This window comes from Kribbella sandramycini, from assembly GCF_013131805.1.
GTDB classification, from domain to species: Bacteria; Actinomycetota; Actinomycetes; order Propionibacteriales; family Kribbellaceae; genus Kribbella; species Kribbella sandramycini.
Window position 1 is genome coordinate 109,972 of sequence record NZ_JABJRC010000008.1, and the last position, 54,187, is coordinate 164,158.

The following is a 54,187-nucleotide window of genomic DNA, read 5'->3' on the forward strand; positions in this document are numbered from 1 at the left end:
CTGCTTCCGCAACGCCGCCCGCCACCTCTCCCCCGGCGGCGCCTTCGTCATCGAGCTCTGGGTCCCCGAGCTACGCCGCCTCCCACCTGGCACCCCCGCCACCGTAGGCATCGCCGACCCCGGCTACATCCTGCTCGACACGTACGACGTCCTCCGCCAGCACGTCACCTCACACCACTTCCACTTCACCCCCGGCAGCACCGAGGCCCACCTCGGCCGCACCCCGCACCGCTACATCTGGCCCGCCGAACTCGACCTGATGGCCCAACTGGCCGGCTTCACCCTCGAATCCCGCCACGCCGATTGGTCCGGCGCCGAGTTCACCGCCGACTCCCCCTCCCACATCTCCGTCTACCGCCTGCCCGCCGACTGACTTCTTGCGGTTGCGTGACGGGTGGGCGGATAGCTGTCGGTGGGTGGGGAACAGGGCCACGATAGGGCCGTGGGACCTCACTCCAGGGAGGGATTTCGGTGGGTGAGATCACTCCCGGGAGGGTTTGTGAAAGTTTTCACGAACGCGTAACCTGAAGTAGACATGAAGTCGGAGAACCACTCAGGGAGAGTGAACCGCATGACAGCCCAGGTGCCGCACATCCTCGTCGTCGGAGGCGGTTACGTCGGGATGTACACCGCGTACGGACTGCGTCGGGCGGCCCGGAAAGGCAAGATCCGGGTCACCGTGGTCGACCCGCGGTCGGTGATGACCTACCAGCCGTTCCTGCCCGAGGCGGCGGCCGGATCGGTGGAGCCGCGGCACGTGGTGGTGCCGCTGCGCAAGACGCTCAAGGGCTGCCGCGTGGTGACCGGCCGGGTGACCGGGATCGACCACGCGCACAAGGTCGCGAAGGTGCTGCCCGAGGAGGGCCCGGCGTACGAGCTGGCCTACGACCAGGTCGTGGTCGCGCTCGGCTCGATCGCGCGCACGCTGCCGATCCCCGGCCTGGCCGAGGAGGCCGCCGGGTTCAAGAACGTCGAAGAGGCGATCGCCCTGCGCAACAAGGTGCTCGACCGGCTGGACGTCGCCAGCTCGCAGCCCGACCCGGCGCTGCGCAAGGCCGCGCTCACCTTCGTCTTCGTCGGCGGCGGGTACGCCGGGGTCGAGGCGTTCGCCGAGCTCGAGGACATGGCCCGCTACGCCACCCGGTACTACGACAACATCCAGCCGTCGGACATGCGCTGGGTACTCGTCGAGGCGACCAACCGGATCCTGCCCGAGGTCGGCCCGGATCTCGGCAAGTACACCGTCGACCAGCTCCGCAAGCGGAACATGGACATCAAGCTGGAGACCCGGCTGGAGTCCTGCGAGAAGGGCCGCGTGGTGCTCAGCGACGGCGAGGAGTTCGACGCCGACACGATCGTCTGGACGGCCGGTGTAAAGGCGAACCCGGCGCTGGCCGGCACCGACTTCCCGCTCGACGAGCGCGGCCGGGTCAAGTGCCTGCCGAACCTGCGGATCGAGGGCGTGGACGACGCCTGGTCGGCCGGCGACAACGCCGCCGTACCGGATCTGACCGCCGAGCCCGGCGTCTTCTGCGCGCCGAACGCACAGCACGCCGTCCGCCAGGCGCACCAGCTCGCGGCGAACATCCTGCGCACCGTCGACGGCAAGACGCCGACCGACTACAAGCACAAGTACGTCGGCTCGGTCGCCAGCCTCGGCCTGCACAAGGGCGTCGCCCAGCTGTTCGGGATCAAGATCAAGGGCTGGCCGGCCTGGTTCGTGCACCGCAGCTACCACGTCAGCCGCGTGCCCACCTTCAACCGCAAGGCCCGCGTCGTCCTCGACTGGACGCTGGCGCTGTTCTTCCGGCGCGAGGTCACCTCGCTGGGTACCCTGCAGGCGCCGCGCGAGGAGTTCCGCCGGGCGACGCAGTCCTAGTCGTGGAGTAGGCCCGCGTCGTGCACCAGCAGCGCGATCTGCACCCGGTTGTTCAGATCGAGTTTGGTCAGGATGCGCGAGACATGCGTCTTCACCGTGGGGACGCTCAGGTAGAGCGAGGCGCTGATCTCGGCGTTCGACTTCCCCTCACCGACCGCGACGGCAATCTCCCGCTCGCGGTCGTTGAGGGTGTCGAGCCGCCGGACGGCCCTCGCCTTGCGCTCGTCCTGGCCGGACGCCGCGACCCGGGTGATCAGCCGTTTGGTGACCGCGGGCGACAGGACCGGCTGACCGCCCGCGACCCGGCGTACCGATTCGACGATCTCGCCCGGCGGGGTGTCCTTCAGGACGAACCCGGCCGCGCCGGCGCGGAGCGCCCGGAGTACGTGCTCGTCGGCGTCGAACGTGGTCAGGATGATGATCTCGGGGGCGCCCGGGCGGCGGCGTACGGTCTCGGTCGTGGTCAGGCCGTCGGTGCCGGGCATCCGGATGTCCATCAGGACGACATCCGGCGCGAGGCGCTCGATCAGGCCCGGTACGCCGCTGCCGTCGCCGGCCTCGCCGACCACGCGGATGTCCTCGGCGCCGCCGAGCATCAGCTTGAGGCCGGCGCGGAGCAGCGGGTCGTCGTCGACGATCAGTACCCGGATCATGCCGGCCACGGTAGCCAGGCGTGCAGCCGGAAGTCGCCCTCGGGGGTGCGGCCGTACTCGACGCGGCCCTCGACGAGCGCGGCGCGTTCGGTCAGGCCGAGCAGGCCCTGGCCCTCACCGCGCCGCCGGTTCGGGGCCGGGTTGCGGACCTCGACCGTCAGGCCGTTGCCGGGGGCACCGGCCAGGGCGATCGTGACCGGCTCGCCGGGGGCGTGTTTCATCGCGTTCGTCAGGCCCTCCTGGACGATCCGGTACGCCGTCCGCCCGACGTGATCGGGGAGCGTGCCGGCGACGTCCAGCGTCAGCTCGACCGGTAGGCCGGCCTCTTGAGCGCCCTCGACCAGCGCTGGGAGGTCGGCGAAGGCCGGCTGCGGCAGCTCCCCGACCGGAGCGCGCAGGACGCCGATCACCTCACGGAGATCTTGGAGCGCCTGGTGCGCGCTGGCTCTGATGACCTCCGCCGCGCTCGCGACCTCCTCGGTCGAGGCGTCCGGCCGGTAGGCGAGGGCGCCGGCGTGCACGCTGAGCAGGGAGAGCCGGTGGCCGAGGACGTCGTGCATCTCGCGGGCGATCTCCTCGCGGGCCCGCAGCTGGCCCTGTTCAGCCTGCAGCTTCGCGACGGTCTCGGCCCGATCCGCGCGGTCGCGGAGGGTCTGCATGAGCTGGCGGCGGGAGCGGATGTAGAGCCCCCACCCGGCGACGGCGATGTAGAGCGCGATGACGGCGACCGCCAGCGCGCCGCTCTCCGGCGGCTTTTTCACCTGAAGGTAGAAAAACAGGGAGATCGAGTTGACGCCGAAGACGAGCAGGGTGGTCCGGAGCGGCCGGTAGACCGCCACCGACAGGATCAGCACCAGGCCCGCGGCGCTGGCGGATTCGGAGAAGACCGAGATCACCGAGGCGATCAGCGCGAGCTGGACCGGCCAGCGGCGGCGGAACCAGATCGCGATGCAGAGCGCCAGGCCGAGGATCAGGTCCAGCAGGATGACGAACTCGCGGCTGCCGGGCTCGACGCTGTCCTCGAAGATCGCGAGGCCGAAGATCAGCGCGAACAGGAAGACGGCCGTGTCGACGGCCCAGTCGCGCGGGCTGCGGCGATGCGACGGCCGGTTCATGGGACGAATGTAGCGCCGGGCGGCCGCCGTACCGGCTGTTCCGGGGCGTCCGGATACCGAAGTCGGTGTGATCGTCACCTTTGGTCGGCGGTAGGTTGCCGGGCATGAGTCAGCTCGCCGTCACCGTCATCGGCCCGGACCGCCCGGGCATCATCGCCGACGTCACCGAGGCCCTCGCCGGGACCGGAGTCAACCTCGAGGACTCCACGATGACGCTGCTGCGCGGTCATTTCGCGATGATGATGGTCTGCTCGGGCTCCCTCGACGAGGTCAAGGCCGCCGTCGAGCCGCTCCGCGGCGACCTGGTGATCACGGTCCGCGCGATGGGCCCCGAACACGCCCACGCCGCGATCGGGCCGTCGTACCTGCTCAGCGTGCACGGCGCGGACCGGCCGGGCATCGTCGCCGCCGTCACCCGGATGCTGGCCGCGGCCGGCGGCACCGTCACCGACCTGGCGACCCGGCTGAGCGGCGACCTCTACGTCCTGACCGCGGAGGTCGAGCTACCGCTGACCGCCGACCTGGAGACCCTTGACCGGGCCCTGGAGATCACCGCCGAGGAGCTCGGCGTCGGCGTCACCCTGAGCCCGGCGGAGAGCGACGACCTGTGACCGTCGCGCACCTCAACCAGACCCTCGCCGCCTGGAGTCCCGCCCAGCTCGGCCTGGTCGGCGACGTCCTGGAAGTGGTCCGCGCCCCGCACCCCGTGCTGGCCGCGACCGGCGCTCCCGTCGACCCCCTCGACCCCACCATGGTCGCCCTGGCCGCCGACCTCGTCGCCACCATGCGCGTCTCCCCCGGCTGCGTCGGCCTCGCCGCCCCCCAGGTCGGCATCTCCGCCCAGATGTTCGCCCTCGACGTCACCGGCCACCCCAAGACCCGCACCTGTCACGGCGTCTTCGTCCTCTGCAACGCAGTCATCACCGAAGCCACCCGCCAGGAGAAGGCCCGCGAGGGCTGCATGTCCGTCCCCGACTTCACCGGCGACGTCAAACGCGCCACCCGCCTCACCGTCACCGGCACCCTCCCCGGCACCACCGACCACGTCACCATCACCACCGACGCCTTCGAAGCCCGCGCCCTCCAGCACGAGATCGACCACTGCAACGGCAAACTCTTCCTCGACCGCGTAGCCGGCGCCCACGCCGTCCACCCCCGCAAGAACTACCAATAACGTACTCTCGACCCGCGCCCGGGTGGCGGAACGGCAGACGCAGCGAGCTTAAACCTCGCAGCCGAAAGGCATACGGGTTCGAATCCCGTCCCGGGCACCCCCTCCTGACCAGGCTATATTCCCGATGGGGAATGTTCATCGCCGCCGATTCGGCCGGATCAGTTGCAGTTGTAGTTGCAGTTCCCATCACCCCCACAGCGCCTCCCCCGCCCGCTTGACCGCGTCCGCCGTCATCTTGTCCCGGACGTGGACGTAGCGCTTGGTCACCGCCAGCGACGCATGACCGAGGATCTCCTGCACGACCCGGATATCTACGCCCTGCTCCAGCAGGAGTGTCGCCGCCGCATGCCGCGCGTCATGCGGACTGGACTCGCGAATGCCGGTCCCGACCAAGATCTCCTGCCACTCAGCCCAGTCCGCTCGGGGGTTGATCGGATCACCCTTGGGAGTGGCGAAGACCAGGTCAAGGTCGTTCCACAAATGGCCGGCCGCAAGCCGCTCGACATCCTGTTTGGCCTTCTGCCGGATCAGTTGCTTGAGCAGCGGCTCCGGGATAGGAACCCACCTCGTCTTCTTGCCCTTTGGCTTCCTGAACTCCCAACCGCCACCAAGTCGGGCCTTGCAGTACCGCGCATGCGCAACGCAATTGGCGCGGCACCGAGCAACATGTCGCCCCTCCGTACAGACAGTCACGTCACCACATCCGTGCTTGAACCTGACCCGCTTGATCTGCCAAACGCGCATGCGCGCCTTCTTGAAGTCGACGTACTGCCAGCGCATCCCCAACGCCTCTGCCTGCCGAAGGCCAAGTGCAAACGCAACCGACCAGCGGGCCCCGTTGCGCTTCTTCTTGGCACGAGCGAGGAACAGCCTCGCCTCATCGAGATCAAGCGCATCAACTTCGACTTCGTCGAACGAAGGGGCATCCAGCAGATCGGCCACATTGACAGATACAAGCTTCCGCCGCAGCGCCATCTTCAAGGCCCGCTTGATCATCTGGTGAGCCATATTCACAGACTTGTCCGCGAGCCCATCGACTGCGACCTTGGCGTAAAGCTTGTCAAGATCCGTCACCTTCAACTGATCGATCCTGATACCTCCAATGTTCGGTATCACCCAGTTTTCGATGCGCGGACGGTACGTACTCTCGATCGACGACTCACTGGCCGTCTGCGGCACAATGGTGTCGAGCCACAAGCGCAGATACTCAGCAACCGTGGGCTTCTTGCCGACCTGAACGACATTGCCCTCGTCTCGCTGCTTCTCCAACGCCTTTACCTTCTTGGTGACCGCCGTTTTCGTCTTGGCCTGCCGATGACGTCGATCCGGGCTTCCGTCAGCTTTTACTCCAACAGTCACCCATCCATGCCACGTACCGTCGACATCCTCGTAGATCGACGATCGACCATTCGCATTACGCGGCATTTCCAGCCTCCTTTTCATCCATCAAAGCGGTTTCGAGCCGCTTCACGTATTCCTGCAAGGCCTCGACCGAGACCCGCCGCGAGCGACCGATAGTTACCGACCGAAGCTCTCGATCGCTGATGAGTTTGAACACAACAGTGCGTCCGATCCGCAAGGCGGACGCAACCTCTTCGACCGTCAAAAGAACCTGAAAGTCGTGCATCGTTCGTACCTCCTCTCGTTGACGCATACGTGTCACTCGTTGCTCTCAGCAAGTTGTTCTTTGATGAGTCGTCGGTGTTCGCGGGCTTTGGCGGCGGCGGTGTTGGCGAGTAGTGCGTCGCCGATGGTTTTCCAGCCGGTGCCTGCGTAGGTGAAGTTGCCGACGATGAGAGTGGTCTCGACGTCGTCGGTGTGGTCCCGGGTCTTGTGCTGGTCACGTCGCCAGTTCGCGCGTGCTTCGCGGAGGGCTTTGAGGGTGGTGGAGTACTGGCGGGACTTGGTGGAGAAGTGGCCGCCGAAGCCGAGCATGTGTGCCCAGCGCTGCAGACGCCGGTAGGAGAGGCGTCCGGAGTTTTTGGCGGCTTCGGTTTCGTCGAGGTCGGAGCCGTCGCGTCCGAGTCGCCAGCAGGCGTCGACCAATCGGCCGGCATGCGTGTGGACGGTGGCGTAGTGGCGGACGGTGGTGGGTGTGAGGCGTGCGGAGGAGTGTCCGGTGGCTTCGGCGCCCTTGGTGGCGTACTTGGCGAGGTATCCGGCGACGGCGGTTTCGGTGATCGCTCCGTCGACGGTTTGCCGGACGGGGCGGACGTCGAGCTGTGTCCCCCACTCGATGAGCCAACCGTCTGGCTGGTCGGGGTGTGGCAGGGTGTGGAACCGGACGGTGCTGGCGGCGCGGCGGATCGCGTCGGCGAGCATCGTGTACGTGGCTGCGCAGGCGGGTGGCTCGATCACGGACGGGTCGAGTGGGTTGACGCCGTCGAGGCGGGTGAGGGCGTGGAAGTGCGCGACGCCGCGTGCCTGCATTTCGGCGACCTTGCCGTAGGAGAGTTTGACGGATGCGCCGTGCTTCTTGGCTTCGGTGCGGAGGAGTTCTTTGGCGCGGTCCATGGTGCGTCGCCAGAGTTCGCCGGACATGGCGTTCCAGACGACTTGGTGGTCGTGGTCGTAGCAGTCCAGGCACAACGGGGTGCCGAGGATCTTCTCCCCGTCGCTATGAGTTTGTAGGCAGCGGAGATCGCGGCCGTGGGGGCACAGGTCGGGTTCGCGGCGGGGGCGGCAGGGACGGTTGCGGAGTCCGCCGTCACGGCCCCGGACAGTGCGGGTCCCGTGGACAGGGCCGAAGGTCGGCGCGGTGAAGGTGACGAACGCCGACGGGTGCTGTGTGACGGTGGTGGGGATGCCTTTGCCGCCTGCGAGTCCTGCGAGGACGAGTTGGTAGGTGTCGCCCCGGTAGGTTTCTGCGCAGGAGGGGCAGACGGCGGCGCGGCGGTTGCCGCAGGCTTTGTAGATGACGCCGCCGGGCATGTCGTCGGTGTGCCGGGTGGAGATGACCCGTCCGGTGCGTTCGGAGACGATGTGGGATTCGCCGCGGAGCCTGACGGGGCGCTGGCAGCCGCCTGCGGAAGCGGTGTGGTCGATCCAGGCCTGATAGTCCGCAGTGGTCGCCGCGCGCTGCAGTGCGGTCTCCAGGGCGTTTGCGGGGGCGTTGGAGTTGTCTCGTCCCGGGGTGAACGTCCGGTTGGGTTTCGGTTCGTGGACAGCCAGGATTTCGACGCCTCCGAGGTGGCCGCCCAGGAGTTCGATGGCGGTCTGGTTGTCGTCGGTCACAGGGCTACCTCCTTCCGGTGGCATCGCGGCAATCAGGGGTCTCACGTTTGGCCGGCCAACTGGCCGGGGTGGCTAGAAGACGGGTGTGATGGGGGCGGGTTCGGGGGTGCCGAACAGGTAGTAGCCACAGCCGATGCAGTAGCGGCCAATGACGGTGTAGGGGTCGGGGCTGGTGGCGGGGTTGATCTGAACGACCAGGGCGTAGGGGTCACCGGGTTCGAGGACGGTGGGACACCAGTCGTGAGTGCCGTAGTGCTCGGACGTGATCCAGTCGCAGTTGAATTCGTGGTCGGCGGTCTCGCGGAACGCGGTGATGCCTGCGTAGGCGTTGATGTCCAGGGGCGCGGTGCTGGTCATGACGTGTGCTCCGTTCCGTAGAGGGTGGTGGCTGGTGTGTTCGGTGTTCGCCCTCTTCTCCGGGAGCCACGTGGAGTCCCGGAGAGGAGAGCCAGCAACGAACCGGCTACAGGTCGGGTTCGAAGGTGGATTCGCAGATGCCGCAGGTGATCTCGCCTTGTTCGAGGACTGCTTTGGCGACGCGGATTCGGCGTGGGCATTGGCATGCGCAGGCGATCGCGTTGTTGTTGTTCTTCTTGGCTTCGCCCCCGGTCATCTCGGGGTGCCGGTAGGCGATCAGGGCCGCTTTCAGGTCGGCCAGCACCGCCTTGTAGGTGGTGGCTGTGGTGCCCCGCAGGGTGCAGGGTGACCAGCCGATCCGCGGGTCTTTGGTGGTGTCGAGGCCGAGCACGGAGGCGAGTTCGGCGAACTTCTGGTTGTGCCAGCGCCCTTGGCGGCTGGTGTCCTTGATCTGCCGGGCGTCCGCGAGAGCGTGGGTGGCTTCGTGGAGCAGGGTGGTGAAGACCTCTTCGGGACTTCGTTTGAGTCCTTCGCCGGAGATGAGGACTTCGGCCAGGCGGTGTTCGCCGTGTTGCCAGCGGGAGGCGGCGAAGTGGCCGTACTTCGCCTGTTTCGTGGCGGTGCCGGAGCCGACGATGATCACGACGGCCGGAACCTCGGCGTGTTGGGCGCGGATGGCGGCCCAGGCTGTTTCGAGTGCGGACACGAGTTCCGCGGTGGTGTATTCGGTTTGACGCTTACGTGTCAGCCGCACTTTCGGTGACCCGGTCCGGGTCTTCGCAGCGGTCTTCTTGGTAGCGCGTTTGATCGTGACCGCAACTGCCGGGTGACTCCCGCCCGTCGAGAGTTCTTTGAGTTTGTTGCGCACGGCAATGAGTGACGCGTAGCCGTGTGCACGGCCGCCTTGCGTGGCGCGGACGGCGTCCATGTGCTTCTGCACCGCTGCGTGTGCGGCGGCCGGGGTGCCGTTGTAGACGGCGGTGGTTCGGGTGACGGTCCAGCCGGTGATGCCGGACAGGGCGTCGGTGTTGTTGTTGGTCAACCCGGTGAGCTTGGTCGTCGTCCCGGGCTTCGCCGCGACGGCTACCGGGGTGGCCGGCATATCGATGAGGTCGAGTTGTCCAGGGACCTGGACGACGGGCACGAGGTCAGTCGTCATAGCTGCAGTCCTCCTCGTCAGTGTCGAGCGAGGGGTGGTGGTAGGCCCAGAGCAGGAGCAGGTCGAGGGTATGGCGATCGTGTTCGGTCTTCGCCGCGCCGTGGGCGTGCAGAATGTTTTCGGCCAGGTCGTTCAGGTCGACGCTGCCGGTGCCTGCGAGTTCGGCGAAGGCCGATCCGCGGTATCCGGGTGATTGCCATCCGGCGGCGATAGTCAGTGCGGAACTGTCGGTCAGTCGGGCACCGTTGCCGGTGGTTGCAACGGCGTCCACACGGTCGATGTCAGCGGCCAGCTCCCAGCTGGAGGCGTGGAGTTTCGTGAGGGTGGTGATGGTGGTGTTCACCAGTGCTCTCCTTACTGTTTGGCGCAGATGAGGTGGCAGGGGCGGCCGGTGTAGGGGTCGCGCATCAGGGCGGAATGTCCGCAGATGACGCACGGCCTCGGGTCGCCGACTGTCGTGTGAGCCCAGTCGTCCGCCCACGGGGAGCGGTTGAGCTTTGACCGGGTCTTCTTCTTGACCGGCTCAGATGCCGGGACCGACGGTGCCGGGGTGAGGTCCGTCGTGATGGCCTGCTGGCCTTGACAGTTACGTGTCACGCGGCGATTCGGTGCCGCGCGTTTCATTCATCGACCCAGGTCGAGAAGAACGAGTTCACCTGCGCTCGCAGGTCGTAGACGTCGTTGTAGATGCCCTGTGCAGTCGCGGCATCGTGGATCTCTTCGTCGGTCCCCTCCCAAGGAAGGGTTTCAACGACTGCCCGAACTTCGACATCGAGCTCTCCAATGGCTCGATCGAAGATCTCTCGATGCTTGCGGAGCAGCTCGGTGATCTGACCGACGGCGGTCATCGGAGGTCGCCAATCCAGGTCTCGCGGAAGGCCTCCAAGCGAGCTTGGAGGTTGTGGATGTCGTTGTAGACCTCAAGTCCGTAGCTGTAGTGAGACTCACTCTCAGGGAGTTCTCGACGCACTGCGTCGCAGTGTTCGGTGACCTCTCGGATCAATCCCCGGAGGGTTCGATCAAGCTTGCGGTGACGGCGGCGCAGGATGCGCACGAGTGCCGGGTGAACGTTCATGACTCTTGCTCTCCTGTCCATTCGCTGGGGATGTAGACCGTGTCCTGGTTCCAGGTGTCGGTCTTGGTGGCGTGGTCGACGAGGTGTTCTTCGAGGAGTGCTCGTGCCTCGTAGCAGGCGTCGATGAGTTGGCTGAGTGCGGTGACTGAGCCGGTGATGAGTTCGAGTTCGATCGGGGTGTTTCCCAGGTCGATGGCGACGATGGGGGTTTCGCCGTTGCAGGCGATGTTGATTCCGGCGATCGAGTTGTCGGTGAACTCGTAGCCGATGTACATGCGGTCGTTGCGTTCGCCGCCGGAGGCGTCGTAGTAGGTCATGACGCGGCCTCCTGCCGTGTGGTGTAGGCGGGTTGCCAGTGGCCGTTGTAGGCCCAGCCGGTGCGGCAGGCGGACCAGCAGACACCGCAGCGGTGCGGCTGGTTGGGTGCGTAGACGAAGGCTCCGCAGTTGTGGAGCCAGCCGGGTTGGCCAGCCGAATCGCGGACGCGAACGACGGCGTCGGCGGGGATGGGTTTGATGGTGATCATGCGGCCCTCCGAAGGTGTACGGCGCGGCGGACGATCTGCTTGTGCTGACGGTCGTTGAGGAACGCCGTCTTGAGTCGGCGCGGGAATCCGCCTTCGGCGCGGAGCAGTCCGACACCAAGGGCTTCGGGCTCGATATCGACGGCGCTGTGACCCTGAGAGGACCAGCCGGTGCCGAGGATGATGTCGCTGGAGCTGTCGGTGGCGCACCGGAAAGCGAGGCGGTAGCCGAACAGGTCGCGCAGTGAAGTGGGGACGATGTCAGCGCTGGGGCGCTGTGTCGATGCAACGGTGATGATGCCCGCGGCGCGGCCGCGAGCGACGATGTCCCTTACGAGAACGCGGAACTCTTCTTGCTGGTCTTTGGTTCCGACGGTGACGGTGAAGTAGGCCAGCTCGTCAACGCAGAGGAGCTTGGCCCGGAAGCCGTCGCCGGGGACGATCTTCTTGCGGCCCGTGCGGGCCAGGTGCAGGTACCTCTCGTCGAGGTCGGTTTGCAGGTCACGAAGGACCCGCAGGGCTTTGCGCATGTCGTTGCCGACGAACTCGTCAGCCACGGGTGCATACGGGAGGAGTTCGACGATCTTGCCGTCGATCAGGATGAGATCGACGTCGGAGCACAGCGCGGCGTGAGCGACGATATTGCCTTGGGCAACGGACTTGCCAGCGCCGGGTTCTCCGCCGATAAGAATGTTGCGGTACATGAGGGTGACACGGACGGCTCGGCCGCGAGTGTCCAGACCCATATAGATCGGGTCGTAGATCGACAGCGCACCTTTAGGTGCGGGGGTGACCCCCGGCTTGCGCCGGGGGAACACCGATTTGGATTTGAAGCTAGACATAGTCGGACACGTCTTCTCCATTGGCTCCCAAGATCACCGACGCGCGGTCGTCGACCGTGGCGGTGTACTTGGTCTTCGAGGTTTTGGTGCGGGTCTCACCGGCGCCGGTTTTGGCCGGCGGCTGGGTGGTGGACTCGTCAGAGACGCGGTCGGTGTCTGGCGTGAGGAACGCCATGACAGCGTCGTCGGCGACTACCGCTTCCGGCAGATCGCTGGTGTCATCGAGCAGTGGGGAGGTGATGTGCTGCTTCGACAGCGGGTCTCGTCTGTCGATTTCGATGCGTACGAGCGCTGCATTACGTCGCGAGCGCTCGATATTGGCCTTGCGTGCCCAGCACGCCGAAGCGATGGTTTCGGACTTGTTGTCGAGGTCTTCCATCGACAACCCAGGGCGCATCCAGACCCACACGACCTGACCGGTCTTGGTGGACCAGCACGCGATGATGAAGGGCAGATTCCCTGAGTAGTTCAGGGTCCGCATCTCGACCAGGCACGCGCGGACACGGTGCCGGGTGATGACACACCAGACCCGGTTCACGACGAACCGGCGGACGAAGTTGTCCGAGACGATCCACCCCAACACCAGGACGGCCAGCATGGCGTTCAGCCATGCAGGGTTGGATTCGATGTAGCCGACGATCTTCGCCCCATGGGCGATCGTGATGTAGATGGCGGTGACGAGAACCATGAGTTCCCAGCGCCAACGCCAGATGACCAACAGGATCTGCACCGGCAGCGACTGAGTCGGCCGGGTGATGGTTTCGATGGTTCCCGTCGCGGTACGGCCGCGGCCTGCTCGACGTGTCGAGCGCGTGCGGGTAGATTTGGGCATGACAAGACCTCCCGATCAGGGGGTTGAGTCAGGAAAGACACCAAGCCGGGAAAGGTTTCCTAGGCCAACGCCCGACTTGATGTCTCGTTTCCAGAGAGCGGCCCCCGTCAGGGGGTCGCTTTTTAGTTCGTCAGTTCAAGTTCAAACCCGAACTCTTTCGCAACGGTTGACACGTACTGGTCAACCGTGGACTGGTTGCCTGCACAGCCCTCAACGAGAGCGGTGTAGGCGGTGGTGCGGGCTTCGACGAGCTCAGCTCGCCGGTTCCACGCGAGGTTGTTGGATTCGAGGACGTCCTTGACGATGTTGATCGTCAGGCCGTCGCCTCGATTGATGTTCTGCAGAGCACCGGTCAGCCTGCTGAGCAGCCTGTCGGTCGCTTCGATCTGAGCGCAGATCGTCACGTAGTTGAGAGTCAGTTCGCGAGCACTGACAATGCCGTCAGTGCGAACGTAGGTGTGCTGGGTCATGGTTGGCCCCTTTCAAGGCGTCGTTGACACGTACCTGTCAATGGATGGAAGTTCCGGCGGACGCCGAAACCCAGACCGCGTGCGCGTAGTCGCGAGCGGCGTAGATGTCACGTCGCCGGTTCTCGGCGTCGCGGTACAGATCAAGGAGCTGCCAGAACGCGTCAGACGCGTACACGGCACTCACTTCGTAGTGGTCGTTGACGACCGGTTCGGCGGCTTGGAGGCCGCAGACGAGCTTGTTTTCCAGGTAGTTGAGTACCTGTTCGATCTCAACTGCTTCGTTGCACTTGGCCACATACTCGGACCGTGCCTGATTCGCTGTGATGGCTCGATGTTCCATCGGATGCGACATGACTACCCCCTAGCTGAGCAGTGCACGAATCACGGGACGAGTGGAGAGCTACTTCGACGCAGCACCCGACGCGGCACCAAGGCTCTTCGCCTTGTACGCAACACCGTTCCGCCCATTGGTGGCCCACGGCATGGCCTCCAGCTCGACCGGGACAACGACAGCGCCAACGTTGATCTTCGGCATGGCATTGCCCGCCAAAGTCACGTTGATCACCTCGCCGCCCGTCTCGTCGAGCGCCATCACCTGAACCGACCAGAGCAGCTCGTTGGTGTTCCGGTCAGCCTTCTGCCGGCCGTTCTGGTCCTTCTTCTCCTCCACACCCTTCGTGACCGTGAACGTCTTGCCCGTGGTGTCGATGTTCAGCTTCATGAGGAATCGCCCCTTCTAGGCGTCCGCACCTACTCCTCGTGAGCAGGTGTTCTAGTTCAGATACTAGAACACCTATCGCAGGTCTTCAAGCCCGAATCGCAACGAATCTTCAGCAGGGGGTTGACACGTAACCGTCAAGCGGTGCGGGATGACACGTAAGGGTCAATCCCCGAGGCGGCCGCGGTAAGTGATCCGGCCATACGTGATGCTCTCGCCGTACTCCAGAACGTCGCCCTTGTCGTCGTAGATCCAGTTACGACCCACTGAGATCAGCGCACCTTCGTCCAGCCCAAGGCTTTCCGCTTGGTCGGCTGTTGCAATCGCCGGTTCGAACTGGTCCTGCCAGGCGTCGACGGTTCGCTTGAGGGTGTTGGCGACGTACATGAAGGTGCCTTCGCGAATCCGCTCCGGACTCAGCAGAAGCGGGGCGCGCTTGGCCAGGTCTCCTCGAAAGTACGAGCTGGACGCCGAGATCGGCTTGCCATCGGCCCGGAAGGTGCGGCGTACACGACGAATCACAGCGGAGCCGACCTTGACCCCCAACGCGTCCGCGACCTGCTCAGACGCCTCCCAGAGGTCAGCCTCAGTGATCTTCGCGTACTGCCCGGTGGGATAGACCTTGCCAGTGCGACGAGCCTTGCCGACTCGATCGTTGGCAGCCCTCCCCCGCTCTTCCTCCGTCGTGACGATACTTCCGACACCACGCTCCGGCTTGATGTATCCCTCAGCGCGGAGCGACGACAGCGCCTTCTGTGCGGTCGCAATTGCCACGCCGTAGTCGCGCATCAGCGAGCGCACGGACGGCACCAGATCGCCGGCCTGCAGGTCGCCGTTCGAGATCCGCGCACGAATCTCGTTAGCGATCTGCTGATACGGGGGCGCCGGGCGCTCCAACTTCGGGGGCATGCTGAACCTTCACGTCTCCAATCGGTGTTCTAGAACACCACCATCATAGGCTCTGGAGCGCGTGAGGGGCTAGTACTCGTCCGGCGCGTTGATGCGATCCACGCCACCGTATCCAGTTGCCGCAACGGACCGGGCAATCTCAACATCAGCAGGGTCCGGAGCGGTTCCCTGCTCCTTCGCCGCAAGGAGGCGCTTGTGGACCTTCTGCAGCTCCAGAACGTCGGCGAGACGGGCTTCCTGAATCTCTTCCCAAGTGCTCATCGTCAGTCCCACTTCTGGCCTGTGATCCGCTCGTACATAGCAACGTAGCGAGCCCGCGTCTCCTCAACAACTGCAGGAGGGATCTCAGGCCCCGGAGGCGTCTTGTCCCATGTGCCGAGGTCCCGAGCCCAGTCACGAACGAACTGCTTGTCGAACGAGACCTGACGCTGACCGGGCTTCCAGTCCTCATCTCGCCAGTACCGCGACGAGTCCGAGGTCAGAACCTCATCGGCCAGCACGAGCGACCCATCCTTGGCCAACCCGAACTCGAACTTCGTGTCCGCCAGATGCACACCACGGCCCTCAGTGATAGCTGTAGCGCGAGAGAACAGCTCGAGCGTCTTCTCCTTCAACGTCAAGGCCAACTCAGCCCCAACAGCCTCTGAGACCTCATCAAAGGTCATCGGCTCATCGTGCCCATCCTCAGGCGCGGTCTTCGTCGTCGGAGTGAAGACCGGCTGAGGCAGCTTGTCCCCCTCCAACAGACCAGCCGGGATCTCAACCCCAGAGATCTTCCCCGACTCCTGATACGCCTCCCACCCGAGGCCGGCCAAGTACCCACGAGCGATGCACTCGACCTGAACGATGTCCACCTGCTGACACCGAACCGCACGCCCCTCGAACTCAGCAGGCACATCAGTAGCCGAGATGACGTGATTCGGCATCACATCCGCCAACTGCTCGAACCACCACAGCGACAGACTCGTCAGCAGCTTCCCCTTGTCAGGGATCGGCGTAGGCAGCACCACGTCATAGACCGACACCCGATCAGTCGCAACCAGGATCACCTCCCCCGGGCGATCGCTGTACACATCCCGAACCTTGCCCCGATGCAGCAGCTCCACCCCACTGTTCTAGCACACCGCGTGCCGACTTCGACGCAGCTACCCTTGCCGTTCGCCTTCATCGGACGCGGCCCCTATCTCCGGGACAGTCTCAGGTGGTTTGCGTGCAGCCCTTAGCTGCACCAACTTGGCATTCCCTTCCGACGTCAGAGTCCAATAGATGTTCGAGTCATTGATTGGATGACGCCGATCACTTCGCACGATCAACCCGAGAGCAGTGAACTGCACAAGGATGTCTTGGAAGCTCTCCTGCATAAACTCTGATTTCTTGATATCGAATTTTTCGAGCGTCTTCTCGTGCGAACCATCTTCTTCGCTGATGCTACGGGCGATAGCATTCAATCCTGACAGCAGGTCAGACTCACTTGCTTCCACAAGAAGCCTAGGCCCTACCGCGGAGAAGAGTCGGTCCCAAGTCGTTTCGAACTGGCCCCAGATCCTCTTAGTGACGCCATCCTCCATGTATCTAAATAGAACTTTTACATGCGCCGCGTCCTCGCCGTTGGCTAACTCGACGCTGCCCGGTAGCCGATCACGCTGAGTGGTTGCGAGCTCGGTTGTTAATTCGACAACGCGAGCTCGGAGCTCTACGAGTTCTCTCTCGACTTCCGGGGTTAATGCATTCTTAGCTCGAACCCAACCCTCCGCAGGATGTGTCTTTCTAATCTGAATTAGACTCTTCGCCACCTGGCCACCGAGTCCTGTTGGCGAATCCCAGTACTTCACCATGCGATTGCCAACTTTTTTGCGGAACACATCCAGCTTTGCTCGAAGTTCGTCATTAAGGTCGGTCTTATCTCCCGGAATAGATCCCGGTTCGCCGTGCAGGAAAGCCAGGATCGGCTTTCCCTGACTCTCCGCGTAATCAAACTCCATCTCCGTATAGCTGATCTGCTGTTCCGGATCAACCGAGCCGTACCGTCCACCGATGACGATCAGATAATAGTCACAATCGTCAATCACTCGCTTGATTAGGGTCCATCTGTCATCGTTAGACGCGGGGAACAACTCCATCCCTGCGGGGATACAGTCAGCTTCCAGCAAAGTTTGGATTACTTCTTGCCGCTCTTCCAGCAGATCAAGATATGTCGAACTGACAAAGACCTGCTCACGCTTCTCTATCGCCACAACGGGAGGCTAGCGCGCATCCGTCGCCAGGTACAGAGTGCTTACTCGCGCCCATCTGACAACTTTCTCTACGTCTTCAAGACGGGCCCCTGAGGGGCCCGAAAGCGCGCCGCCACCACAGGGCGGGCCGCCTGCCCGCCGCTCCGCTTCGCTGCGCTTGGGCGCGTCCCTTGGCTTGGCGCGCACGTGCCAAAGGGGGCCGGGTCGAAGACGGCAGAACTCGCCGTCAACGGCTCGACACCCCTTGGTCTTGCGACTCACTTCCGAATCGACCAACCGCCCTGGGTGCGTGCCCTGGTCGGCCTGGACCGCGCGGGATACCGGATCGTCCCGACAGCAATCGTGGAAGGGACGGCCCTCCACGGCACGCGTCAAGAGCGCCTACGGCGTCGCTTCGCGATCGAGCAAGCTCGACTCTGGACACGCACCGCTCCGGACCTCAGGCGGCAGCTATCGGGACGATCCGGTGGCTTGGCCGCGGTTGACACGTAACTGTCAGCCGGGGCCGGGTGGTTGCAATTTCGGTTGCAGTTCGCCGTCGTTCACCCCGATCCGAGGGCGGTCGGACGCCGGGGTTGTGAGCCGTGGTGAACCTCCATGAACGCCGGAGGGTGCCCTCAGTTCGAACTTAAACCTCGCAGCCGAAAGGCATACGGGTTCGAATCCCGTCCCGGGCACCAACTGCACGACGGACGAACACCCCCGCCCGCTACGCGCCCGCTACTTCCTAGCTCCTTAACGCGCCCGCTCCACCCGCACCCCATCCACCCCCGGCTCAGCGCCGTCCTCCCCCACCCGGCTACCGCCGGCCCTCCGGGCTACATCCGGAAGAAGGCCCGCAGTCGAGGGCGTGGCGACAGTGGCCGGGCAGGCGCGAGTTAGTCAGGCATCCGAGCCGGACGGTGGGCGGGGCGACCGACGCAGGTCCGTCGCGGACAACACTTTGCTCGTCAGAGGTAGGGCTCCCAGACGGCGAACGCGAGGTGGAAGCTTTCTGCGGCCTGACTCGCCTTGAACCTCTCAACCATGATGCAGTCATCAGAATTGGGTGCACTTTCGCATCTCTTCGATGAGACCTTGCCGAGCGATGACGCGCTGGCACGAGTCGTTGCGAGCAGCTCCGAGAGTTCAGCGGGTGGATCTGCGATGGTCAGCGTCTTCGCCGCAACCTGCCCCTCCAGAGGAGCGCGTTGGACGACCAGACTGCAAGCTACCGCCTGCGCTTCGACCAATGAGTCGTCCCATTTGGTCAAATCACACATTTGTTCGAAGTCCTCGACCAACTTCTGGTTCTTCGCTCGAAGGCCGGCAACCTTGCTTGCAACCTGCTGAACCGACATACCTGGAGTCGGCGAGATCGTCGCGGTAACCGTAACTGTCGGTGTAGCCGATCCCCGTTCGGATGGGCCGCCGCAACCGCCCAGGACGACGAGGATGCTCAGGACAACGCCAACGGCAGGGATCGTGTTCCTCTTCTTCAGTTGTGAGGACAGTCGCCATGCCAACCGCTGTGGCTGATACTTCGTGTTCATTGTTCCCCCTCCGGGAAAGGGTGGTAGATCAGATCGCCCCCCGATCTGTTCCACCCTTGTTCGTGGCACGCTACTGCTCATCGAAACCAGCTTGAATCGCGGACTGGTATCGATCCTGGTCAACGGCCGCGCGGTGTTTACCGCTTGAGGGTTGATGGTCCGGGAACAGTCGGGGTTGGGGAAGGGAACTGCCGGGTTCTGTGGGGCGGGCAGCCGGGTGAGGCTGATCGGCATGAGACGAAGTGTTGGGGTTGTGGGGTTGGTGGTGGGGGCGTTGGTGGGGGCGCCGTTGAGTGCGGAGGCTGGGAGGGGTGGGTTGCAGCGGGAGTTGGATGGGGTGGTGGGGGTGGCTGGGGTGGGGGCTCAGGTTGAGGTGCGGGAGGGTCGGCGGGTTTGGCGGGGGCGGAGTGGGGTGGGGGAGGTGGGGACGGGGCGGGCGGTGCCGTTGGCGGGGCGGTTTCGGGTGGGGAGTGTGACGAAGACGTTTGTGGCGACTGCGGTTTTGCAGTTGGTGGGTGAGGGGCGGGTGGGGCTGGAAGATCCGGTGCTGAAGTGGTTGCCGGGGGTTCGGGCCGAGGGGGTGACGGTGCGGCAGTTGCTGGATCACACGAGTGGGTTGTACGACGTGTTGAATACGTTGCCGCGGCCGCCGGAGGCGGAGTTTTATGCGAATCGGTGGCGGACATGGACGGCTGATGAGTTGATCGCCCGGGCGCTTGTGCATCCGCCGACGTCCAAGCCTGGCGTGGTTTACAAGTACTCGAATACGAACTACTTGTTGCTCGGAGAGATTGTCGAGAAGGCCACCGGGGTTTCGTACGCCGAGGCGGTGGAGCGGCGGGTGATTCGGCCGCTCAGGTTGCGGGACACGTATTTTCCGGGGACGTCGACGGCAATCCAGGGGCCGCATGCGCATGGGTATGTGCCAGGCCCGGACGGCCCGCTCATCGACTACACGAAGATGAATCCGTCGGTGTTCGGGGCGGCCGGAGAGCTGATCTCGTCGACGCGGGATCTCGACACCTTCATGACCGCGTTGCTGGGTGGGCGACTGCTGTCGCCGGAGCTGCTGCGCGCGATGAGGACGCCGGGTGTCGAGGGCGGGCGGTACGGGCTCGGGCTGACTTGGCGGACGACGACGTGCGGGACGACGGTCTACGGGAACGACGGGGATGCGTTGGCGTATCAGACCTGGGTTTTCAGTACGGCGGATCGGCGTCAGCGAGTCGCACTGCTGTTGACGCCGAACTTCGACGTCGATTCGGATGACGTCGTGGATGCCTTTCTGGACAAGGCTTTCTGTGGTTAGACGTCGGCGAGTTCGCGGGCGCGGCGGAGTACGGCGTCCTGCATTTCCTCGGTGAGTTTGCCGGTGAAGGTGTTCTGCTGGCTGGGGTGGTAGCACCCGAGGACGGTCACGCCGTCGAGCTCGTGTTCGACGGCGTGGCCGAAGGCGGGCTTGGGTTTCGGGATGGTGGCGCCGAGGGAGGCCAGACCGGCCAGGAGGGCGTCGTAGCCGAACTTGCCGAGGGTGATGATGACTCGGGTGGTCGGGAGGACCAGCTCCAGTTCGCGGCGGAACCAGGGGGCGCAGGAGTCGCGCTCGTCCGGCGTTGGTTTGTTGGCGGGTGGAGCGCAGCGGACGGCGGCGATCATGCGGGTCGCGTACAGCTCGAGCCCGTCGCCGGCGTGTGAGCTGGTCGGCTGGTTGGCCAGCCCGACCCGGTGCAACGCCGCAAACAACCAGTCGCCCGACCGATCTCCGGTGAAGACGCGCCCGGTCCGGTTCCCGCCGTTCGCGGCCGGCGCCAGCCCGGCGATCAGAATCCGCGGCTCGGCCGCACCCCACCCCGGGATCGGCCGGCCCCAGTACGGCTCCCCCGCAAACGACTTTCGCTTGCTATGGGCAACATCTTCCCGCCACTCGACCAACCGCGCACAGGCCCGGCACACCGAAACCCGAGCCTCCACCTCCCCCAGCTCCCCCACCGACGACAGCTCGACGACCTCCCCCGCCGTCCGAGCCACCGGTGTCCCCGCCGAAGCCGGGTCCCCCGGCCACCCCGCCCCCGGCGGCACCGGGCTCTCGAACAACTCCCCCGTCAACGGATGCGGCAACTTCACCCCCTCAGACTAATCAGATGAGCATCATCGGCGTCGTAGCCTCGGCCATCGGCGGACTGGACCAGCTGACCGACGGACTCATCCGTCCGCTCCTCGAGCGGGGACATCAGCCCGCCGTCACCTTCACCCCGACCGCCGCCGGCTGGCAGTCTCCGGACACATTCCAAACCCTCGAGCTGCTCACCGGTCTGGCGGTCCGGTCCCAGCCGCGGCGGCCGGCGTGGGCTGGGCATCTCGGCGTGCTGCGGCAGGCTGGGGTTGTGCTGGTGGAGTGGGAGTTGCTGGAGCCGAGGGAGGCTCACGGCCGCCGGCTGCCGTGGGGGCGAGTGCTGGCGGCCGTCGACGCGGTTAGCTGACCAGGGCCGGGGTGCGGCGGGCGGCGGGGATGGCCAGGGCTAGGAGGACGGCGGCGGCGGAGAAGGCGGAGAGCAGGAGGAAGGTGTCGGTGAAGCCGGATTCGGCTGGTAGGCCGGTGGGTTGGAGGTGGCCGGTGATGATGGAGCTGGAGAGGGCTGTGCCGATGGAGCCGCCGATGGTGCGGATGTTGGCGTTCATGCCGGTGGCGGCGCCGGTGTGCTCGCGCGGGACGTTCTGGACGATGAGGCTGGTCATGGAGGCATAGGCGAGGCCCAGGCCGATGCCGAAGACGGCGGTGGAGATGGCGACCTGCCAGGGGTGGTTGTGCAGTCCGGCGAAGGTCAGGGAGGCAACCAGGCTCAGGGCCGAGCCGATGATGACTTGGAGCTTCACGGGGAAGTACGGCGCCAGGTGGCCGCTCAGCGAGCCGGTGATGGCCATGGTGACCAGCATCGGCAGCATCAGGACGCCGGCCTCCGAGACACTCGACCCGAACCCGAAGCCCGCAACGGTCGGGATCTGCATGAACTGCGGCACAAAGGCGTAGACGGCGAACATCGCAGCTCCGAACAGCAGTGCGACCAGGTTCGTCGTCCAGACAGCCGGAAGGCGCATCACCCGCATGTCGATCAGCGGGTTCTTCGACCGCAGTTCGACGGTCACCCACGCCGCAGCCAGTACGGCGGCCGCGGCGAACAGGCCGATCGTCAGACCCGACGTCCAGCCCCAGGAGCGGCCGCTGCTCAGCGGTAGCAGCAGCGCGATCAGCCAGCTCGACAGCAGGACGGCGGCCAGCCAGTCGATCCGGCCGGGGTGGCGGCTCGGGGAGGCCGGGATGTAGCGGCGGACGAGCAGGATCGACGCGCTGACGACGCCGAGCGGGATCCAGAACAGCCAGCGCCAGCCGAGCGTCTCGACGATCGGCCCGGCGAGCACGATCCCGAGCCCGCCGCCGGCCGCGATGATCGCGGAGACGACGCCGACCGTCGCAGGCACCCGCTCGGCCGGGAACTCGTCCCGGATGATCCCGAACGCCAGCGGGAAGACCACACCGCCGATGCCCTGGATGACGCGCGCCGCGATCAGTACGCCGATATTCGGCGCGACCGCCGCGAGCAGACAGCCGAGGGCCAGCGCGACCAGCCCGATCACGAGCGTGCGGTCCTTGCCGTACATGTCGCCGATCCGGCCGAGCAGCGGTGTGGAGACCGAGACGGAGAGCAGGAGCGCGGTGAAGACCCAGGTGACCGTGCCGGGGTCGGTGTGCAGATCCCGCTGGATGACGGGCAGCGCCGGGCTGACCAGCGACTGCAGCATCGAGAAGGCGGCCACGACGGTCGCCATCACGGCCAGCGTCCGGCGGGTGGAGTTTCCAGGCATGCCAAAGTCCTTCGAACAGGTATGGGGTTTCTCGGCCTGGTAAAGTCGAGGTATGCCTCCACTATAACGGAGGCACCCCTCCGGTATCAATCCGGAGCGAGGTGGGAAGGTGATGTCATGGCGACAGAGACGACGCGACCGGTGCTCCGGGTCGACATCAAGCGCCCGCAGCGCGCGGACGCCCGGCGGAACTTCGATGCCCTGCTGTCCGCCGCCCGGGAGGCCTTCGCCGAGAAGGGCGTCGACGCCTCACTGGAGGACATCGCCCGCCGGGCCGGCGTCGGCATCGGCACGCTCTACCGCAACTTCCCCACCCGCCAGGACCTGCTCAGCGCGGTCTACTTCGGCGAGATCGAGGAGCTCTGCCTGGCCGCCGAGGAGGCCGCCGACCTCCCGCCCTGGGAGGCGCTGACCACCTGGCTGCGCCGATTCGTGGCCTACGTGGCGACCAAGCGCGCGATCTGGGAGTCGCTGAACCGCGAGTCCGACAGCTTCCAGGAGGCCCGCGAGGCGATGTACGCCGCCGGCACGCCGCTCTTCGAGCGCGTCCAGGCCGCCGGCGAGGCGCGCGCGGACATGTCGATCGACGACCTGCTCCGGATGGTCAGCGGCCTGACCGGCTGCAACTTCGTCGACGAGGAGCAACGCGACCGCGTCCTCCAGATCGCCCTCGACGGCGTCCGCGCCCGCTGAGCCCGATCCGCCACCGCTGCACAATCGGCGCCGACGGCCGGCGCCACGCTCAGCCGGCGAGGGCAGGCTTCATTGTGCCGACGTGGCGGTACGCCTCAGAGCAGGGACTGGGCGACGCCGTCCAGGATGTCGTGTTCGGAGACGATCACCTCGCCGACCGCCATCCGGTCGTAGAGCCGCTGCAGGATCAGGACGCCGGCGCCGATCACATCCACCCGGCCCGGGTGGATGGCCGGGTTGGCGACCCGCTCCGCCTTCGTCGTCCGGGTCAGCCAGTACGTCGTCTCGCGCAGCTGCGGGCCCGAGATCCGGGCGTGGTGGATCCGGCTGGAGTCGTACTCGGCCAGCTTGCCGATCACCGCCGCGACCGTGGTGACCGTCCCGGCGACGCCGATCAGCGCTCGCGCCTGCAGGATCGGCACCGTCGCGGTGTCCAGGATCGCGTCGATGTCCTTCCCCGCGGCCGCCAGCTCGAGCGCCGTCGACGGGTCGGACTTGATGTGCCGCTCGGTCATCCGCACCGAGCCGACGTTCAGCGACTGCGCCGCGATCACCCCGGAGGCGTCCCCGAGGATCAGCTCGGTCGACCCGCCGCCGATATCCGCGACCAGATAGGGCCCCGGGACGGCGAGCGCGCTCAGCCCGGACGTCGCACCTCGGAAGCTCAGCTCGGCCTCTTCGGTCCCGCTGATGATCTCGGGTTTCACCCCGAGCCGCTGCGCGATCCCGGTGAAGAACTCGTCCCGGTTGCTCACGTCGCGCGCGGCCGACGTCGCCACGAACCGCGTCCGCACCACCCCGGCCTCCCGAATCACCGCGGCGTACTCGTCGGCGGCCGCGAAGACGCGCTGCAGCGCCTCGGGCGCGAACCGGCCGGTCGCGTCCACGCCCTGGCCGAGCCGGACGATCGTCATCCGCCGATCGAGCTGCACGAGCCCGTCGGGGCCGGCCTCCGCGATCAGCAGCCGGATGGAGTTGGTGCCGCAGTCAATGGCTGCGACCCGCTCAGAAGGCATCTGGGCGCTCCACGTCGTAGCGAGCAAGTGCTCGGTGCGGTGCATCGGCGTGCGGGGGCGGAGGGTTCGATGCGGAGCATCGTGCCCTTTGCACCCGTGCGGCGAGGTGCCGTGCCGAGTGCTGCGCAGTAGACGTGGGGTGCCCAGATGCCCTCTTAAACACACGGCCCCCGGCGGCCCCAGTCCTCCAGCGCGTCGAGGGTCTCGTCGCCGAGCGGGTTGACGCCGCGGCCGGCGGCGAGTGAGTGGCCGGCGAGGACGTGCAGGCACTTCACGCGGGTCGGCATCCCGCCGGCGGTGATACCTGCGATCTCCTCGACGTGCGCGATCGACTCACGGTGCGCCAGGTAGGACTCGTGGGCGGCGCGGTACTGCGCGGCCAGCTCTTCGTCCTCGCCGAGGCGGTCCGTCATGTCCTTCATCAGGCCCTCGGCCTCGAGCGTGCCGATCGCGGACGCGAGCCGCGGGCAGGTCACGTAGTACGTCGTGGGGAACGGCGTTCCGTCGGGGAGCCGGGGCTCGGTCTCGACGACATCCGGCCGGCCGCAGCTACACCGATGCGCGATGGACCGGATGCCGCGCGCGGTCCGGCCGAGCTGTTCGCCGACGGCCTCGATGTCCTCGGGGCTGACGCTCAACGGTTCACCTCTCCGGTGCGGGGGTCAAAATCGGTTTCGGTGTCGGCTTCGCCGGATTCTTCGTCGGCGCGGCCGGTGGCTTCCCGGCCCCTTCGACACTCCCCCACAGTTTGGTGTACCAGGTCGGCTTCTCCACCTCGGCCGCCTGATCGGCCGGTACGCCGGGCTCCGGCGGCGCTCCGACCGGCTTGCCGTCGGCTCCGATCACGCGGTAGCCGACCTCCCCCGGCATCACCCAGCCGAGCCGCTGCCGCGCCTGCGCCTTGACGAACGCGTCGTCGTCCCAGCGCTGGATCTCCTCGTTCAGCTCGGCGACGCGCTTCTCCCGGTCCCGGATCTCTTGTTGCAGCGCGGTGATCTGCGAGTGCTGGTCGAACCAGACCCGCAGGCTCTGCGCGTACGACACGACGAGCGCGCCGAGGACGAGCAGGACGACGGCCGCCCGTCCGGTCAGGTTGCGGGAACCCCTGGTCCGGACCGGGCCGGCCGGGGTGCCCGTCGTCCGGCGTTTCGGCTGGTCGCCCCGGCGGGCGGGTGGACGCGTCTGGGTCCGGCTCGACGGCCGTGAACCTGGACGTGCACCCGAATCCCGACGGGACGACGACATACCTCAGCCTCCTGCGATCAGCCCTGGTACCGCGGGAAGGCCGAGCGACCGGCGTAGACCGCCGCGTCGTCGAGCTCCTCCTCGATCCGGAGCAGCTGGTTGTACTTCGCCGTCCGGTCGGATCGGGCCGGGGCGCCGGACTTGATCTGACCGCAGTTGGTCGCGACGGCGAGGTCGGCGATCGTGGTGTCCTCGGTCTCGCCCGAGCGGTGGCTCATCATGCAGGTGAAACCGCTGCGGTGGGCCAGGTCGACGGCGTCCAGCGTCTCGGTCAGTGAGCCGATCTGGTTCACCTTGACCAGCAGGCTGTTCGCCGACTTCTCGGTGATCCCGCGCTGCAGCCGCTCGACGTTGGTGACGAACAGGTCGTCGCCGACGATCTGGATCTTGTCGCCGAGCTGGGAGCTGAGGTTCTTCCAGCCCTCCCAGTCCTCCTCGTTCAGCGGGTCCTCGATCGAGACGATCGGGTACGACGCCACCAGGTCGGCGTAGTAGGCGATCATCTCGTCACCCGACTTCTTGCCGCCCTCGAAGGCGTAGACGCCGTCGGTGTGGAACTCGCTCGCGGCGACATCCATCGCCAGCGCGATGTCGGCGCCGAGCTTCAGGCCGGTCTTCTCGACCGCGACCGCGATCAGGTCGAGCGCCTCGCGGTTGCTGGCCAGGTTCGGCGCGAAACCGCCCTCGTCGCCGAGGCCGGTGGACAGGCCGCGCTCCTTCAGGACCGCCTTCAGCGCGTGGTAGACGCTCGCACCCTGCATCAGGGCCTCGCCGTACGTCGCCGCGCCGATCGGGGCGATCATGAACTCCTGCACGTCGACATTGCTGTCCGCGTGCGAGCCGCCGTTCAGGATGTTCATCATCGGGACCGGCAGGACGTGCGCGTTCGGGCCGCCGACGTAGCGGAACAGCGGCAGGCCGGAGCTCTCCGCGGCCGCCTTCGCGACGGCGAGGCTGACGCCGAGGATCGCGTTCGCGCCCAGCGTGGCCTTGTTCGGGGTGCCGTCGAGGTCGAGCAGCGCGTGGTCGATCAGCCGCTGCTCGTGGACGTCGTACCCGACGATCTCCTTGTCGATCTTGTCGAGGATGGCGGCGACGGCCTTCTGCACGCCCTTGCCGCCGTACCGCGCCTTGTCGCCGTCGCGCAGCTCGACAGCCTCGAACTGACCGGTGGACGCACCCGACGGCACCGCGGCCCGGGCGACGGTGTCGTCGTCGAGCAGAACCTCGACCTCGACAGTGGGGTTGCCGCGCGAGTCGAGGATCTCGCGGGCGCCGACGGCCTCGATGGTGGCCACAATTGACTCCCAGGTTTCGATGACGAATCGGCTCCGAGCCTATCGGTGAGACCACCGGGGCGAGTGGACCGCGTCCACGATCGCACCCGCCGGGACCTCCCGAACCAGCAACACCCCGTTGGGCGCCCGATACACGGCCAAATTAACCGAAACCACACCCAGCCACACATCCACCTTGGTCTGCCGCCCCACCGGACTGCCGATTTCGGGCACCAGATGCACATGCGTACGCCGTCCCGGCTTGAGCCCCTCACGCCGGATCACCGGAACCACACGCTCAGTAGTTCCGTGCCACAACAATTCCTCGGGGTAGACCCGTTCCCAACTGTTCTCCAAAGCTTCACGACGCACCGGCATCCCGGCCAGCGAATGGCCCTGACAGGCCCGGATCCGCTCCCCGTCCACCTGCAACCGCCGCTTGTCGTTCTCCACCACCGCCCGATCCAGCCGCCCACGCTCCATCCCGAGCACCCGCAGCACGTCGCCGATCGCCGCCCACCCGTCCGGCGTCATAGCCAGCCCCCGCTCGCCAGCGGTGTGCCGAAGCAGCCGCGAAATCATCCGGCTGTCCACACTCACCGGAAGAACTCCCGCGCGTGGGTCAGGCCGATCCGGTTGCCCTCCAGGTCGTCCAGGCCGGTGCCGATCCGCTCGGCGCAGCGCCACGCGAAGTAGCCGGCCTGGACGGCGTACCGGAGGCGTAGGAAGGCCTCCAAGCCCTCGAGCTCAGCGGCCAGCTCCGGGCGCTGGGTGAGGTACGCCGGGACGACGATCGCGGGCCCGCCGAGATACATGACGGCCGAGGCGACGTCGTACAGAACCGGGCCGCGGGACGCCGATCCCCAGTCGATCAACCCGAGTTCGCCATCCGCCTGGCGGAGGAAGGCCTCGGGGGCCGGATCGCCGTGCAGCCAGGCCCAGGTGAGCGGCGGCAGCGCGCGGACGCCGTCGAGCGCGCCCCGGACGGCGGGTTCGACCCACTCCTCGTAGTCGAAGTACTCCGCGAAGACGGTCGCCATCGACAGCCACTCCTCCAGGTCACCCGCAGGCTCCCGAAGAACGCCGTGCACCCGCCCGAGCAGTACGCCGATGGCCCGCTGGTCACCTTTGCCGTACGCCAGCGGCTCGCCCTCGACGAACTCGAGCACCGCGACCTGACGCCCGTCGACGACCTCACTCAGCCGCCCCGCCGTACTCGGCCGCGGCCGCCCGCTCACGATCCCGGCCGCGCTCAGCCGCTCCGCGACCTGCAGGCCGGGGCCGAACCCGGTATCCGCCGCCGGCACGCTCTTCACCGCAACCCGCCAGCCTTCCCCCGACGCCTCCCACGCCGCCGAGTTCATCCCCCCGGACAACACCTCGACCCGCGCCGCCCGCAACCCCCACCCCTCACGCAGCACCCCAGCAACATCCACACCGCCACCCTGTCACCCCAGCACAGCAGCCCGCAGCCGGTTTTCGTCAGTCTGTCGATTCGGCTGCGCGGATGTCGGCGGCGAGGCCGTGGAGCGTCGTTCGGAGGGCTTGCTCGGCGTCGACGCCGTGCGTACGAGCCTCGCGCACGAGCGCGAGCAACTCGCGGCCGATCCGCTCCTGTTCGGTGGCCGGATCTCCCGCGGCGGGCCGGTCGGCGGCCGGTGGGAGCACCTTCGCGGCGCGGCCGAGGATCTTGTCGGCGAGGGCCAGGGCGGGGAGCGCGGTGGGGATGCCTTCGAGGGCTGAGGAGCGCTGCTTCTCGGCGGCCTTGATCGACTCCCAGTTGGCTTCGACAGCGGCTGCGTCGGCGGCGTCGACCGTGCCGAAGACGTGCGGGTGCCGGCGGATCAGCTTCTCGACGATCCCACCCGCGACGTCGTCGATCGTGAACGGCTCGTACGGGTGGTCCTCGGCGACGCGGGCGTGGAAGGCGACCTGGAGGAGCAGGTCGCCGAGTTCTTCGCGGAGGTGGTCGCGGTCGCCGGTGTCGATCGCCTCGAGGGTCTCGTAGGTCTCTTCGAGCAGGTATTTCGCGAGGCTCTCGTGCGTCTGCTCCTGGTCCCACGGGCAGTTCCGGCGCAGCCGGTCCATCACCCGCACCAGGTCGATCAGCCGCCCGCCCGGGACGTCGTACGAGCCGTGCAACACCTCGACCTCGTACGCCGGTCGCGGCTCCACACTCACCTGCTCAGCCACCACCCGCAACAACCCGGGCTCGCCGTCCTCCCCCACCACCCAAACCACCCGCCGCCCACTCGCAGCGGCCTCCTCCAGCCAGACCCACGGGTCGCCGTCCACCTGAGTGACAACGAAACCGGAGCCGGCGATCGCGTCGACGTCAGCGCGGGTGGAAGTACTGGCGGCGATGGCGTCGGCGGCGGAGAGGGCCGTCCAGGCGAGGCGGGTGAGGAGGCCCGGTGGGACCCGGGGGCTGGTCAGGAGGAGCGTGATCGAGCCGCCGGGGGCACCGGGCATCGGAGGCGGACCTCAGCCCTGGGGCTGCTGCTGGCGCTGGGCTTCCTCGGCGGCCTGGCGCTTCGCCTTGGCTTGGTCGGACTCCTCGGACAGCGAGCCGGAGACGTCGGACTTGATCGCGCCGTCGACCCACTGGCCGAACCGCGGCGCGATCGCGACGTCGATGTTCTTCGCGGCGTCCTTGACCACGGCGACGCCGGCGCGCTGCGCCTGGGCCGCCTGCGGGTCGGTGACGCCGGTGCCGCCGCCGAGTTTGATCGTCGCGACCGCCGTCGCGGCGACCCGGTACAGGAAGTCGCGCGCCACCGGGTCGGCCTCGAACTTCTGGAACGCGGTCGCGTCCCGGACGACGAGCTTCGCCGCGGCCGCCGTCTCGGCGTCCGTCACGGTCACCGACCGCTGGTCGCGGACCTGCTGGACGAGGGCGTTGTTGACCAGCTCGTTCAGCGTGACCGCGGTCTCGAACTGCTGCCCGAGCGCGCCGGACACCGCGCGGGCGGTCTCGTCGACGTCGCTGACGCTGATCTCGGTCGTCCCGATCGTGGCCGCCGCGCCCGGGTGCGTCCCGGCCGCGCAGCCGCCGGCCAGCAGCACCAGGGCCGCCGCCGCACCGAGAGCCCCGAACTTCCGCCCTCTGCTCACCGAATCTCCTCGTTTGCTCGTGATCACGCCGTCGCTCCGACCGGTTCGGCGACGATGTCGTCGATCAATCGGGTACACCATTGCAGCAGCTCCTGGTCGCGGAGCGGCTGACCGCCGATCGGCCGGGTGGCAGGTCTCGGCACCAGGATCGTACGCAGTTGCGGCTTGACCAGACTCTTCGGGTACAGCCTGTTCAGCCGCAGCACCTTCGAATCGGGCAGATCCACCGGCCCGAACCGGATGTTCGAGCCCTGAAGCGTCACGTCCTGCAGACCGGCCGCGCGGGCGTGGTTGCGGAACTTCGCCACCTCGATCAGGTTCAGCACGGGCTGCGGGATGTCGCCGTACCGGTCGTGCAGCTCCTCGACCAGCTCGGCGATGCCGTCGGCGTCCCGAACCGCCGCGAGCCGCTGGTACATCTCCAGCCGGAGCCGCTGGGACGGGACGTAGTCGTGCGGCAGATGCGCGTCGATCGGCAGCTCGATCTTGACCTCGGGCTCCTCGGCCTGGGTGTCGCCGCGGTACTCCGCGACGGCCTCGCCGACCAGCCGGACGTACAGGTCGAAGCCGACATCCGCGATATGCCCGGACTGCTCGCCGCCGAGCAGGTTGCCCGCGCCGCGGATCTCCAGGTCCTTCATCGCGACCGCCATCCCGCCGCCGAGATCGGCGTGCTGCGCGATCGTCGCCAGCCGGTCGTGCGCGGTCTCGGTGAGCGGTTTCTCCGGCGGGAAGAAGAAGTACGCGTACGCCCGCTCGCGACCCCGGCCGACCCGGCCGCGCAGCTGGTGCAGCTGCGACAGGCCGAGCAGGTCGGAGCGCTCGACGATCATCGTGTTCGCGTTCGAGATGTCGATCCCGGACTCGACGATCGTCGTACAGACGATCACGTCGGAGCGCTTCTCCCAGAAGTCCTGGATGACCTGTTCGAGAGTGTGCTCGTTCATCTGGCCGTGCGCGACCGAGACCCGCGCCTCGGGTACCAGCTGGCGGATCCGCGCGGCGGCCTTCTCGATCGTGTTCACCCGGTTGTGGACGACGAAGACCTGGCCCTCGCGCAGCAACTCGCGCCGGATCGCCGCGGTCACCTGGCCCTCCTCGTACGCGCCGACGAAGGTCAGCACCGGATGCCGCTCCTCGGGCGGGGTCGCGATCGTCGACATCTCCCGGATGCCGGTGATCGACATCTCCAGCGTCCGCGGGATCGGCGTCGCCGACATCGTCAGGACGTCGACCGCCGTCCGCAGCCGCTTCAGCTGCTCCTTCGCCTCGACGCCGAACCGCTGCTCCTCGTCGACGATGACCAGCCCGAGATCCTTGAACTGGACCTCGCCCGAGAGCAGCCGGTGGGTGCCGATCACGACATCGATCGACCCGTTGGCCAGGCCCTCCAGCGCCTCCTTGGCCTCCTTGTCGGTCTGGAACCGCGACAGCGGCGCCACGGTGACCGGGAAGGCGGCGTACCGCTCGGCGAACGTCGCGTAGTGCTGCTGCACGAGCAGCGTGGTCGGGACCAGAACGGCGACCTGCTTACCGTCCTGAACGGCCTTGAACGCGGCCCGGACGGCGATCTCGGTCTTGCCGTAGCCGACGTCGCCGCAGACGATCCGGTCCATCGGCATGACGCGCTCCATATCGCGTTTCACGTCGTCGATGGTGGCCAGCTGGTCGGGGGTCTCGACGAACGGGAACGCGTCCTCGAGCTCGCGCTGCCACGGGGTGTCCTTGGCGAACGCATGCCCCTTGGTCGCCTGCCGCGCGGCGTACAGCTTGATCAGCTCGCCGGCGATCTGCTTGACCGCCTTGCGGGCGCGGCCCTTGCGCTTGGCCCAGTCGCCGCCGCCCATCCGGTCCAGCGTCGGCTGCTCGCCGCCGACGTACCGGGTGACCTGGTCGAGCTGGTCGGTCGGCACGTAGAGCCGGTCGCCCGGCTGGCCGCGTTTGCTCGGGGCGAACTCGACGACGACGTACTCGCGAGTGGTCTTCTGGCTGCCGGTGCCGACCGTGCGCTGCATCATCTCGACATACCGGCCGACGCCGTGCTGCTCGTGGACGACGAAGTCGCCGGGCTGCAGCTCGAGCGGGTCGACGGACTTCTTCCGCCGGGACGGCATCCGTTGCTGGGAACGGCGCTCGGCCGCCGAGCGCTGGCCGGCCAGGTCGTTCTCGGTGAGCACCGCGAGTTTGATGCCATCGGCAATGAACCCGTGGTCGAGCGCGCCCTGCGAGATCAGCACGACCCCCGGCTCGGGCACGCCGGCGATCCCGTCGACCGGCCGCGCCGGGACCTCGGCGTCCGACAGCACCTCGGCCAGCCGCTGCGCCGGGCCCTGGCCCTCGGTCACGCAGACGACCCGCCAGCCGTCGCGCAGCCAGCCGCGGATGTCTTCGATCGCGGACGCCGTCTCGCCGCGGTACGGATCGACCTCGTGGGCCGCGATCGTCTTACTGCGCACGGCTCCCGCGTCGGTGTCGATACTGAACGAGACCCGCTCGCCCATCGAGTCGCGCAGCTCGGGAGCGTCGTCCGGCGCGGCGGAGAACGGCGACAGGCTCCACCACGCGAGCCCCTTGCCGAGCGCCTGCGAGCGGACGTCGCCGAGCGACATGTACGCCGCCGCCCCGAGATCGATCGGGGCTTCGCCACCGCCGGCCGCGGCCGCCCAGGACGCCTCCAGGAACTCCTGGCTGGTGGCGACCAAGTCGTGTGCCCGGGCGCGCACCCGCTCCGGGTCGCTGACCACGACATGGGTGCCGGCCGGCATCAGATCGACCAGCAGCTCCATGTCGTCGACCAGCACCGGCGCGAGCGACTCCATCCCCTCGACCGCGTGGCCCTCGGCGAGCTTCTCGAACAGCTCGGCCAGCTCGGGGTGTTCCTTGGCGAGGACGCCGGCCCGCGCGCGGACCTCGTCGGTCAGCAGCAGCTCGCGGCACGGCGGCGCCCACAAGCCGTGCTCGGCGACCTCCAGCGAGCGCTGGTCGGCGACCGCGAAGTACCGGATCTCCTCCACGTCGTCGCCGAAGAAGTCGACCCGCAGCGGGTGCTCCTCGGTCGGCGGGAAGACGTCGATGATGCCGCCGCGGACGGCGAACTCGCCGCGCCGCTCGACCAGGTCGACCCGGCTGTACGCCGCTCCCGCGAGCGCGGTCACGACGTCCTCGAGGTCGACGGTGTCGCCGACATGGAGCTGCACGGGTTTCAGATCGGCCAGCCCGGCGACCTGCGGCTGCAGCACCGATCGGACCGGCGCGACCAGGATCTTGATCGGGCCGGTCGTCTCGTCCGACGGGTCGGGGTGCGCGAGGCGCCGCAGTACGGCGAGGCGGCGGCCGACCGTGTCGGAGCGGGGCGAGAGCCGCTCGTGCGGCAGCGTCTCCCAGGCCGGGTAGTAGGCGACCGAGCCGGGCTCGACCAGGCACTGCAGCGCCTCGGTCAGCTCCTCGGCCTCGCGGAAGGTGGCCGTGACGGCGAGCACCGGGCGGTCGGCGCCCTGGGCGGCCGCGAGCGCGGCCAGCAGGACCGGCCGGATCGGGCCCGGCGCGGCGAGGTCGAGCGTGCTGACGCCGTCGGCGTGGGCGTCCCGGACCGCGTCGGCGACCACCGGATCGGTGATCAGCGTGTCGACGAGACCGCTCAGTTTCACGCGTTGTCCAATCAGGAGTTGTACAGCCCTTGGGTGGCTTCGAGACCCGCGGTCATCAGCGACTCGACGGCATCCGCCGTCCGGTCGACGGCGAACGGGAGATCCTTGCGTTCCACGGCGGAGAACTCGTTGAGCACGAAGTCGGCGGGGCTCTGCCGGCCCGGCGGACGACCCACCCCGAACCGCACTCGATAGTACTCACCGGTGCCAAGCGATTTGCGCAGCGATTTGAGGCCGTTGTGCCCGTTGTCGCCGCCGCCGAACTTGCAGCGCAGGACGCCGAAGTCGATGTCCAGCTCGTCGTGGACGGCGATCAGGTGGGCCGGGTCGACCTTGAAGAACTTGAGCAGGCCGGAGACCGGGCCGCCGGACTCGTTCATGTACGAGCGCGGTTTGGCCAGCACCGTCCGGATGCCGCTGATCCGGGTCTCGACGACCTCGGCGCGGACCTGTTTGTGCTGTTTGAAGTTCCCGCCCGTGCGCGCGGCCAGCTCATCGGCGACCAGGTGGCCGATGTTGTGCCGGGTGCGGGCATAGGAAGGGCCGGGATTCCCCAGCCCGACGACCAACCACACGTCGTCCGCCACGGATCCCGGCCCTTCCTGAAAGTGTGTGCTGCTGCGCGGTGCAGATTACTCCGCGGCGGCGGCCACCGGCTCTTCGGCCGGCTCGTCCTTCTCGATACCGGCCTCGGCCTCGGCGTCGGACAGCTCCGCGTCGACCTGCTCGGCGGTCGGGGCCGCGGTCACGTTGACGATCAGCGTCTCCGGCTCGACGGCCAGCGTCGTCCCCGACGGCAGCTGCAGGTCGGAGGCGTGGATCTGGGCGCCCGGCTCGAGACCCTCGATCGAGACGGTGATCTGCTCGGGCAGGTGGGTCGCCTCGGCCTCGACCAGGACCGTGGTGTGCTCGGTGACGACCAGGGCGTCGCTGACGGCCTCGCCCTCGAGGTGGACGGCGACCTCGACCTGGACCTTCTCACCGCGCTTCACGATGACCAGGTCGACGTGCTCGATGGTGCCCTTCAGCGGGTCGCGCTGAACCTGCTTCGGCAGCGCCAGGTGGCTCTCGCCGCCGGCGACCTCGATCAGCAGCAGGGCGTTGGCGGTCTTCAGGGCCAGCATGGTGTCGTGACCGGGCAGCGTGATGTGCACGGGGTCACTGCCGTGGCCGTAGAGGACGGCGGGCACCTTGTTGTCCCGGCGGATTCGGCGGGCAGCACCCTTGCCGAACTCCGAACGCGATTCGGCTTGGATCTTGACCTCGGCCACGAGATGAACTCCTCAGATGCGTTGCGGTGATCTGTTGACTGGCTGAAACTCGGCTGCGGCCTCAGCGGGCGCCTGCTGACACCGAGAAGGCATCAAGCAACGAACCACCGCGTCGATCACGGAGCCGCGCCCATCAGTTCTCGGGGGGCGTCCCTCGCCGAGGCAACCTCGACAGTCTACCCACTCGGGCGCTCAGATCAGAAATCCGGGGCCGGGGCCGTTGCCCGCCTGCCGGACAGCGAGTTTTGGGCGTCAACAGGCCCGGAATCGAACCGCCTTACTGAAAATGATTGTCAAGTCAGATAAAGTCCGCGGCTGTGACCGCCACGCACTCCCGTCCTGCCCTGCTGTCCGCGTTCCTGAGCCTCGTCCTGGGCGCGCTCTGCCTGCTCGTGCCGCTGTCGGCGCAGGCCGCGCCCGAGGTGCTGCGCGCCGTCCACACCGACGCCCTGCACCCGACGTACGACGGCGCCGCCCTGAAACTCGCGACCCGGATCGGCACCGGCGACTACCGCGCGGCGGACCCGGCGAACCTGGTCTTCAACCTCGAGGACCGCGGCTCGGCCCGCACCGAACTCCCCGACCTGCCGGCGTTCGCCTTCCTCGGCGCCCCCGGCAGCACCGTCTTCATCGCCCCCGAGTCCCAGGACCCGGAGCTGATCTGGCCCGGCTGGGACACCGAAACCCTGCCCACCGGCGTCTTCCGCGACGACAGCATCGAGCTCACCCTGCTGTCCGCCGAAGGCCCCGGAGCCGTCGAGGTCTTCTTCAACTACGACGAGTTCAGCGGCACCGTCCCCCGCCTCTTCAGCTCCGTCGACCCCGCCTACCGAACCCTCCGCCAGCCAGTAGGCCGCCACGTCCACGCCAACTGGTCCTTCTCCGCCCTCGGCACCTACACCCTCACCTTCCAAGCCACCGCAACCACCACCACCGGCACCCACCTCACCTCCCCACCCACCACCTACACCTGGGCCGTAGGCCCCTACACCCCACCCACCACGCCGCCAACCACCCCACCCGGCACTCCGCCGGGCTCCCCAACCCCGCCCACCACCTCCCCCACCAGCCCGCCATCACCCACACCCACCGGACCTTCATCACCCACCGAACCCCCGTCACCCACCCCCACACCCAGCGGACCCCCGTCACCCAGCGCCGCCCCCAGCAACTCCCCAACCCAGCACCCACCCCTCACCCCCGCACCCACCCCTCGCCCCACTCCCCCGGCCAGTCAACCGACGACCACGCCAGTCCGAGCGCCGGGGACAGCCGCCGACACCAGAGCCTGCATCACCACCCCCAGCCCGACCACCAGCCCGCCAACCACATCCCCCCGCCCCACCACCCTCAGCCCGCCCCCACAGCCCCCAACGACGACAACCACCACCCTGCAAACGGGCCACGCCGACTACGCCGCCCGCCTGGAGAACGGCGTCCTCCGCACCCGCATCAAGGACGGCACCCAACCCGGCGCCCCGACGTGGCGGGACCCGAAAGACGTCACCATCCGCCTGACCGCCGCAGCCGGCACCACCTCCCCCGGCGGCGCCTTCAGCTTCCTCGGCCCCAAAGGCACCCCCGTCTGGCAGATCCCCCAGACCCAGAAGACAGGTGTCATCTGGCTCGGCTGGAACACCGAAGAGCTCAAACCCGGCCAGCTCCCCGGCGACCAACTCACCTGGCGCCTCGACAAGCTCACCGGCCCCGGCCGCTTCGCCATCTTCGAGTTCAACCCGTTCGGCCAGCCCCAGATCATCTTCAACTCCGCCGACGGCCTCCCCGACACCTACAAGGTCCCCGTCGGCACCCACGCCCACGGCAACTGGACCTTCACCAAGCCCGGCACCTACCGCCTCACCTTCACCCACGCAGCCGGCACCCAGACCGCCACCAACACCCTCACCGTCGTAGTGGCGCCGGGCGGTGCCCGCTCCATCCCCGCCGAGGCACCTCTAGCTGTAGCCACACCGGACCCGAACTGCCGCCTGGCCGCCACCGGTGCCGACGTCAGCCCCGGCTGGATCGCAGCAGCAGTTCTGTTCCTCCTGCTCGGCACCGGCCTCCTACTGGTCGCCCGCCGAGGCACCCGATGAAGCGCACGGCCGCAGTAGCCCTCAGCCTCACCCTGCTCACCGCCTGTGGCGCGACGACCAGCAGCAGCACCGACAAGCTGAACGTCGTCACCACCACCGAGATCCTGGCCGACCTGGCGCAGCAGGTAGGCGGTGACCGTGTTGAGGCCAGCAGCCTCGTCCCACCCGGCGGTGACCCGCACTCGTACGAGCCCACGCCCAAAGACGCCAAACGGGTAGCCAAGGCCGACGTCACCTTCACCAACCACCTACTACTGGAGCCGCAGAGCCTGATCAAGACGATCGACGCGAACGCCGCCAAGGACGCACCGAACGTCTCACTCGCCGAAGCAGCCGAGTCGTACGGCGCCAACGTCATCCCCTTGGTCGAGAACATCGGCCTGGACGTCCTCTGGCTCGGACTCCGCGTCCGCGGCGCCGGCAAACAGCGCGGTGCGACCAGGACATCGTCCGTCCAACTAGCCGCGACCAAACTCGACGGTCCGGGCCAGCTGGTCGCCTACCTGACGGAGTCCCTCGGCCAACCCGACAAGTACTTCGACTCCACCGATGGCCTCGACAAATCCGACAGTACGACGCTGCCGCCGGCCGCCCACACGCATCTGAACTGGGCCTTCACCAAACCGGGCGTCTACCGCCTGACGCTGACCGGTGCCCTCGACAACAACGACGGGAAGCTCCAGCCACTTGGCCAAGGCACCTTCACCTTCGCGGTCGGTGTCGAGCCGCACACCGTCAAACCGGCCAGCAGCGGCCCAGCGACCGTTCTGGACGACGGCCATACCGATCTGACCGTCGACCTGGACTCGGGGCAGGTGTACGCGTACTCCGACGCCAGAAAGGTCGGAGCACCTCAGACCCAGGTCCCAGCCGGCAACGTGGTGATCGACGTCCCGAACAAGGCACTGGTCCCGATCCCGGACGACCAGCGCTTCAGCTTCCTCGGCAAGCCCGGCACGCAGATCCACCAGCTGCCACAGGCGGTTCTGGGTAAGCACGTACACGGCGAGATCGACCCGCACCTGTGGGAGGACGTCGCCAACGCCAAGGCGTACGCCCAGCTGATGCGCGACACGCTGAGCACCGCCGACCCGGACGGCAAGCAGACCTACGAGGCGAACACCAAGGCCTACCTGGCCAAGCTGGACGACCTCGACAACTACGTCCGGACGACCCTCGCCACCATTCCGCCCGCCCGGCGCCAGCTCGTCACGACGCATGATGCGTTCGGCTACCTGGCTTCGGCGTACGAAATGACCGTCGCGGGCTTCGTCGTCCCGAATCCGGCGCAGGAGCCGAGTGTCGAGCAGGTGCGCAAGCTGTCCGACACCATCCGCAACCTGCGGGTGCCGGCCGTGTTCACCGAGCCGAACCTGGCGCAGCGGGCCTCGGTGCTGATCCAGGTCGCCCGCGATCAGGGCGTCCAGGTCTGCTCGCTGTACGGCGACTCGTTCGACGACCACGCCCGCACGTACGTGGACATGATGCGCCACAACGCCGACGAGCTGAAGCGCTGCCTGGGAGATCACCGATGAAGTTGCTCGCCGCCCTCCTCCTCGCCGTCGCGCCACTCGCGCCGGCCGCCGAACCTGTTGTCATCAGCAACGGTCACGTCGACCTCGGCCCCCGGTTCGCCGACGGCCGCTGGACCGTGCAGCTCCGCGACGACACCACCGATCCGGAGACCTGGCGTGATCTCGACGCCGTCGTCGTCCAGGCGAACGGCAAGGCGAAGATCGCCGTCCCGAACGACCCGGCGTACCAGTTCCTGGGCAAGCCGGGGCAGTCGGTCTGGGTGATTCCGCAGGTCCAGCAGGACGGCATCGTCTGGCCGGGCTGGAACACGCAGGACCGGGAAGTGGCGACTCGGGTCGATCGCGAGGTGACCTGGTCGCTCGAAGGCGTGCAGGGGCCAGGCACGTTCACACTCTTCCTGAACTCGGACTTCGGTAAGCCGCACGAGGTGTTCGACAGCCGGAAACCCTTCCCGCAGCAGACCGGCGTCGACGTGAACACCCACGTCCACGGCAACTGGACGTTCGACACCCAAGGCGCCTACCTGCTCGATGTCGCGATGACCGCGAAGCTCACCGACGGCACCACAGTCACCGACCGCCGCACGCTGCGCATCTACGCCGGTGACGGTGACGTACGGACGGCGTTCGCCACACCAGCCCCGGCAGCTGCGCAGTCCGACGGCAGCGGGCTTGAAGTGTGGTGGTTCGTCGTCGGTGCGGTCGTTCTGGTGCTCGCAACCACCGGAACCGTCGTAGTCAGGAAGCGCCGATGACTGTTCTCACTGTCAGCGGAGTCGCCGTCGAACTGGCCGGACGTCAGGTCCTCCACGACGTCGACCTCAGCATCGCCGCCTCCGAACACGTCGGCCTGATCGGTCCGAACGGCGCTGGCAAGACCACGCTGCTCCGTGCGCTGCTCGCACTGCTGCCCGTCACCGCAGGAACGATCACGATCAACGGCAGTACGCCGTCCGCCGCGCGCGGCTCGATCGGGTACGTGCCGCAACGACACGAGTTCGTCTGGGACTACCCGGTGCAGGTCCGCACTGCGGTGATGACTGGGCGGACGCACCGCATCGGCTGGCTGCGCCGTCCGGGGCAGACCGACCGGGACGCCGTACAGGAGGCACTGGAACGCGTTGACCTGGCTGACTTGGCGAACCGGCCGATCGGTGAGCTGTCCGGCGGCCAGCGGCAGCGAGTGCTGGTCGCGCGGGCGCTGGCACTGCGGCCGCAGCTGTTGTTGCTGGACGAGCCGTTCACCGGTCTCGACGTACCAACGCAGGAGATCCTCACGCGGCTGTTCAAGGACCTTACTGCGGAGGGGACCGCAATCTTGATGACTACGCACGATCTGCCGGCCGCAGCGGACACCTGTCATCGGTTGTGTCTGCTGAACGGGACGGTCGTCGCAGATGGTCCGCCTGAGGAGCTGCGCGACCCGGCGGTCTGGCTGCGCGCGTTCGGCGTCGCCCGGTCCGAACAGCTCTTGCACAGCCTGGGAGTGACGCGATGATCGAGTTCTTCACCGAGCCGTGGACACATGTGTTCATGCAGCGTGCGTTCCTGGTCGTGCTGATGTCCGGCGTCGTGTGCGGCGTCATCGGGACACATGTCGCGCTGCGCGGGATGGCATTCATCGGGGACGCCGTGGCGCACTCGGTGTTCCCAGGGATCGCGATTGCGTTCGTACTGAAGACCAGCCTGGTTCTGGGCGGCATCGTCGCCGGACTCGCCACAGCGGTGTCGGTCGCGATCTTCTCGCAGAACCGGCGGCTCAAGGAGGACACCGTGATCGGAGTCTTCTTCGCCGGCGCTTTCGGCCTGGGCATCGTCGTCATGAGTACCGCACCCGGTTACGGCGGCTCACTGGAGTCGTTCCTGTTCGGGTCCGTACTAGGGATCGGAAACGCCGATGTGATCACAGTCGGCGTGGCCGGCGCCGTACTGCTGCTGGTCACCGGCGCCTTCCACAAGGAGTTCGTCACGGTCGGCCTGGACCGGGAGACCGCGCGGTCGGTCGGTCTGCCGATCTTCTGGCTCGACCTCGCGCTGTACGCGATGGTGACGGTCGCGATCGTCATCTCGATCCAGGCCGTCGGCAACATCCTCGTGCTGGCGCTGCTGATCACCCCAGCTGCCTGTGCCCGCCTGCTGACCGACCGGATCGGCGTGATGATGCTGATCGCGCCGCTGATCGGCGCCGGCTCCGGGCTCACCGGGCTCTACCTCTCCTACGCCTTCAACCTCGCCGCCGGCGGGTTGATCGTGCTCACCGCCACGGCGGTGTTCATCGCCTGCTGGGTGTTCGCGCCCAAGCACGGTTTGCTGTCCCGTCCATTGAAAGGAAACGCATGCGCAAGTCCCACCGCGTAGTGCTGTCCGCCGCGACAGTCCTCGCGCTGACCGGCGTCGCCGTCCCAGCGACCGCCACCACCTCTGTCGTCCTCGACCAGGGTCACGTCGACGTCGTCGGCATCGCCTGGGAGGACAACGCTTTCAACGTCCACGTGCACGACGAGGAGAGCGCCACCGAGTACACCCCCGCCGAAGTCCAGCTGGTTGCCAAGCCGGGCGCGCAGATCGCCGTACCGAACGATCCGGCCTATGCCTTCCTCGGTGCGCCGGGCAGCCCGGCCTGGGTGCTGCCGCAGGTCCAGGACCCGGAGCTGCTCTGGCCGGGTATCGGATCGGAGGAGATCGCCTCCGGTGTGTTCACCAACGACGCGCTGAAGGTCACGCTGGTCGGGGTGACCGGCCCGGCCGATTTCAGCATCTTCACCACGGATGCCTTCGGTACGCCGACCCGGCTGGCCGACAGCGGCAACGGACTGCCGGACGCCATCAACACGACGGCCGGCGGCCACCTGCACGCCAACTGGGCTTTCGAGGCCGCCGGCACCTACAAGCTGAAGTTCAAGGTCAGCGGCACGCTGGCCGCCACTGGCAAGAAGGTCACCTCGACCGTCGCCACCTACACCTTCAAGGTGCAGCAGTGACGGCCCGTGCGGTAGCCGGCGCCCTGGTCGCCGGTGTCGCCGCCACTGTCCTCGCCGTCACTCCGGCGTTCGCACTGACCACCATCTCGTCCGGCCACGTCGACGCCATCGACGTGGACTGGACGGGTTCCGCACTGACCCTGGACCTCAGGGACGGCACCGTCACCCCGGCTGTCGACCGGGCCCCGGCCGACGTCGTACTGAACGCGGTGTCGGCCAGCAAGACGACGGTGCCGTCGGGTTCGGCGTACTCGTTCCTGGGCGCACCTGGCGACCCAGTCTGGATCCTGCCGCAGACGCAGGCAACCGGAATCGTCTGGCCGGGCTTCAGCACCGAAGGCGTCCCCAGCGGCGTCCTCTCCGGCAACACCGTCGCCGTAAAGCTCGTCTCCGTCAGCGGACCGGACGACGTCGCCGTCTACACCACTAGCTCCCTCGGCACGCCGACCATCTGGTTCGACAGCGGCAACGGCCTCCCCGACACCCGCTCCCTCCCCATCAACACCCACGCCCACGCCAACTGGGCCTTCGGAGCCGCCGGCACCTACACCGCCGTCTTCGAAGTCACCGCCACGACTACCGGTGGCACTGCCATCACCACCGGCCAGAAGACCTATACCTTCACCGTTCAGCCGTAACACCACCGTGAACCGCAGGGGGCCTGGCGCCAGGCCCCCTGCACCCACCTCTCGGCTAAGTTGACGCGGTGGCTTTGATGCTCGTGCTTTATCTGGTGGGCGGTGTGGTCGTCGTCGGCGGGACGCTGGCTCTGCTGGCTTATGTCAAGCGTCGCCGGGAGGCTCTGCAGCAGCGAGCGCACGCTATGGCTCAGTACGGCTGGTTTCCGGCGCCGCCGAGCCCTTGGCTGGCTGAGGTGGCCGCCAGGCTCTACACCAACGGGGCGCCGGGTGAGATGTTCGCCGGAGACTTTCGTGGGCGAGGGCTTTGCGTTCTCGAGTACAGGTACACGACCAGCAATGGGAAGAGCTCGCAGACGCACACAGTGCACTTGGTGGCGCTGAACCTGCCCGCAGCGCTGCCTCCGCTCACGGTCTCGCATGACTCCGCGCTTCGCCGGGCCTTCAGTGCCGACATCGAACTGGAGAGCCAGGCCTTCAACGACGCGTTCCGGGTCGACTGCCAGGACCAGCGGTATGCCTCGGCTGTTCTGCACCCGCGGCTGATGGAGTGGATGCTGGCCAACCCCGCACTGGAGTGGCAACTGGCCGGCAACGCGCTGGTGTCCTGGGCGTACGGCGCCTTCGCCATCCCGGACCTACTGGCCCGTCTGGAGGCTTTGCAAGGGGTCCTCGACCGCATTCCGCCGTTCGTACTGAGGGACTACGGCGCATGACCATCACGCTCGTAGTGATCGCAGTGCTGGCGGCTGGGCTCGGTGCGCTGTATCTGCGGGTGCAGCGCCGGCAGCAGGCGTTCTTCCGGGACAGAGTGGCCAGTATCGGACTCGGCGAGGCGCCGGTTGAGCCATGGCTCGCTGCGGCGGCAGAGCGCGCGTTCGGGGTGCAGGGGAACGCAGAGCGGATGGTTCGCGGCGAACGGGTGTGGGCTTGTGACTTCACCTACCAGGCCATGCGTTCGTCGACTGCGGCCAAATGTCACGTCGTGGCGGTGAGCCTGCCAACTGCGTTGCCGCCGCTGGCGGTGTTCCCGAAAAACCCCATGCTGCCGGGGAATCTGGAGTTCGAGAGCGCCGAGTTCAACCGGACGTTCTCGGTCGAGTGCTTCGACCGGCGGTACGCGAGCGCCGTACTGACGCCGCGGGTCATGGAGTGGCTGCTCACCTACCCGAAGCTGCAGTGGAAAGTCGACGGCAACGTGCTGCTCGCCTGGAACGCCGGCTACTGGACGGCGGACGTCGTACGACACAGCACCGCGGCCTTCGACGGCCTGCTGGAACGCATCGACCCTTACGTGTTCGAGGAGTTCAGGGCACACTAGTTGCTGAATGCACCGTCTGGTTTGACCGCCCCCTTACCGACGAGGAGTGCACCATGCAAACACGTGTCCGAGTAGGCCTGGCCATCGCCGGGCTGTTCACTGCAACGTTTCCATTTACCGGTACGGCGTCCGCCACGATGACCCCGCAGGACTTCCGGTCCGAGGTCGTGTCGCGGACGAACGCCGAACGAGCGCGCGTCGGCTGTCCGGCGCTGAACCGGCACGGCGCGCTCGACAACGCCGCCCAGGGCCACGCCGCCGACATGGCCAACCGGAACTACTTCAGCCATACCAGCCAGGACGGACGCAGCCCGTTCGACCGGATGCGCCAGGCGGGATATCCGAGCAACAGCGGGATGGCCGAGAACATCGCCGCCGGCTACAGCACACCGGCACAGGTAGTGGCCGGTTGGATGAACTCGTCCGGCCACCGCGCCAACATCCTCAACTGCAGCTACCGCTCGATCGGCGTCGGCTACGCCTACCGCAGCGGCACCGCCTACGGCCACTACTGGGTGCAGAACTTCGGCACCGTCTAGGTCAGCTTGGTCCACACCTGGCGCAGGGCTCGGGCGGCGTCGCCCTCGAGCCCTGCGTCGTCCAGCGTCGCCGCCAACTCGTCGAACTCCGGCCCCCAGCGCCAGGCGACCGCCCGCAGCCGCTCCGGCAACGCCGGGTCCTGCAGCGACCCGGCGTCCCCGCGGATCGTCTGTGCGGTGAGCGCCTCGGTGACGCCATGCTTCTCGGCCAGTTGGAACGCCAGCACGGCCAGCGCGGCTTTGCCCTTGTTGTAGAGCGCGTACGCCGACTTGGCCGCACTAGCTGCGCCCGGCGCCGCTCCAACCACCATCGGCGTCACCGCGGTCCCCTGCCACAGCGCAGCGACGTCGGCAGCCGCGGCACCAGACAGCATCAGATGCGTCGGGCTCTGACCACCAGTCGGCGGCGGACCGACCACACCGGCGTCCACAAACGTCGCCTCCGGTACGGCGTCCTCCGCGCGCTGTAGCGACTCCGGCGACAGCGGGTTCGCCTCGACGTACAGGCCGGTGAATCCGGCCGCGCCGACCTGCCGAGCGATATCCACCGCGCCCTGCGGCGCGCACGAGGCCAGGACGACGTCCGCCGTACCGACCGCGTCGTCGAACGCGACTCCGAGCAGCCCGGCGGCCGCGGCTCGCTCGACCGAGGCCGGACTGCGTCCTTCCGGCACCCAGCTCACCGTGTGACCGGCGGCGACCAGCTCCGCAGCCAGTCGCGATCCCATGGCACCAGGGTGGAAGACAGCGATTCGCATGTCCCCGAGCAGATCATTTCTGGCCGAGATACGCCAGGACCGCCAGGACGCGGCGGTGGTCCTCGGCGTTCGAGACCAGGCCGAGCTTGGCCATGATGCTGCCGACGTGCGTCTCGACCGTGCGCTCGTTCAGCCACAACCGACGGCTGATGCCGACGTTCGTACATCCTTCCGCCATCAGCCCGAGCACCTCCCATTCCCGCGGCGTCAGTGCGCCGAACCGCTCCGGACGCCCGAGCAGCCGCCCGACCACCTCCGGATCCAGTGCGGACCCGCCGGCGGCGACTCTGGTCAGCGCATCGAGGAACTGATCGACGTCGAGCACTCGGTCCTTCAGCAGGTAGCCGAAGCCGCCGGTGCTCACCAGCTCGAGCGAATGCCGGGTTTCGACGTGCTGCGAGAGCAGGACGATCCCCATCGCCGGGTGACTCGTCCGCAGCGTCCGCGCTGCGCGGGCACCGTCGTCGGTCTGATCCGGTGGCATCCGGATGTCGATGACTGCGAGATCCGGCTCGGTCTCCGCGACGACTGTGAGCAGGCTGACCGCGTCGGCGGCCCGACCGACCACCTCGTGGCCGGCGTCGACCAGTAGCCGGGCCAGCCCTTCCCGGAACAACGCCGAGTCCTCACCGATCACGATCCGCACGGCAGCACCACCTCGATCGTCGTACCGCGCCCGGCCGGGCTGTGCATCGACAACGAGCCGCCGATCGCAGCGACCCGGTCGGCCAGCCCGCTCAGCCCTGACCCCGGCCGCGGCGTCGCGCCGCCACAACCGTCGTCCTCCACCCGGATACGGACGTCCTCAGCCGCCTGCTCCACCCGGACCGCGATCGAGCTCGCATGCGCGTACTTCGCGGCGTTGGTGACCGCCTCAGCCGCGACGAAGTACGCAGTGATCGCCAGCTCGTCCGGGAGCTCATCCGGCCCGATGTCCAACCGCACCGGGATCGGCAGCGACCGGGTGATCGCTGCGAGCGCCGCGTGCAGGCCGTCGTCCAGACTCGTCGGCCGAAGCCCATGCGCGATCTGCCGCAGTTCGGCAATCGCAGTGGACAGCTCAGCCACCGCCTGGTCGAGGAGACCGTTCACATCGACGCTGCCGTCGTCCAGGTGCCGCTGCGCCAGCCGAAGCGCCATGCCGAGCGACACCAGCCGTTGCTGTGCGCCGTCGTGCAGATCGCGTTCCAGTCGACGCCGCTCCCGATCACCCGCCTGAACCAGCCGGGACCGGCTGGCCGCGACATCACGCAAGGCCGATGCCACCTCGGCTCGCAGCCGACTCACCTCGACCAGACTCGCCGCACCGGTCGCCACTGCCTTCAACACCGCCGGTCCACTGGCTCCAGCTAGCAGTCCGATCTGCACTCCGCCCAGCAACACCGGTACGCCGCCGTCCGCACCGACCGGTACGCCGGCCGCATCCACGAAGCCCGAGGCACCCGGCACCAGGAGCCCGACCCGCAGCGTCGGATCACGCAACGCCGTCCGCAGCGACAGCTCCAGCTCCTCCGGCTGGGCCTGCTCGGTGTGGATGCGCCGCTGCAGGTCTTCGATCGCGGCCAGCGCGGCCCGGCGCGGCGGATAGAGCCGCCGGTCGACCAGTCGTTGCAGCCGAGTCCGCAGTGGGCTCAGCACCAGCGCACAGACCGCAGTCGCGATCGCCGCGGCCGGTGCGGACTCCTTACCCAGAAAGAGCCCAAGCGTGAGGGCGATCCCGGCATACGTGCCGAGCAGTGCGACGACGACGATCGCGTACGTGACGCTGTCCGCGACGATCCGGTCCACGTCGTACAGATCGTGCCGCAGCATCGCGACGGCGACCGAAGCCGGCAGCCCGATCAGTGTGGCGATTCCGAACCCCGTAGCCACCACACCGGACTCACCGGTGATCAGAATCTCCACCAGGCAGACAATCGGGTAGACCGCGACCGCCAGCCCGGCCAGCGCCAGCCACTTCAGCTGCGCCCGCTCCCGCCCACCTGCGCGCCGGAACCGGACAACCAGCGAGAACGCCGCCACCAGCACCAGAACAAGCATCAGCCCGAACGCCGGCTCCCGGAGCAGCGGAACGCTGACCGTCTGCTGCACCAGGCAGCAGACCACCAACAGCACCGCCACCGCCCGCCAGCGCGGGCTCGGCAGCCGTCCGTCCGGGAAGAACAGTAAGAGCAGCGCAACGGCGACCACCAGCCACCAGGCGCCCTCCTCGAAGAACTGATTGGACGGCAGAAACACGTCCCGAGCGGCAACAAACACCACGACCGCCCCGACCCAGACCAGCAGCAGGCCGACCACGTTGCGCGGCACCTTCCGCCACACCACGAGGCCCAGTACGGCAATCGCCGTACCGATCACGGCCAGACCGGCTGCCCACCCCATTCCGTCAGAGTAAGTCCGAATCTTCCGTCAGGACTCCGAGCCAACACGGAGATCCTTCTCCGCGCTCGCTCCGATGTGTCCGGCCACTTCTCAGCGGTTCTCTGAACACATCCTGTTTCTGATCTCGGAGGTGCCCGTCATGTCCACCGAAACGCTCATCCGCCGCGACTCGACCACCCGGCGGCGCGTCGGGTTCGTCGCACTCGCCCTGAGCATCACCGCCCTGCTGGCACTCCCCGGCGGCTTGCTGTGGCCAGAAGCGTCCGGCGGCGGTGAGACCTACACGTACGCCGACATCCAGCCGCAGCGCGCGCTCTGGTGGGGACTACTCACCGCACTGGCCATCAACCTGGTCATCAACGTCCCAGCCCAGGCGCTGCTGACAGTCCTGCTCGTCCGCAACCGGGGCGCCGGCTGGGCCACCGCGGGCGGCGTCGTCCTGTGGATCGGCACCGCTCTGTACGCCGTCGGCGGCGCGGGCTGGGCAGCGGCGTACTACTTCGCCACCGCGGACGGCGTCGACCCGTCGGTGCTGGACCGGATCAACGCCGACTCGGCGCACATCTTCGGCGTGATGATCCCCGGCGCGCTCCTGGTCGCCCTGGGCACGGTGCTCCAGGTCGTCGGGCTGTGGCGCTCGAACGCCGTCCCGCGCTGGATCCCGCTGCTGTGGCTGACCGTGGTCGCGACGTTCCTCGTCCCCGGGAACGGCCTGATCGGCCTGCTCACCGCCGTCCCGATGACGGCGGCGAGCCTCGGCACCGCGTACTACGCCTGGCGGGGGGCTAGGCGCGACCCTCGAACAGGCTGGTGACCGAGCCGTCCTCGAAGACCTCGCGGATCGCCCGGCTGATCAGCGGGGCGATCGAGAGCTCGGTCAGCTTGTCGAAGCGGCGCTCGGCGGAGATCGGCAGCGTGTTGGTGACGATCACCTCGCTGGCCTGGCAGTTCTTCAGGCGGTCGACCGCCGGGCCGGAGAGGATGGCGTGCGTCGCGGCGATCACGACGCCGGCCGCGCCGTCGGCGTACAGGGCGTCGGCGGCCTTGGTGATGGTGCCGGCGGTGTCGATCATGTCGTCGACCAGGATGCAGACCCGGCCCTTGACCTCACCGACGACGCGGTTCGCGACGGTCTCGTTCGGCCGGTCGATGTCCCGGGTCTTGTGGATGAAGGCCAGCGGCGCGTTGTTCAGCCGGGCCGACCACTGCTCGGCGACCTTGATCCGGCCGGCGTCCGGCGAGACCACGGCCAGCTGCTGGTCGCCGTAGTTGTCGCGGACGTAGTCGGACAGGATCGGCAGCGCCATCAGGTGGTCCACCGGGCCGTCGAAGAAACCCTGGATCTGCGAGGTGTGCAGATCCACGCAGATCAGCCGGTTCGCGCCCGCGGTCTTGAACAGGTCGGCCATCAGGCGAGCCGAGATCGGCTCCCGGCCGCGGTGCTTCTTGTCCTGCCGGGCGTACCCGTAGAACGGGAGCACGACCGTGATCCGCTTGGCCGACGCGCGCTTCAGCGCGTCGACCATGATCAGCTGCTCCATGATCCACTCGTTGATCGGCGAGGTGTGGCTCTGGATCACGAACGCGTCGCTGCCCCGGACCGACTCCTCGAAGCGAACGTAGATCTCGCCGTTGGCGAAGTCGTACGCCGAGGTCGGCACCAGGCCGGAGCCCAGCTGCTCGGCGACCTCCTCGGCCAGCCCGGGATGGGCTCGGCCGGAGAACACCATCAGGTTCTTCTCGGTGGTTCGCTTCATCCCGCTCATGACCGGCCTCCCGTTACGCCTTCTCGCCAGTGTCGCCCGGCGTCGCCGCGTTCGCACCCTCGGCGAGCGCATCTGCGGCGGCCTGAGCCGTCTTGGTGCCGGCGCGTTTGCGCTCGACCCAGCCCTTGATGTTGCGCTGCCGGCCCCGGGCGACCGCGATCTCACCCGGTTCGACGTCCTCGGTCAGCGCGGTGCCGGCGGCCAGGTAGGCGCCGTCCGCGACCGTGCGGGGAGCGACGATGACCGAGTTGCTCCCGATGAACGAGTGCTTGCCGATCACGGTCGGGTACTTCTTCTGGCCGTCGTAGTTGGCGAAGATCGTGCCGGCGCCGATATTCGCGCCCTCGCCGATCGTCGCGTCCCCGGCGTACGTCAGGTGCGGCACCTTGGCGCCGTCGCCGATCGAGGTGTTCTTGGTCTCGACGAAGGTGCCGATCTTGCCCTTCACACCGACCTTGGTGCCCGGCCGCAGGTAGGCGAACGGGCCGACGCTCGCGCCGTCGCCGAGCACCGAGCTCGAGCCGTGCGCGCGGATGATCGTCGCGTTCGCGCCGATCTCGACGTCGGTGAGCGTGGTGTCCGGGCCGATCGTGGTGCCGCTGCCGGCCGTGGTCGCGCCGTGCAGCTGCGTGTTCGGCAGCAGGGTGACGTCCTGGGCGAGGACGACGGTGCTGTCCACCCAGGTGGTGTTCGGGTCGACGATCGTGACGCCGGCGCGCATCAGCTTGTCGAGCGTTCGGCGGTTCAGCTCGGCGCGCAGCGCGGCAAGCTGGACGCGGTCGTTCACGCCCTCGGTCTGCATGGCGTCCTCGGTCACGTACGCGCCGACCCGCTTGCCGTCGTTACGGGCGATCGACAGCACGTCGGTCAGGTACAGCTCGCCCTGCGCGTTGTCGGTGGTCAGCCGACTCAGACCGTCACGCAGCGTGGCCGCGTCGAAGACGTAGATCCCGGCGTTGATCTCGTCGATCTGCCGCTGCTCGGGCGTCGCGTCCTTGTGCTCGACGATCGCGGCGACCGTGCCGTCGGCGCCCGGGACGATCCGGCCGTAGCCGGTCGGGTCGGCCACCCGCGCGGTCAGCACGGTGACGGCGTTGCCCTGCTTGTCATGCTCGGCGACCAGCTCGGCCAGCGTCTCGGACTGCAGCAGCGGGACGTCGCCCGACGTCACCACCACGGAGCCCTCGAACTCGGCCGGCACGGCGGTCAGCCCGGCGCGCACGGCGTCCCCGGTGCCCAGCTGCTGCTCCTGGACGGCGGTCTTCACGTCCGGGTCGAGCGCCTGCAGGTGCGCCTCGACCAGCTCACGGCCGTTCCCGACGACCACCACGAGGTGCTCGGGGGCGAGCACCCGCGCCGTCACCACGGCGTGCCCGACGAGACTGCGCCCGCCGATCTCGTGCAGCACCTTCGGGGTCGCTGATTTCATCCGGGTTCCGAGCCCGGCGGCCATGATCACGACGGCGGCGGGCCGATGGGAAGTCACGCGGTCTTCTCCTCGAGTTCCCTGCGAGTTTCTGGAACAAGTATCTGCACAGGCACCCGAAACAGTGCCCGCGCAAGCCTACTTGCTCACCCCGGGGATCCCGTACTCGGCCTTTCAGGCGGCCGGACCGCGCAGGTTGGCGACCAGATCGTCGGCCGTGAGCCCGGCGTACGCCTGCATCATGCGGTTCCGGGCGTACTCGTTGTACCCGCGGCGGGCCACCTGGAGGTAGAACCGCGTGACCGATCCCACTCCGACGCCCCGGGCCATCAGGTCCACCGCGAGCCAGCTGGTCCGGTAACTCTCCGTGGTCGTGAACTCGTCGTCCCGCGGCAGCCGCTCGATCCGCCCCTTGACCTGCCGCGCCACCTCGGCCCGCTCGGCGGCTACCGCCGCGGGCGGGCGGACCAGGTTCGCCGCGTACGCCGCCAGCCCCTCGGCGAGCCAGCGCGGCGCCTCGTCCCCCATTTTGACCGGCGTCAGATGCGTCAGCCCGTGCACCAGCTCGGGCAGCGTCGGCTCACCGGTCACCACAGCCCACCCGCCGACCGGGCGGCCGTCGTCCGCCGGGCTGTGCATCGGGTGGATCCGCACCGGCTCGCTCCCCGGTAGCGTCGCGGGCAGATCGGTCAGTACGCCGGGATCGGCCACCGCCACCACCAGCGGGATCTCCTGCAGCGGCCCGGGCCACAGCCGCCGCACAACCACCGCCGCCCGCGCAGTAACCGCCGCCAGCCGCTCCCCCTTCGCCCGCTGCCCCCGATCGACCAGCACGACGACGCCGTCCTTTTCGACCACTTCGAGGTCGGCCACATCCCATGGCTGCCGATTGCTGCGCAGGACGCCGTCCAGCCGGGTCACGTCGACCAGCTCGGCCTTTCCGGCCCGGACGACGTACGTGTAGCCCAGGTCGGTCGCAGCGGGCCGCAGGTCGGTCACGGCGTACCGCAAGCTGATGCGGAAGGTGACCGCGCCGGCGCCGTACCGTTGCACGGCCCCCGGATCCACCCACGCCTCCCGGCGCCGGAACCCGACCTGTGCTTTCAGGGCGCGCAGATTCTGCAAGACGCGCAGCTGGCGTGCCTTCACCGCCGGTGCGACCTGGGCGACGAATCCACTCCCGTCACCGCGCCGCACCGCAACCGCCTGCCGCGCCAGCGCGACGTCCACCGCATCCGCCACCAGCGGATCAACCTGACCATCCCCACTCCGCGGCCCGGCCACCTCCATCCCCACCGGCCAAACCCGAGCCTCACCACCCCCACTGCCCACCACCAGACCGCCGGCCAGCAAAGCCCCCACCGCCAACCACCCGACCGCCTTCATGCCCTTCCCAACGACCCACCCCCCACCCAGGTAACCGCAACCTGTCGGCGCCGCCCGCGACACTGAAACCCCACCCACCCCAGGAGCCCACATGCCTCTCACCCTCGGCGCCGTCGTCCTCAACACCACCCCCCAAGCCGCCACCTTCTGGCAACAAGCCCTCGCCTACACCCCCTCCCCCACCAACCCCGACTTCCTCCTCCCCCCACCCACCGCCCCCACCACCCGCCTCCACCTGGACACCACCGACCAAACCCACCTAGACCTCTGGCCCACCCCAGGCTCCACCGCCCACACCGAAACCGCCCGCCTCCTGGCCCTAGGCGCCACCCGCGCCCCCTGGACCTACCCCACCAACCCCGACTTCACCGTCCTCCAAGCCCCCGACGGCACCCACTTCTGCATCATCGGCTAAGCGCCGGCGAGCGCCTCGTTCAGAACGCGGCCGGCGTCCGCCCGGGCGTGCTTCTTCCGGCGGTAACGCACCTTGCGGACGACCTTGCCGTCGTCGCCGACTTCCCAGACGTACAAGGTCCAACCACCCAGAAAGAAGACGAGGTGCACAAACCAACTGAGTAACCACAGAACCGGCATCACGAGCAGTTCGACAGGCTCACCGCTGCCGCCGGCCCCCAACCCATCACCTCAAGCAAGAAACCCCGACCTGTCCAACTCCACCTTGAACCGGTCGTTCTCCGCCACGATCTCCACCCCACCATTGTCGGTGGTGTGGCGCAGACTGGCGGGTATGGAGATCAAGCACCGGATGATCGTGTTCGACGCTGCGGACATCGAGGCCGAGAGCGCGTTCTGGGCCGGGTTCCTGGGTGGGACGGTGGAGAAGTGGTCCGACCGGTGGCACGCGATCTGGGTGGACGGCGGCTGGGCGCTCGGCGTCCAGCATGCTCCGGACCACGTCCCGCCGGAGTGGCCGGACGGGGCGCCGCAACAGATCCATCTCGACTTCTACTTCGAGGCCGGCGCCGCGCATGCCGAGGCGCACGAGCGGGCGCTGGCTCTTGGTGCTCGGCAGTTGAAGGGTGCCGATCCGGGGGCTGCGCGGGGAGTGCAGGTGTACGCCGATCCGGCGGGGCATCCGTTTTGTTTGTGTTGGGTGCCTGGTTAGGCGGTGTGGCGTTCGGCCCAGCGGGTTATTTCGTAGGCGGCGCCGCCTGGCTCGGGCTGGCCGCCGGAGCTGAGTTCGGCTGAGGTGAGTTTGGGCGTGGCGAAGGCGAACGCTGTCGCGCCGGACCGGAGCTGGATCACCAGGCCGAAGTAGTTGAAGCGCGCGGAGAGGACGTCGGCGCGCGGGATCCGGTAGCCGCCGATCGGGTAGCGGACGATCAGCTCATCCGGGGTGATGCGGACGTCGTGACGGGCGGCAAGCACGATCACCAGCGTCAGCGGCAGGAGGAACAACCAGTCCGTCGCTGGCTCCCCGAAGAACAGCACAGTAACGACCAACCCCAGCCAGACGAGCGCGAAGAGACCGCGCGTCCAGCGGTTGTTGCCCCATGACTGCTCGTCCATGGTTGATTTTATGGGGAAACCCAGCGGCGGTGGGCTGTCAGGTCGACGTTGCTGCCGCAGATGATGGTGGCGACTCGGCGTCCGGCGAAGCGGTCGGGGTCCTCGAGGACGGCGGCGACGCCGAGCGCCGCCGAGGGCTCGACGATCAGGCCCGCCTGCTCGAACAACAATCGCATGCCCGCGACGATCGACTCCTCTCGGACGAGGACGGCGTCGTCCGCGATCACCAGCAGGTCCGCCAGCACCTCGGGGATCGGACGTCGGCCGGCCACGCCGTCCGCGATCGTTTCGATCGTCTCGGTCGTGATGAGCCGGCGTTCGCGCCACGACAACGTGAGCGCGGGGGCGCCGGCCGGCTGGACGCACACGACCTCGACGCCGGGCGCGAGCTCCTTGAGGACCTGGCCGACGCCGGTTGCCATCGCGCCGCCGCCGAGCGCGATCAGGACGACGTCGAACGGGATGCCGGATTCGACCAGCTCGAGCCCGATCGTCGCGGCGCCTTCGCACGTCTCGAGGTCGAGGCTGTCCTCGAGCAGACGGATCCCGTCGGACGCCGCAATCGCCGCCGCCCGCTCCCGGGCCAGCTCGTGATCACCGTCGACCAGCTCCAGCCGAGCCCCGAGCGCGCGGATCCGCTCCAGCTTCGCCGGCGTCGCGAACCGCGAGGCCACCACGGTCACCCCAAGCCCCCGCCGTCCACCCGACCACGCAAGCGCCTGCCCCAAATTGCCCGCACTCGCACAAACAACCGACGCCCCGGCCAACCCCTCGACCACCAGCTCAGTCCCCCGCCCCTTGAAACTCCTGACCGGGTTAGCGGTCTCGAGCTTCACCCCAACCTCACACCCAAGCCGCTCTCCAAGCGGCTCGCACATAGAGAACGGCGTCCCAAGAAAAACCGGGTTGATGAGCGGCCGAGCCGCACAGATCCTGTCCAGATCGAGCCGCGTCATGACCCAAGGACATCCCATGCGCTACTACGAAGTCGAACCAAAT

Annotated in this window: 62 protein-coding genes and 1 tRNA gene (1 of these 63 cut by a window edge); 21 read left to right on the forward strand and 42 right to left on the reverse strand. The window is 67.7% G+C overall.

Annotated elements, in window-relative coordinates:
* Together HPO96_RS28520 and HPO96_RS28525 are read left to right on the forward strand one after the other, a co-directional pair.
* A protein-coding gene (locus HPO96_RS28520) for a class I SAM-dependent methyltransferase (protein ID WP_171677452.1) crosses the window boundary here: on the forward strand, positions 1 to 373 show its 3' portion. 365 nt of this gene lie to the left of the window's left edge; the window shows 373 of its 738 coding nt (coding positions 366-738); its start codon lies off the left edge, out of view; it ends in the stop codon at positions 371 to 373.
* Positions 374 to 571: 198 nt separating this feature from the next.
* Positions 572 to 1,879 carry an NAD(P)/FAD-dependent oxidoreductase gene (locus HPO96_RS28525; protein WP_171677453.1) on the forward strand — a complete coding sequence of 436 codons (1,308 nt, stop codon included), beginning with the start codon at positions 572 to 574 and terminating at the stop codon, positions 1,877 to 1,879.
* On the opposite strand, the gene HPO96_RS28530 is transcribed toward HPO96_RS28525, so the two are convergent.
* Positions 1,876 to 2,532, reverse strand: coding sequence for a response regulator (locus HPO96_RS28530; RefSeq protein ID WP_171677454.1), 657 nt, complete (start codon positions 2,530 to 2,532; stop codon positions 1,876 to 1,878). The two genes, HPO96_RS28525 and HPO96_RS28530, sit on opposite strands and share 4 nt — an antisense overlap.
* Positions 2,529 to 3,647, reverse strand: a complete 1,119-nt coding sequence (locus HPO96_RS28535) for a sensor histidine kinase (RefSeq protein ID WP_171677455.1) — start codon at positions 3,645 to 3,647, stop codon at positions 2,529 to 2,531. Before HPO96_RS28535 ends, HPO96_RS28530 begins: the two co-directional genes overlap by 4 nt.
* A gap of 104 nt (positions 3,648 to 3,751) precedes the next feature.
* Between HPO96_RS28535 and HPO96_RS28540 the strand changes: the two genes are divergently transcribed.
* The 3 genes from HPO96_RS28540 (at position 3,752) to HPO96_RS28550 (ending at position 4,918) form a co-directional block, all read left to right on the forward strand.
* On the forward strand, positions 3,752 to 4,258 hold the full coding sequence (locus HPO96_RS28540) for a glycine cleavage system transcriptional repressor (protein WP_171677456.1): 507 nt from the start codon (positions 3,752 to 3,754) through the stop codon (positions 4,256 to 4,258).
* The gene (def, locus tag HPO96_RS28545; RefSeq protein WP_171677457.1) at positions 4,255 to 4,821 is read left to right on the forward strand and encodes a peptide deformylase; all 567 of its coding nucleotides are present in this window, start codon (positions 4,255 to 4,257) and stop codon (positions 4,819 to 4,821) included. The genes HPO96_RS28540 and def overlap by 4 nt, the downstream gene beginning before the upstream one ends.
* A gap of 16 nt (positions 4,822 to 4,837) precedes the next feature.
* A tRNA-Leu gene (locus HPO96_RS28550) sits at positions 4,838 to 4,918 on the forward strand.
* 89 nt (positions 4,919 to 5,007) lie between these two features.
* Here HPO96_RS28550 and HPO96_RS28555 read toward each other — a convergent pair.
* From HPO96_RS28555 to HPO96_RS28645, 19 genes are all read right to left on the reverse strand, one after another.
* On the reverse strand, positions 5,008 to 6,246 hold the full coding sequence (locus HPO96_RS28555; RefSeq protein WP_171677458.1) for a tyrosine-type recombinase/integrase: 1,239 nt from the start codon (positions 6,244 to 6,246) through the stop codon (positions 5,008 to 5,010).
* On the reverse strand, positions 6,236 to 6,448 hold the full coding sequence (locus HPO96_RS28560) for a helix-turn-helix domain-containing protein (protein ID WP_171677459.1): 213 nt from the start codon (positions 6,446 to 6,448) through the stop codon (positions 6,236 to 6,238). The genes HPO96_RS28555 and HPO96_RS28560 overlap by 11 nt, the downstream gene beginning before the upstream one ends.
* A 32-nt stretch (positions 6,449 to 6,480) precedes the next feature.
* Positions 6,481 to 8,055 (reverse strand): replication initiator, encoded by a 1,575-nt coding sequence (locus HPO96_RS28565; RefSeq protein ID WP_202886544.1) that lies wholly within the window; start codon positions 8,053 to 8,055, stop codon positions 6,481 to 6,483.
* 72 nt (positions 8,056 to 8,127) lie between these two features.
* The gene (locus HPO96_RS28570; protein WP_171677460.1) at positions 8,128 to 8,412 is read right to left on the reverse strand and encodes a hypothetical protein; all 285 of its coding nucleotides are present in this window, start codon (positions 8,410 to 8,412) and stop codon (positions 8,128 to 8,130) included.
* A 106-nt stretch (positions 8,413 to 8,518) separates the two neighbouring features.
* Complete coding sequence (locus HPO96_RS28575) at positions 8,519 to 9,571, reverse strand: hypothetical protein (RefSeq protein WP_171677461.1); 1,053 nt, start codon at positions 9,569 to 9,571, stop codon at positions 8,519 to 8,521.
* A complete protein-coding gene (locus tag HPO96_RS28580) occupies positions 9,561 to 9,914 on the reverse strand; it encodes a hypothetical protein (RefSeq protein ID WP_171677462.1) in 354 nt (117 codons plus the stop codon). Before HPO96_RS28580 ends, HPO96_RS28575 begins: the two co-directional genes overlap by 11 nt.
* Before the next feature lie 277 nt (positions 9,915 to 10,191).
* Complete coding sequence (locus HPO96_RS28585) at positions 10,192 to 10,419, reverse strand: hypothetical protein (RefSeq protein WP_171677463.1); 228 nt, start codon at positions 10,417 to 10,419, stop codon at positions 10,192 to 10,194.
* A 223-nt stretch (positions 10,420 to 10,642) separates the two neighbouring features.
* Positions 10,643 to 10,963, reverse strand: a complete 321-nt coding sequence (locus HPO96_RS28590; protein WP_171677464.1) for a hypothetical protein — start codon at positions 10,961 to 10,963, stop codon at positions 10,643 to 10,645.
* Positions 10,960 to 11,172 (reverse strand): hypothetical protein, encoded by a 213-nt coding sequence (locus tag HPO96_RS28595; protein ID WP_171677465.1) that lies wholly within the window; start codon positions 11,170 to 11,172, stop codon positions 10,960 to 10,962. The genes HPO96_RS28590 and HPO96_RS28595 overlap by 4 nt, the downstream gene beginning before the upstream one ends.
* Positions 11,169 to 12,011 (reverse strand): FtsK/SpoIIIE domain-containing protein, encoded by an 843-nt coding sequence (locus tag HPO96_RS28600; RefSeq protein WP_171677466.1) that lies wholly within the window; start codon positions 12,009 to 12,011, stop codon positions 11,169 to 11,171. The genes HPO96_RS28595 and HPO96_RS28600 overlap by 4 nt, the downstream gene beginning before the upstream one ends.
* Positions 12,004 to 12,843, reverse strand: coding sequence for a hypothetical protein (locus HPO96_RS28605; protein WP_171677467.1), 840 nt, complete (start codon positions 12,841 to 12,843; stop codon positions 12,004 to 12,006). Before HPO96_RS28605 ends, HPO96_RS28600 begins: the two co-directional genes overlap by 8 nt.
* Before the next feature lie 122 nt (positions 12,844 to 12,965).
* Positions 12,966 to 13,313 (reverse strand): hypothetical protein, encoded by a 348-nt coding sequence (locus tag HPO96_RS28610; RefSeq protein WP_171677468.1) that lies wholly within the window; start codon positions 13,311 to 13,313, stop codon positions 12,966 to 12,968.
* A gap of 37 nt (positions 13,314 to 13,350) precedes the next feature.
* Positions 13,351 to 13,665 carry a hypothetical protein gene (locus HPO96_RS28615; RefSeq protein WP_171677469.1) on the reverse strand — a complete coding sequence of 105 codons (315 nt, stop codon included), beginning with the start codon at positions 13,663 to 13,665 and terminating at the stop codon, positions 13,351 to 13,353.
* A 48-nt stretch (positions 13,666 to 13,713) separates the two neighbouring features.
* Entirely contained in the window at positions 13,714 to 14,034 is a 321-nt protein-coding gene (locus HPO96_RS28620) for a hypothetical protein (protein ID WP_171677470.1), read from the reverse strand.
* A 162-nt stretch (positions 14,035 to 14,196) separates the two neighbouring features.
* Positions 14,197 to 14,940 carry a GntR family transcriptional regulator gene (locus HPO96_RS28625; protein WP_171677471.1) on the reverse strand — a complete coding sequence of 248 codons (744 nt, stop codon included), beginning with the start codon at positions 14,938 to 14,940 and terminating at the stop codon, positions 14,197 to 14,199.
* 69 nt (positions 14,941 to 15,009) lie between these two features.
* Complete coding sequence (locus tag HPO96_RS28630; RefSeq protein ID WP_171677472.1) at positions 15,010 to 15,201, reverse strand: hypothetical protein; 192 nt, start codon at positions 15,199 to 15,201, stop codon at positions 15,010 to 15,012.
* 2 nt (positions 15,202 to 15,203) lie between these two features.
* Positions 15,204 to 16,046, reverse strand: a complete 843-nt coding sequence (locus HPO96_RS28635) for a phosphoribosylaminoimidazolesuccinocarboxamide synthase (RefSeq protein WP_171677473.1) — start codon at positions 16,044 to 16,046, stop codon at positions 15,204 to 15,206.
* Positions 16,047 to 16,085: 39 nt separating this feature from the next.
* Positions 16,086 to 17,174, reverse strand: coding sequence for a DUF4062 domain-containing protein (locus tag HPO96_RS28640; RefSeq protein ID WP_171677474.1), 1,089 nt, complete (start codon positions 17,172 to 17,174; stop codon positions 16,086 to 16,088).
* Positions 17,175 to 18,124: 950 nt separating this feature from the next.
* Positions 18,125 to 18,706, reverse strand: coding sequence for a hypothetical protein (locus tag HPO96_RS28645; protein WP_171677475.1), 582 nt, complete (start codon positions 18,704 to 18,706; stop codon positions 18,125 to 18,127).
* A gap of 232 nt (positions 18,707 to 18,938) precedes the next feature.
* On the opposite strand from HPO96_RS28645, the gene HPO96_RS28650 reads away from it, so the two are divergent.
* Positions 18,939 to 20,015: a serine hydrolase domain-containing protein gene (locus HPO96_RS28650; protein WP_171677476.1), complete on the forward strand. Its 1,077-nt coding sequence runs from the start codon at positions 18,939 to 18,941 to the stop codon at positions 20,013 to 20,015.
* Here the strand turns inward: HPO96_RS28650 and HPO96_RS28655 are convergent.
* Complete coding sequence (locus HPO96_RS28655) at positions 20,012 to 20,830, reverse strand: uracil-DNA glycosylase family protein (RefSeq protein WP_171677477.1); 819 nt, start codon at positions 20,828 to 20,830, stop codon at positions 20,012 to 20,014. The two genes, HPO96_RS28650 and HPO96_RS28655, sit on opposite strands and share 4 nt — an antisense overlap.
* A gap of 17 nt (positions 20,831 to 20,847) precedes the next feature.
* On the opposite strand from HPO96_RS28655, the gene HPO96_RS28660 reads away from it, so the two are divergent.
* Entirely contained in the window at positions 20,848 to 21,186 is a 339-nt protein-coding gene (locus HPO96_RS28660; RefSeq protein WP_171677478.1) for a hypothetical protein, read from the forward strand.
* Here HPO96_RS28660 and HPO96_RS28665 read toward each other — a convergent pair.
* Positions 21,179 to 22,567 carry an MFS transporter gene (locus HPO96_RS28665; RefSeq protein WP_171677479.1) on the reverse strand — a complete coding sequence of 463 codons (1,389 nt, stop codon included), beginning with the start codon at positions 22,565 to 22,567 and terminating at the stop codon, positions 21,179 to 21,181. The two genes, HPO96_RS28660 and HPO96_RS28665, sit on opposite strands and share 8 nt — an antisense overlap.
* Before the next feature lie 117 nt (positions 22,568 to 22,684).
* Here HPO96_RS28665 and HPO96_RS28670 point away from each other — a divergent pair, with 117 nt between their 5' ends.
* Positions 22,685 to 23,260 carry a TetR/AcrR family transcriptional regulator gene (locus HPO96_RS28670; protein ID WP_171677480.1) on the forward strand — a complete coding sequence of 192 codons (576 nt, stop codon included), beginning with the start codon at positions 22,685 to 22,687 and terminating at the stop codon, positions 23,258 to 23,260.
* A gap of 95 nt (positions 23,261 to 23,355) precedes the next feature.
* Here HPO96_RS28670 and HPO96_RS28675 read toward each other — a convergent pair whose 3' ends face one another.
* From HPO96_RS28675 to HPO96_RS28725, 11 genes are all read right to left on the reverse strand, one after another.
* Positions 23,356 to 24,276 carry a Ppx/GppA phosphatase family protein gene (locus HPO96_RS28675; RefSeq protein WP_171677481.1) on the reverse strand — a complete coding sequence of 307 codons (921 nt, stop codon included), beginning with the start codon at positions 24,274 to 24,276 and terminating at the stop codon, positions 23,356 to 23,358.
* A gap of 155 nt (positions 24,277 to 24,431) precedes the next feature.
* Positions 24,432 to 24,914: a DUF501 domain-containing protein gene (locus HPO96_RS28680; protein WP_171677482.1), complete on the reverse strand. Its 483-nt coding sequence runs from the start codon at positions 24,912 to 24,914 to the stop codon at positions 24,432 to 24,434.
* Positions 24,915 to 24,918: 4 nt separating this feature from the next.
* A complete protein-coding gene (locus tag HPO96_RS28685; RefSeq protein WP_171677483.1) occupies positions 24,919 to 25,521 on the reverse strand; it encodes an FtsB family cell division protein in 603 nt (200 codons plus the stop codon).
* Between the two features lie 17 nt (positions 25,522 to 25,538).
* Complete coding sequence (gene eno / locus HPO96_RS28690; protein ID WP_171677484.1) at positions 25,539 to 26,819, reverse strand: phosphopyruvate hydratase; 1,281 nt, start codon at positions 26,817 to 26,819, stop codon at positions 25,539 to 25,541.
* A 39-nt stretch (positions 26,820 to 26,858) separates the two neighbouring features.
* Positions 26,859 to 27,392 carry an RNA 2'-phosphotransferase gene (locus tag HPO96_RS28695; protein ID WP_337796855.1) on the reverse strand — a complete coding sequence of 178 codons (534 nt, stop codon included), beginning with the start codon at positions 27,390 to 27,392 and terminating at the stop codon, positions 26,859 to 26,861.
* Between the two features lie 2 nt (positions 27,393 to 27,394).
* The gene (locus HPO96_RS28700) at positions 27,395 to 28,234 is read right to left on the reverse strand and encodes a phosphotransferase (RefSeq protein WP_171677485.1); all 840 of its coding nucleotides are present in this window, start codon (positions 28,232 to 28,234) and stop codon (positions 27,395 to 27,397) included.
* Positions 28,235 to 28,280: 46 nt separating this feature from the next.
* Positions 28,281 to 29,270, reverse strand: a complete 990-nt coding sequence (locus tag HPO96_RS28705; RefSeq protein WP_171677486.1) for a nucleoside triphosphate pyrophosphohydrolase — start codon at positions 29,268 to 29,270, stop codon at positions 28,281 to 28,283.
* A gap of 12 nt (positions 29,271 to 29,282) precedes the next feature.
* Positions 29,283 to 29,912: a SurA N-terminal domain-containing protein gene (locus HPO96_RS28710; protein ID WP_171677487.1), complete on the reverse strand. Its 630-nt coding sequence runs from the start codon at positions 29,910 to 29,912 to the stop codon at positions 29,283 to 29,285.
* A gap of 23 nt (positions 29,913 to 29,935) precedes the next feature.
* Complete coding sequence (gene mfd / locus HPO96_RS28715) at positions 29,936 to 33,559, reverse strand: transcription-repair coupling factor (RefSeq protein ID WP_171677488.1); 3,624 nt, start codon at positions 33,557 to 33,559, stop codon at positions 29,936 to 29,938.
* 11 nt (positions 33,560 to 33,570) lie between these two features.
* The gene (pth, locus tag HPO96_RS28720; RefSeq protein ID WP_171677489.1) at positions 33,571 to 34,146 is read right to left on the reverse strand and encodes an aminoacyl-tRNA hydrolase; all 576 of its coding nucleotides are present in this window, start codon (positions 34,144 to 34,146) and stop codon (positions 33,571 to 33,573) included.
* 45 nt (positions 34,147 to 34,191) lie between these two features.
* The gene (locus tag HPO96_RS28725; RefSeq protein WP_171677490.1) at positions 34,192 to 34,830 is read right to left on the reverse strand and encodes a 50S ribosomal protein L25/general stress protein Ctc; all 639 of its coding nucleotides are present in this window, start codon (positions 34,828 to 34,830) and stop codon (positions 34,192 to 34,194) included.
* 317 nt (positions 34,831 to 35,147) lie between these two features.
* Between HPO96_RS28725 and HPO96_RS28730 the strand changes: the two genes are divergently transcribed.
* The 10 genes from HPO96_RS28730 to HPO96_RS28775 all read left to right on the forward strand — a co-directional run bounded on the left by HPO96_RS28730 (position 35,148) and on the right by HPO96_RS28775 (position 43,940).
* Positions 35,148 to 36,926, forward strand: a complete 1,779-nt coding sequence (locus HPO96_RS28730; RefSeq protein WP_171677491.1) for a TIGR03773 family transporter-associated surface protein — start codon at positions 35,148 to 35,150, stop codon at positions 36,924 to 36,926.
* On the forward strand, positions 36,923 to 38,461 hold the full coding sequence (locus HPO96_RS28735; RefSeq protein WP_171677492.1) for an anchored repeat ABC transporter, substrate-binding protein: 1,539 nt from the start codon (positions 36,923 to 36,925) through the stop codon (positions 38,459 to 38,461). The genes HPO96_RS28730 and HPO96_RS28735 overlap by 4 nt, the downstream gene beginning before the upstream one ends.
* Entirely contained in the window at positions 38,458 to 39,216 is a 759-nt protein-coding gene (locus HPO96_RS28740) for a choice-of-anchor M domain-containing protein (RefSeq protein ID WP_171677493.1), read from the forward strand. The genes HPO96_RS28735 and HPO96_RS28740 overlap by 4 nt, the downstream gene beginning before the upstream one ends.
* On the forward strand, positions 39,213 to 39,959 hold the full coding sequence (locus tag HPO96_RS28745) for an anchored repeat-type ABC transporter ATP-binding subunit (protein ID WP_171677494.1): 747 nt from the start codon (positions 39,213 to 39,215) through the stop codon (positions 39,957 to 39,959). The genes HPO96_RS28740 and HPO96_RS28745 overlap by 4 nt, the downstream gene beginning before the upstream one ends.
* Positions 39,956 to 40,819: an anchored repeat-type ABC transporter permease subunit gene (locus HPO96_RS28750; protein WP_171677495.1), complete on the forward strand. Its 864-nt coding sequence runs from the start codon at positions 39,956 to 39,958 to the stop codon at positions 40,817 to 40,819. Before HPO96_RS28745 ends, HPO96_RS28750 begins: the two co-directional genes overlap by 4 nt.
* The gene (locus HPO96_RS28755) at positions 40,798 to 41,442 is read left to right on the forward strand and encodes a choice-of-anchor M domain-containing protein (RefSeq protein ID WP_171677496.1); all 645 of its coding nucleotides are present in this window, start codon (positions 40,798 to 40,800) and stop codon (positions 41,440 to 41,442) included. Before HPO96_RS28750 ends, HPO96_RS28755 begins: the two co-directional genes overlap by 22 nt.
* Entirely contained in the window at positions 41,439 to 42,080 is a 642-nt protein-coding gene (locus HPO96_RS28760; RefSeq protein ID WP_171677497.1) for a choice-of-anchor M domain-containing protein, read from the forward strand. The genes HPO96_RS28755 and HPO96_RS28760 overlap by 4 nt, the downstream gene beginning before the upstream one ends.
* A 68-nt stretch (positions 42,081 to 42,148) precedes the next feature.
* Positions 42,149 to 42,796 (forward strand): hypothetical protein, encoded by a 648-nt coding sequence (locus HPO96_RS28765; protein WP_171677498.1) that lies wholly within the window; start codon positions 42,149 to 42,151, stop codon positions 42,794 to 42,796.
* The gene (locus HPO96_RS28770) at positions 42,793 to 43,401 is read left to right on the forward strand and encodes a hypothetical protein (RefSeq protein ID WP_171677499.1); all 609 of its coding nucleotides are present in this window, start codon (positions 42,793 to 42,795) and stop codon (positions 43,399 to 43,401) included. The genes HPO96_RS28765 and HPO96_RS28770 overlap by 4 nt, the downstream gene beginning before the upstream one ends.
* Positions 43,402 to 43,454: 53 nt before the next feature.
* Complete coding sequence (locus HPO96_RS28775) at positions 43,455 to 43,940, forward strand: CAP domain-containing protein (protein WP_171677500.1); 486 nt, start codon at positions 43,455 to 43,457, stop codon at positions 43,938 to 43,940.
* On the opposite strand, the gene HPO96_RS28780 is transcribed toward HPO96_RS28775, so the two are convergent.
* From HPO96_RS28780 to HPO96_RS28790, 3 genes are read right to left on the reverse strand one after another with little or no spacing between them, the layout of a single operon-like run.
* A complete protein-coding gene (locus HPO96_RS28780; RefSeq protein WP_171677501.1) occupies positions 43,937 to 44,698 on the reverse strand; it encodes a DUF1932 domain-containing protein in 762 nt (253 codons plus the stop codon). The genes HPO96_RS28775 and HPO96_RS28780 overlap by 4 nt on opposite strands.
* Before the next feature lie 13 nt (positions 44,699 to 44,711).
* Positions 44,712 to 45,344, reverse strand: coding sequence for a response regulator (locus HPO96_RS28785; protein ID WP_171677502.1), 633 nt, complete (start codon positions 45,342 to 45,344; stop codon positions 44,712 to 44,714).
* Complete coding sequence (locus tag HPO96_RS28790; protein WP_171677503.1) at positions 45,332 to 47,080, reverse strand: sensor histidine kinase; 1,749 nt, start codon at positions 47,078 to 47,080, stop codon at positions 45,332 to 45,334. Before HPO96_RS28790 ends, HPO96_RS28785 begins: the two co-directional genes overlap by 13 nt.
* A 139-nt stretch (positions 47,081 to 47,219) precedes the next feature.
* On the opposite strand from HPO96_RS28790, the gene HPO96_RS28795 reads away from it, so the two are divergent.
* Positions 47,220 to 47,894 (forward strand): hypothetical protein, encoded by a 675-nt coding sequence (locus HPO96_RS28795; RefSeq protein ID WP_171677504.1) that lies wholly within the window; start codon positions 47,220 to 47,222, stop codon positions 47,892 to 47,894.
* Here HPO96_RS28795 and HPO96_RS28800 read toward each other — a convergent pair.
* From HPO96_RS28800 to HPO96_RS28810, 3 genes are all read right to left on the reverse strand, one after another.
* Entirely contained in the window at positions 47,866 to 48,846 is a 981-nt protein-coding gene (locus HPO96_RS28800; RefSeq protein WP_171677505.1) for a ribose-phosphate diphosphokinase, read from the reverse strand. The two genes, HPO96_RS28795 and HPO96_RS28800, sit on opposite strands and share 29 nt — an antisense overlap.
* Positions 48,847 to 48,859: 13 nt before the next feature.
* Positions 48,860 to 50,332: a bifunctional UDP-N-acetylglucosamine diphosphorylase/glucosamine-1-phosphate N-acetyltransferase GlmU gene (gene glmU / locus HPO96_RS28805; RefSeq protein WP_171677506.1), complete on the reverse strand. Its 1,473-nt coding sequence runs from the start codon at positions 50,330 to 50,332 to the stop codon at positions 48,860 to 48,862.
* A gap of 114 nt (positions 50,333 to 50,446) precedes the next feature.
* A complete protein-coding gene (locus HPO96_RS28810; protein ID WP_171677507.1) occupies positions 50,447 to 51,658 on the reverse strand; it encodes a hypothetical protein in 1,212 nt (403 codons plus the stop codon).
* A gap of 91 nt (positions 51,659 to 51,749) precedes the next feature.
* On the opposite strand from HPO96_RS28810, the gene HPO96_RS28815 reads away from it, so the two are divergent.
* Both HPO96_RS28815 and HPO96_RS28820 read left to right on the forward strand, forming a co-directional pair.
* Positions 51,750 to 52,073, forward strand: coding sequence for a VOC family protein (locus tag HPO96_RS28815; RefSeq protein WP_171677508.1), 324 nt, complete (start codon positions 51,750 to 51,752; stop codon positions 52,071 to 52,073).
* 333 nt (positions 52,074 to 52,406) lie between these two features.
* On the forward strand, positions 52,407 to 52,784 hold the full coding sequence (locus tag HPO96_RS28820; RefSeq protein WP_171677509.1) for a VOC family protein: 378 nt from the start codon (positions 52,407 to 52,409) through the stop codon (positions 52,782 to 52,784).
* Here the strand turns inward: HPO96_RS28820 and HPO96_RS28825 are convergent.
* On the reverse strand, positions 52,781 to 53,188 hold the full coding sequence (locus tag HPO96_RS28825; protein ID WP_171677510.1) for a PH domain-containing protein: 408 nt from the start codon (positions 53,186 to 53,188) through the stop codon (positions 52,781 to 52,783). The two genes, HPO96_RS28820 and HPO96_RS28825, sit on opposite strands and share 4 nt — an antisense overlap.
* Before the next feature lie 8 nt (positions 53,189 to 53,196).
* Complete coding sequence (locus HPO96_RS28830) at positions 53,197 to 54,162, reverse strand: pyridoxal-phosphate dependent enzyme (protein WP_171677511.1); 966 nt, start codon at positions 54,160 to 54,162, stop codon at positions 53,197 to 53,199.
* Positions 54,163 to 54,187: the final 25 nt, after the last annotated feature.

Excerpts from the sequence above, each read along its gene's own strand:
- HPO96_RS28775 (WP_171677500.1), top strand. The coding sequence starts at position 43,455 with ATGCAAACACGTGTCCGAGTAGGCCTGGCCATCGCCGGGCTGTTCACT.
- HPO96_RS28540 (WP_171677456.1), top strand. The coding sequence starts at position 3,752 with ATGAGTCAGCTCGCCGTCACCGTCATCGGCCCGGACCGCCCGGGCATC.
- HPO96_RS28605 (WP_171677467.1), bottom strand. The coding sequence starts at position 12,843 with ATGCCCAAATCTACCCGCACGCGCTCGACACGTCGAGCAGGCCGCGGC.
- HPO96_RS28535 (WP_171677455.1), bottom strand. The coding sequence starts at position 3,647 with ATGAACCGGCCGTCGCATCGCCGCAGCCCGCGCGACTGGGCCGTCGAC.
- HPO96_RS28525 (WP_171677453.1), top strand. The coding sequence starts at position 572 with ATGACAGCCCAGGTGCCGCACATCCTCGTCGTCGGAGGCGGTTACGTC.
- HPO96_RS28815 (WP_171677508.1), top strand. The coding sequence starts at position 51,750 with ATGCCTCTCACCCTCGGCGCCGTCGTCCTCAACACCACCCCCCAAGCC.
- HPO96_RS28590 (WP_171677464.1), bottom strand. The coding sequence starts at position 10,963 with ATGACCTACTACGACGCCTCCGGCGGCGAACGCAACGACCGCATGTAC.
- HPO96_RS28630 (WP_171677472.1), bottom strand. The coding sequence starts at position 15,201 with ATGAGCACTTGGGAAGAGATTCAGGAAGCCCGTCTCGCCGACGTTCTG.
- HPO96_RS28745 (WP_171677494.1), top strand. The coding sequence starts at position 39,213 with ATGACTGTTCTCACTGTCAGCGGAGTCGCCGTCGAACTGGCCGGACGT.
- HPO96_RS28685 (WP_171677483.1), bottom strand. The coding sequence starts at position 25,521 with ATGTCGTCGTCCCGTCGGGATTCGGGTGCACGTCCAGGTTCACGGCCG.
- HPO96_RS28790 (WP_171677503.1), bottom strand. The coding sequence starts at position 47,080 with ATGGGGTGGGCAGCCGGTCTGGCCGTGATCGGTACGGCGATTGCCGTA.
- HPO96_RS28610 (WP_171677468.1), bottom strand. The coding sequence starts at position 13,313 with ATGACCCAGCACACCTACGTTCGCACTGACGGCATTGTCAGTGCTCGC.
- HPO96_RS28820 (WP_171677509.1), top strand. The coding sequence starts at position 52,407 with ATGGAGATCAAGCACCGGATGATCGTGTTCGACGCTGCGGACATCGAG.
- HPO96_RS28670 (WP_171677480.1), top strand. The coding sequence starts at position 22,685 with ATGGCGACAGAGACGACGCGACCGGTGCTCCGGGTCGACATCAAGCGC.
- HPO96_RS28645 (WP_171677475.1), bottom strand. The coding sequence starts at position 18,706 with ATGAACACGAAGTATCAGCCACAGCGGTTGGCATGGCGACTGTCCTCA.
- HPO96_RS28660 (WP_171677478.1), top strand. The coding sequence starts at position 20,848 with ATGAGCATCATCGGCGTCGTAGCCTCGGCCATCGGCGGACTGGACCAG.
- HPO96_RS28620 (WP_171677470.1), bottom strand. The coding sequence starts at position 14,034 with ATGAAGCTGAACATCGACACCACGGGCAAGACGTTCACGGTCACGAAG.
- HPO96_RS28560 (WP_171677459.1), bottom strand. The coding sequence starts at position 6,448 with ATGCACGACTTTCAGGTTCTTTTGACGGTCGAAGAGGTTGCGTCCGCC.
- HPO96_RS28755 (WP_171677496.1), top strand. The coding sequence starts at position 40,798 with ATGCGCAAGTCCCACCGCGTAGTGCTGTCCGCCGCGACAGTCCTCGCG.
- HPO96_RS28770 (WP_171677499.1), top strand. The coding sequence starts at position 42,793 with ATGACCATCACGCTCGTAGTGATCGCAGTGCTGGCGGCTGGGCTCGGT.
- HPO96_RS28530 (WP_171677454.1), bottom strand. The coding sequence starts at position 2,532 with ATGATCCGGGTACTGATCGTCGACGACGACCCGCTGCTCCGCGCCGGC.
- HPO96_RS28735 (WP_171677492.1), top strand. The coding sequence starts at position 36,923 with ATGAAGCGCACGGCCGCAGTAGCCCTCAGCCTCACCCTGCTCACCGCC.
- HPO96_RS28810 (WP_171677507.1), bottom strand. The coding sequence starts at position 51,658 with ATGAAGGCGGTCGGGTGGTTGGCGGTGGGGGCTTTGCTGGCCGGCGGT.
- HPO96_RS28585 (WP_171677463.1), bottom strand. The coding sequence starts at position 10,419 with ATGACCGCCGTCGGTCAGATCACCGAGCTGCTCCGCAAGCATCGAGAG.
- HPO96_RS28595 (WP_171677465.1), bottom strand. The coding sequence starts at position 11,172 with ATGATCACCATCAAACCCATCCCCGCCGACGCCGTCGTTCGCGTCCGC.
- HPO96_RS28740 (WP_171677493.1), top strand. The coding sequence starts at position 38,458 with ATGAAGTTGCTCGCCGCCCTCCTCCTCGCCGTCGCGCCACTCGCGCCG.
- HPO96_RS28830 (WP_171677511.1), bottom strand. The coding sequence starts at position 54,162 with ATGGGATGTCCTTGGGTCATGACGCGGCTCGATCTGGACAGGATCTGT.
- HPO96_RS28825 (WP_171677510.1), bottom strand. The coding sequence starts at position 53,188 with ATGGACGAGCAGTCATGGGGCAACAACCGCTGGACGCGCGGTCTCTTC.
- HPO96_RS28575 (WP_171677461.1), bottom strand. The coding sequence starts at position 9,571 with ATGACGACTGACCTCGTGCCCGTCGTCCAGGTCCCTGGACAACTCGAC.
- HPO96_RS28600 (WP_171677466.1), bottom strand. The coding sequence starts at position 12,011 with ATGTCTAGCTTCAAATCCAAATCGGTGTTCCCCCGGCGCAAGCCGGGG.
- HPO96_RS28665 (WP_171677479.1), bottom strand. The coding sequence starts at position 22,567 with ATGCCTGGAAACTCCACCCGCCGGACGCTGGCCGTGATGGCGACCGTC.
- HPO96_RS28750 (WP_171677495.1), top strand. The coding sequence starts at position 39,956 with ATGATCGAGTTCTTCACCGAGCCGTGGACACATGTGTTCATGCAGCGT.
- HPO96_RS28675 (WP_171677481.1), bottom strand. The coding sequence starts at position 24,276 with ATGCCTTCTGAGCGGGTCGCAGCCATTGACTGCGGCACCAACTCCATC.
- HPO96_RS28625 (WP_171677471.1), bottom strand. The coding sequence starts at position 14,940 with ATGCCCCCGAAGTTGGAGCGCCCGGCGCCCCCGTATCAGCAGATCGCT.
- HPO96_RS28780 (WP_171677501.1), bottom strand. The coding sequence starts at position 44,698 with ATGCGAATCGCTGTCTTCCACCCTGGTGCCATGGGATCGCGACTGGCT.
- HPO96_RS28650 (WP_171677476.1), top strand. The coding sequence starts at position 18,939 with ATGAGACGAAGTGTTGGGGTTGTGGGGTTGGTGGTGGGGGCGTTGGTG.
- HPO96_RS28705 (WP_171677486.1), bottom strand. The coding sequence starts at position 29,270 with ATGCCCGGTGCCCCCGGCGGCTCGATCACGCTCCTCCTGACCAGCCCC.
- HPO96_RS28795 (WP_171677504.1), top strand. The coding sequence starts at position 47,220 with ATGTCCACCGAAACGCTCATCCGCCGCGACTCGACCACCCGGCGGCGC.
- HPO96_RS28615 (WP_171677469.1), bottom strand. The coding sequence starts at position 13,665 with ATGTCGCATCCGATGGAACATCGAGCCATCACAGCGAATCAGGCACGG.
- HPO96_RS28570 (WP_171677460.1), bottom strand. The coding sequence starts at position 8,412 with ATGACCAGCACCGCGCCCCTGGACATCAACGCCTACGCAGGCATCACC.
- HPO96_RS28800 (WP_171677505.1), bottom strand. The coding sequence starts at position 48,846 with ATGAGCGGGATGAAGCGAACCACCGAGAAGAACCTGATGGTGTTCTCC.
- HPO96_RS28555 (WP_171677458.1), bottom strand. The coding sequence starts at position 6,246 with ATGCCGCGTAATGCGAATGGTCGATCGTCGATCTACGAGGATGTCGAC.